Here is a 57,671-nt window from a genome sequence, read left to right on the forward strand (position 1 = left end):
TGGCATTCGGAGTTTATCTGAATTCGGTAACCCGAGATGGGCCCCTAGTCCAAACAGTGCTCTACCTCCATCATTCTCAATTCCGAGGCTAGCCCTAAAGCTATTTCGGAGAGAACCAGCTATCTCCAAGTTCGTTTGGAATTTCTCCGCTACCCACACCTCATCCCCGCACTTTTCAACGTACGTGGGTTCGGTCCTCCAGTGCGTTTTACCGCACCTTCAACCTGGACATGGGTAGATCACATGGTTTCGGGTCTACGACTACATACTCAAACGCCCTATTCAGACTCGCTTTCGCTGCGGCTCCGTCTCTTCAACTTAACCTCGCATGCAATCGTAACTCGCCGGTTCATTCTACAAAAGGCACGCCATCACCCATTAACGGGCTTTGACTTGTTGTAGGTACACGGTTTCAGGTTCTATTTCACTCCCCTTCCGGGGTGCTTTTCACCTTTCCCTCACGGTACTGGTTCACTATCGGTCACTAGGGAGTATTTAGCCTTGGGAGATGGTCCTCCCGGATTCCGACGGAATTCCTCGTGTTCCGCCGTACTCAGGATCCTCCTAGGTGCCTTCCAAATTTCATCTACGGGGTTTTTACCCTCTTTGACTGACTTTTCCAAGTCATTCGACTATCTGAAAGAACTACCATATTGGAGTCCTACAACCCCAATGAGCAAGCTCATTGGTTTGGGCTTTTCCCGTTTCGCTCGCCGCTACTCAGGGAATCGAATTTTCTTTCTCTTCCTGCAGGTACTTAGATGTTTCAGTTCTCTGCGTCTACCTCGAATGCGCTATGTATTCACGCAAACGTAACATCCTATAAAAGATGCTGGGTTCCCCCATTCGGAAATCTCTGGATCATAGCTTACGTACAGCTCCCCAAAGCATATCGGTGTTAGTCCCGTCCTTCATCGGCTCCTAGTGCCAAGGCATCCACCGTGCGCCCTTATTCACTTAACCTTATCAACCTTGCGGTTGGGTTTTGATCTTTCTTCTAGCGATAGAAGTCCAATCAAGAAAATAAGCAATTGAACTTATTAAAAAACTCTATCCAGCTCACAAATCAGCCTCTTCGGCAAAAAGATCGACCGTCTAATGAAATCAAGATTTCATTGCCGTCCGCCTATTTTGCTTGAGGCTAAACGATTTGTTTAGCTTTCAAATTCAACGCGGTGTTCTCGGTTTGTATTACTAATTTACTTCAAATATCCAGTTTTCAATGAACAAAAATATATCTTTGAGAGTAAACCTCTCAAAACTGAACAAAGTGAAAAACAAACAGTGTAGTCTCCGTAATATTCCTTAGAAAGGAGGTGATCCAGCCGCACCTTCCGATACGGCTACCTTGTTACGACTTCACCCCAATCATCTATCCCACCTTAGGCGGCTGGCTCCAAAAGGTTACCTCACCGACTTCGGGTGTTACAAACTCTCGTGGTGTGACGGGCGGTGTGTACAAGGCCCGGGAACGTATTCACCGCGGCGTGCTGATCCGCGATTACTAGCGATTCCGGCTTCATGTAGGCGAGTTGCAGCCTACAATCCGAACTGAGAGAAGCTTTAAGAGATTAGCTTAGCCTCGCGACTTTGCGACTCGTTGTACTTCCCATTGTAGCACGTGTGTAGCCCAGGTCATAAGGGGCATGATGATTTGACGTCATCCCCACCTTCCTCCGGTTTGTCACCGGCAGTCTTGCTAGAGTGCCCAACTAAATGATGGCAACTAACAATAAGGGTTGCGCTCGTTGCGGGACTTAACCCAACATCTCACGACACGAGCTGACGACAACCATGCACCACCTGTCACTTTGCCCCCGAAGGGGAAGCTCTATCTCTAGAGTGGTCAAAGGATGTCAAGACCTGGTAAGGTTCTTCGCGTTGCTTCGAATTAAACCACATGCTCCACCGCTTGTGCGGGCCCCCGTCAATTCCTTTGAGTTTCAACCTTGCGGTCGTACTCCCCAGGCGGAGTGCTTAATGCGTTAGCTGCAGCACTGAAGGGCGGAAACCCTCCAACACTTAGCACTCATCGTTTACGGCGTGGACTACCAGGGTATCTAATCCTGTTTGCTCCCCACGCTTTCGAGCCTCAGCGTCAGTTACAGACCAGAGAGCCGCCTTCGCCACTGGTGTTCCTCCATATATCTACGCATTTCACCGCTACACATGGAATTCCACTCTCCTCTTCTGCACTCAAGTCTCCCAGTTTCCAATGACCCTCCCCGGTTGAGCCGGGGGCTTTCACATCAGACTTAAGAAACCGCCTGCGCTCGCTTTACGCCCAATAAATCCGGACAACGCTTGCCACCTACGTATTACCGCGGCTGCTGGCACGTAGTTAGCCGTGGCTTTCTGGTTAGATACCGTCAAGGGATGAACAGTTACTCTCATCCTTGTTCTTCTCTAACAACAGAGTTTTACGATCCGAAAACCTTCTTCACTCACGCGGCGTTGCTCGGTCAGACTTTCGTCCATTGCCGAAGATTCCCTACTGCTGCCTCCCGTAGGAGTTTGGGCCGTGTCTCAGTCCCAATGTGGCCGATCACCCTCTCAGGTCGGCTATGCATCGTCGCCTTGGTGAGCCGTTACCTCACCAACTAGCTAATGCACCGCGGGTCCATCCATCAGCGACACCCGAAAGCGCCTTTCAAATCAAAACCATGCGGTTTCGATTGTTATACGGTATTAGCACCTGTTTCCAAGTGTTATCCCCTTCTGATGGGCAGGTTACCCACGTGTTACTCACCCGTTCGCCACTCCTCTTTTTCCGGTGGAGCAAGCTCCGGTGGAAAAAGAAGCGTTCGACTTGCATGTATTAGGCACGCCGCCAGCGTTCGTCCTGAGCCAGGATCAAACTCTCATAAAAAGTTCGAACAATCTTGCGATTGTTAAGCTCAATTGTTTGCTAGCATATTGCTTGCTTGTTAAAAATGTTTGTTGTCTTGAATCAATCAAGACGCCCTACACATTTGGTTTGTCTTTGCTTTGTTCAGTTTTCAAAGGTCTACTTGATTAAATGCTAATCAGTTGAGATTGCCGTAGCAACTTTTATATCATATCAGAGTGACGTTTGTTTGTCAACTCTTTTTTAAAAGTTTTTTTAACTTCATTTTTCAGAAGTGTTTCAGCAACTCATTTATCATAACTCGTCGTTTGTTATTTGTCAACAACTTTTTTGAAGTTTTTTTCGATAGAATCAAGCTTCGTAAGCTATTGATTTTTTACGACTTAGTTATCTTATCACCTTAAAAAGTAAATGTCAATGAATTTTTCTAAATAAATTTCACGATCTTTTTCTCTTTTTCAGCAACGTCAATTACTTTACCATTAAAAAAAAGAATGGTCAAGCTAAAAATTAATTTTAGCAGCACCTTACTTTATTTCTCTCTATTGGTCTAACCTACTTTAGTTGCCTATCTTCTTATTTAGACTCATCGGTACTTCAGACGATTACTGCAATGGCTAGCTATTTTCATGCTCAATCATCAAATATCTCTCATATCTTACTTTCGATACCGCACACCTTTATAAATAGCTAATGGCAAGATCACAAAAAGAAACAAGAGAAGAATATCGATCAGATATTGGTCGCTAAAAACATTTGTTAATGGCTGATTTGTAGTTAAAGAATAAAATGCGGGTAGCAAAATAATCGTGAAAAGATACGAGCCACTGATTTCCCAAAAATCTTTCCAAGAAAATTTTTTGTGTTTCATCGCTCCACCTCCTTGCTTTATATGAGAGAAATTCACTACTTGAATAGACATTTCTACGCTTCTATAATAGACAAAATCAGCTATTATAGCTAGGTTAACAATAATTATTTATTAAACAATGAAAAATAAGCTAATTTTCTATGAGTTATCCCCGTCTGATTTCTTCACACTAAAAAAGCAACGCAAAACAATTTTGTTTTACGTTGCTTTTGCTTGTTCTGGCTAAATTATTTTCTACAACGTTAATTATTCGCTGTATAAATCTCTAACTGGTGTCATGATGATGCGATTCAAGTCATTGATGATCGTGCTGAATTGTTGTTCTTTTTGCATCAAATCATTGATCACTTCTTCTGATTGAATTTTCATTGCCATTTCTTGCGCTTTCATTGCATCTTCATCGCTAAATTCTTGCCCGCTCATTTGTTTTTCCTGCAATTCGATTTGCATCGCTTGGAAATCTTTGAATAGACGATGTGCTTCTTCATTTGCTTTAACTTTTGCATAGGCTTCTTCTAAAGCTTTGAATTCTTGCAATTCGCGAATCTCGCGTTCGATTTGATTTGCGCTATCATAAATATTTGACATAGTTAGCCTCTTTTCTATAGATCGTTTAGTTTTATTGTACCATTTGTTTATCGTTTTTCATAGGATTACTGTCCTTGATATTTCCGCCAGAGATCTTTCGCAGCTTCACCTAAACCTCTTACGCCTTCTTTTACCATATCACCGATATTTTTCAGCCCATCTTTAGCTTGTTCCCCGTATTTATTCAGATTTTCTTTCCATTGTTCTGAGTTCTCATTGGTTTGCGTATTATTATTGACTTGATCAGCAGGGACTACTTTTCCGCCAGTCGCATATGCATCTGCTACAGGGAAAGGCTCTTGCTCGGTATAAGGAAGAATGCCTTCTGCGGCCGATTTGAAGACTTTACCAACCACATTCCCACTTGTTCCTGCTAAATAATGCAATTCACTAGATTCTTCATATCCCATCCAAGTTGAAATCACGACATTAGGCGTATAGCCAACAATCCATTGGTCGTTAGCTTTGGTAGGATCAAAATTGGTTTCAGTCGTTCCTGTTTTCCCTGCGACTGTGTAACCAGCCGGTTTAGCTGCAACGGCTGTCCCATTAGAAAAAGTCCCAAGCAGCATTGAAGTCATTTGATTAGCCGTTTCTTCTGAAATGACTTGTTTAGGTTTTTCATTGGTCTTATCAACAATTACTGCACCCGTTGAATCCACGATTTTAGTAATCAGATGTGGTTTGTACATTTTACCAGCGTTAGCAAATGCACTGTAAGCTCCAGCCATCGTTAACGGCGAAACTCCCTTAGCTAAACCACCTAATGCTAAACCATAATACTTATCTGATTTCGATAGAGGCAATCCAAATTCTTCTGCTTTATCATAACCTTTTTGAAGACCGATTTCATGAAGCAACCATACAGCAGGAAGATTCAAACTTTCAGCAACCGCCTGATACATCGGTACTTCACCACGGTACGTCCCGTCGTAATTATGAGCTTTATAATAAGATAATGGTTCATCTTTCAAAATACTTGCTGGGGTGTATCCCGCTTCTAACGCTGGTGCATACACACTCAATGGTTTGATCGTTGAGCCAGGAGAACGTTTCATTTGTGTTGCAAAACTGAATCCTCGGAAAACATGTTCGCCACGTCGCCCTACCAGCGCCTCAACTCCACCAGTTTTAGGATCTAATGCGACTGATGCGGATTGAACCATTGCCCCATCCGCAGCATTTGCCGGAAACAGTGCATTGTTTTGATACGTTGTTTCTAATTGTTTTTGATAATTTTGATCAAGTGATGTATAGATTTTGTATCCTTTGTTCATCACATCTTCTTCATCTAAACCATAATCATTGACTGCTTCATCAATCACGGCATCAAAGTAATAAGGATAGCGATAGCCTGATTCCGAATTATCATACGTATCTTTCACGTATTGTTTGATATCCACTTTGCTTTCCGTTTGGTATTGTTGTTTCGTGATCTTGCCGTTTTCTTCCATGACACTCAATACGGTGTTTTTTCGATTGTTTGCATTTTCTGGGTGATCGATCGGATTATAGATACCCGGACCTTTAAGCATCCCAGCTAACGTTGCCGCTTCTGCTAAATTAACCTGATTAGCATCTACCCCAAAGTATTTCCTTGAAGCATCTTGTACGCCCCATACCCCATTTCCAAAATAAGCATTGTTGAGATACATGGTCAAAATCTCTTCTTTGCTGTATTTCTTTTCAATTTCAATGGCTAAAAATAATTCTTTTGCTTTACGGTCAAAAGTTTGATCAAGTGTCAAATAAGCATTTTTAGCTAATTGTTGGGTAATTGTACTCCCACCTCCACCAGAAGTGCCACCTGAAAGGACCATCCGAACTGCTGCCCGAGCGATCCCTTTGATATCAAATCCATGATGCTGATAAAAATTACGATCTTCGGTTGAGATAACCGCATTTTGGATATCTGGAGAGATTGCATTCAATTCCACATAAGTCCCTTTTTGAGCATACAGGGTGCCTGCTTCTTCATTCTTTTTATCATAGATAACGGTAGACTGACTTAGCCCCGATTTTAATGTGGAGACATTTGCCTGTTTTGCTAAAATAAAAAGATAGATACTGACGATCAATACACAGATCAAGCCAATCAATAGGATCAGTTTATTGATATGATACTTTTTCCATATACGTTTTCGCCATCGATGGAATCGCCCTAAATAAGGTTTAATCCAATGCCAAAAACTGATCAAAGCAGCTTTTATTTTACTTAAAATGCTTTGAAAATCCATTTATTCTTCTCCTGTCTATTTGATTGAATCGCCTTATTCTACCACAGGTACGTTCTTCATTCTTCCTGCTTGAGATGTAGGCAAACTGTTTTTTTAAGTTTTGACGATAGTTTAGCATAAGAAGTATCAGAAATTAGTCACTTTTTTCTTAAATAAGTTTTAAAAATGGTACAATAGAGCTGCATTTTTGCTAAAAGGAGTATTTTTATGGAAATCACGATTACGTTACCTGACACCCAGCCAACAACCACCATTCGAGAATTATTAGAACAAGAATGGCTCGTTCCAAGAAAAGTCCGCCACTTTTTACGTATAAGAAAAAATGTGTGGATCAATCAAGAACCTGCCTTATTTCATTTTGAAGTCCACGCTGGTGACCATATTACGTTACGTTTTGAAGAAACTGATTATCAATACCAAGAAGTCCAATTGGGTAAAGCTTCCTTCGTCCAACCATTATATGAAGACGATCATTTACTCATTGTCAATAAACCCGCCGGCATGAAAACTCATCCGAATGAACCAACCGAAAATGATACTTTATTGAATCATTTAGCTGCGTATTTAAAGAAAAAAGAGCAACGCCCTTATGTCGTGCATCGATTGGACAAAGAAACAAGTGGTGCAATTTTATTTGCTAAAAATCCCTTTGTTTTACCTATCCTAGGCAGAATGTTGGAACAAAAGAAGATTTATCGACGATACCAAGCACTTGTCTGGGGAACAATCAAAGAGGATTTGATTTTAAAAGATAAAATCGGTCGTGATCGGCACGATCGCAGAAAACGGGTGGTAGATCCTCATAAAGGTCAAACGGCTCTCACACATGTTTCCGTTGATCAAGTAGTAAATGGTCAGACTCAGGTTTACTGTGTCTTGGAAACCGGACGTACTCATCAAATCAGGGTCCATCTCTCTCACATTGGTCATCCCATTGTCGGTGATCCACTTTACCAAACACGGCCTGCGAACCGTCTCATGCTCCATGCGTTAGAATTACACATGTCTCATCCTTTCACGCAAGAAACCATTGTCGCAAAAGCCCTCCCTGGTTTATGGTAAAGACACTATTGTAAGGAGCGATCCACTACTGATCACAATCAAAAAACGGCTAGGGATACACCTCTAGCCGTTTTTTATTACTATATATAGAATATATACACCTTATTGTTTACCATGTTCTTTTTCTGCTAAAAGCAAACTGCCAATAATTCCACTCTCATTCGGCAGCCCCCAGCGTACAATGTACTCATCTACTTGTGGCGTTTCCATGTACCCACCCATTAACTCAACGAATTGTTGTCGAATTTTATGCAACAAGTGGTCTTGATTCATCACTCCGCCACCTAAAATGATTTTTTCAGGAGCTAACGTCAACGTATAATTGATCAATGCTTGAGCAATATAATAGGCTTGGATGTCCCATATTGGATGATCTTGAGGAAGTTCTTGGCCTTTGATTCCAGTTCGTGCCTCAATTGAAGGTCCAGCCGCTAACCCCTCCAAACAATCTTTGTGGTAAGGACATGTTCCTTCATAGGTATCCTCTGGATGACGTTTTACCCATATATGCCCCATTTCTGGGTGGGCAAGTCCAGAAAAAATATCTCCTTCAAGGACCACACCGGCACCGATCCCTGTACCGACAGTCAAATAAATACAACTCTTTTTCCCTTGTGCGGCTCCTTTTAGCAATTCGCCGTAAGCTGCTGCATTCACATCTGTCGTCCAAGCCATCGGAATCCCGTAACGTTCTTGGATGCTGCCTAAAAAATTGTAGTTTCCCCATCCAGGTTTAGGTGTTGCCAAAACATACCCATAATTATCGGCATTTTTATCAATACCGATCGGACCAAACGAACCGATCCCTAACGCCTCTAGTTCATATTGATCAAAAAAATCAAATACTTGCTTTAGTGTTTCTTCAGGTGTAGTTGTAGGAATACTTACTCTTTCTACGATAACGCCTTCATTTGAAACGGCACAGATGAATTTTGTTCCCCCTGCTTCTATTCCACCATACATTGCTTATTCCTCCTCGAATCCGATTGTCCGAATTTCATAAGGTCTAACGGTCGGAGCAATCGTTTGCTCAACTGTTTCTTCTAGCAGATTCAATAATTCCCCTTGTTTCCCATTTTTAGTGATTTGTAATGGTGAATCAAGACCGGACAGATTAAACCCACGCACCACTACTTTATCACTAAATTTACTTCGTTTCAAAGCAGTAATTGCAAACGTTTCCCCTTCGCAAGTTAAATAGCTGTTTTCAGCTGGCAAGGTTCCTGTTTGAATCGCCATTTGCGTGGTAGAAAAAGGAATCTGTGCGCTATAAGCATGATGGTAACTAGCAAATTTTTCTTCTGGCTGATGCACTTCGATACTGTAGTTAAAGCAATGTACCCCATGACATTGGGCTTCTGGTGTTGGAAAATATCCCCAATCGCCTAATTCCCCTACACAACGTAGTAAAGTCACCGCAATCACACTGTCATCAATTACTTCATATTCATTTAATCCATAATTGCCAACTGTTACTCCATAATCGTTTCCTTCTAAATGAACGAACGCTTGTTGATGCTGTGGATTTGTTGGATTTTCCCAACTACTTGATACATCATTGGGACGGGTAACCACTTCAAAAATACTATCAGCTTGATGTTGTTTCACATGTAACTTTGTTGGGAACAACACACGTAAGCGATGATCATCCATTTGATTATTCACTTTTGTTTCAAAGTCGATTTTTTTGCTGTCTTTTCTTAAAGTGATAATAGTTGTTACTTCTAACACACGCTTTTCTTTTGAACGACCTGCTTTACGGTGACGAAACTCAATGACCATCTGTTGTTCTTTTGCTAAACGTTCATCAGCAGCTACTGGGATCAATAATTCCTGGGTAACTTTTACTTGTGCTAATTCACTCGTATCAGTTACGACTTCTACGGTACTTTGATCATTTTCCTTTGATAAAATAGGTTGGTCATTTTCAGGCTGTTTGAAGATATATTCATTTCCAATATCCCCAACATCTTCGAATGTCAATAATTCATCTAGTTGTTTGCCCGTTGTTTTGTCTTTCAACGTCAAGGTGCCATTCGGTTGGATCTCTAGCCGAACTTGTTGATTTTCTAATACTCGTCCATCTTTTTGGATCATCGTCTCTTTTTCTTCTTTAGCTTTTCCTTCTATTAATACATACGTGTTCCAAGAAAAAGCTGGCATTTCGCTCACTGGTAAAGTGACCGTGATTTTTCTCGCCATGTAAGGAATCCTAAACCGATCTTTTGGCAGATCATAATCAAACGTCACAAATGTTTCTGATAGTGATGCAGGGACTTCTTCACCATTGGATGTTTCTACATGATAGCTTTTTGGTGGTTGCTTTTCTAATTCTTCATATAATTTCTCAGGTATTCCTTCTGCAAAACATTTTCTTTCTAACTCAATCGTTATTTCTGCTTCACCAGTCTTTGCTGATCCAGCCGTGTTCATAACTAAGAAAGGATAGCTTTTTGCTGGTAAGCTGCTAGTGTCGATCGCTTGGGCAAGTTGTTTGATCGCTTCTTCTGCTAAATACTTCCCTACTTCATCTGCTTTTTCAAACCGTGTCATCATTTCTCGATGGACAGAATCAACCGAACACCCGCAAATACTGTCATGTGGATGATTTTGCATCAACGTTTTCCACGCATAATCTAATTGATCATGGGGATATTTACCAGTAACTTCATAAGCCATCGTTGCTAATGGCTCAGCAATATTTTCAATTTGTCTTTGAACTTTAGTATTCCATTGTTTTAAATAGACACGTGCTGAAGCAGTATTCGCTAACGTATACCAGCCATCTGTTTCCTGACTGGTCAACTCTCCCTCAACGGAACCAAGTTCTTCTGGCAAGTCCTTTTGCACCGCTGCAAGATAATCGACAAAATTGGAATGGATAAATTCATACTCAGGATATAATTCATTCGCTAATTTGATTGCTGCTGTTACATCCTTTTGAACCGGTTGATGATCCACTCCATTCATCATCAACAGATGATCGGTTGATGCGTATTGCTCTGCATCTGCCAGCTTTTGGTCCCAAAAGGCTCTTGCTTTCTCTTTTTCAGTCGGGATTTCATTTCCATTACTGTACCAATTGGCAAACAGTAACCCAAAGATTTCTGTGCTATCTGGTCCTTTCCACCACATTTCAGAATATTGAGAAGAATAATTTTCTGCTTCCAAGACTTGATTATCAAAGCCAATTGGTTTTACGCCTCGTCCAAAAGCAGCAGCTGAAAGTCCTGCTTGTTTCATCATTTGTGGTGTTTGCCCCATATTTCCAAAAGTATCCGGGAAATAACCGAGCATCACAGGCGTTCCCCACTTCTTACTTTCTTCCATTCCAATCAACATATTACGGACATTCGCTTCTGAACTGATCAAGAAATCATCTTGTAAAATATAAAAAGGACCGATCCTTAATTTCCCCGCATCAATTGCTCGTTGCACCGCTTCTTTCTTTTCTGGACGTACTTGTAAATAATCATCTAAAATAATCGTTTGTCCATCTAAATGGAAACTATTGAAATCTGGATCGGTTTCAAATAATTCCAAAAGATCATCCATCAATTCGACTAAACGCATATGATGCTGTTCATAAGCCATGTACCATTCACGATCCCAATGACTGTGTGAAATGATATATACTTTCTTTTTCATTTTATTCCTCCTATTTCGCTACTCGAATATCAAAGTAATCCATCACTAATTCACAAAACATCATGTTCGCCCAAGAGAACCATTCTCTGGTGTAGTTGTTTGGATCATCGACATCAAACCCCTCGTGCATCAAATGTGTACCAGCATCTGTCGCAACTAATAAGTCTAAAATCCGCTTTTTCTCTTCTTTATCTTCAGTGGTCATCCCTTCCATCGCTAATGCAATCGGCCAGATGTAATTTTCTGGAGTGTGAGATGATCCGATCCCTTTTGCATATTTCCCTTCATAGAAGTAAGGGTTCTCTTTACTTAGTAACGTTTTTCTCGTTGCTAAATATTGTTCATCTGTGGTAGAACAGTAACCTAAATACGGAGCAGCAATCAAATTAGGTACATTACTGTCATCCATAATAGAAGCGTTTCCTAATCCATCAACTTCATAAGCATAGATGGTTTCTCCTTGTTGGTTTTTAGTCAACGCATAGTCTTCGATTCCTTTTTGGATATCTTCTTTTAAACGTTTGGCTTCTTCAAGGATTGCTTTACTACTTGTTTCTTCCGTGAGAATGTTCGTAAAGATTTCTTCAATATAACCCAGCACTACTACAGCAAACATATTTGAAGGAACGAGGTAGCCATATTGACACGCATCATCGCTTGGACGAAAACCAGACCAAGTCATTCCAGTTGGTGCAACTGTACTTCCACGCCCGTCGTTGACTAAGGTATCTTCTTTCCTCGTCGTATCTCTTTCGAAAGTATAAGGAGATTGATTGTGATCTTGTTCGGTTTTGAAGACATGTAAGGCTTTTTTGATTCCTTCAACAAACGAATCATTCAATTGGTCCGTTCGACCAGTGTTCTTATATAATAAGTAAGCTAATTGGATAGGATAACATAAGGAATCGATTTCATATTTACGCTCCCAGATCCAATCATTCATTTCAGTATGGTCACTTTGATGCCCCGCTCCATTTGCTTCTTCATTGAATGCGTTTGCGTATGGATCGATGTTGATATATTCAAATTGTTTTTTGACAAGCCCACTAATCATCGAAGCTAAGTCTTCATCTTCTTTTGCAATGACTAAATATGGACGGACTTGAGCGGTGGAGTCACGCAACCACATCGCTGGAATATCACCAGTTAATAAGAAAGTCGTCCCGTCTTCATGTCTTTTGACTGTCGTTAACAATGTATTAGCAAAGGCAGCAGAGAAATTCGTAGCCCAATCTGCATGCTCTTCCCCACATTTTGCAGTAATTTCATCCATAAACTGTTGAACTGACTTTGGTATATCTTTATATGCCATTTATTTTCCTCTTTTCTTTATTGATATATCATAAGAGGATTATACCTCGTCGTTTTACAATTGTCTACGCTTTCAAAATGAGATTTTTCTTATTTACTTTTAGTGGTTTTATGCTATGATCTTTATATGATATATCTTATAAGAAGGTGCTTTTATGAATCAACCACTATACCAACAAATCTTTCATGACTTACAACAAGCAATTGCTGATGGATCGTTACCTGTTGACAGCCAGGTACCTACCGAAAAGGAATTGTCCACCAAGTATCAAGTGAGTCGAATCACTTCTAAACGTGCATTAACTGAATTAGAACAATTAGGTCTGATTTATCGTGTCAGAGGAAAAGGCAGTTTTGTCAAAGCAACGACTAGTGATCTTAATAGAAACGATGTGATTAAAAATAGTCGCATCCTGTTCCTACTTCCCTTTTTATCTGACCTTTCTGTCGGAGATTTTACAAAAGGACTAAATCCAGTGATGCAAGAAAATCAGTTAGAGGTCATGATGACGACTGTTGATTTTCTGGCAAACAAAACGGCGAAGGAAATCATGCAAGAATTTGACGGAATGATTTATTATGCGTTTGCGACCGATCAACATCTGGATCTGCTCTTTGAATTATCATTGAAACAATTCCCAGTTGTTGTTTTAGATAAAAAAATCTATGAACTTCCTTTTCCAACTGTCCTTTCAGATAATTTCCAAGGTGGTTCTTTGGCTACGGCTCATTTGATTTCAAAAGGGCATAAAAAGATTGCCTATCTTTTTGGTGAACAGGCGCATCCACAATCTGTCCGACAACGATACTTGGGTTACCTGGAAGCTTTGGACAAAGCCAATTTGCCGTTTCATACAACTTTAGATGCAAAAGGCACTACGATTGAAACGTTACTGACCTACATCAATGAACATCAGGTCACTGCGTTTGTCTGCGAAAACGATCTGGTAGCTATTCAAACGATGAATCATTTAAAACAACAAGGCTATCGTATCCCAGATGATTTTTCGATCGTTGGATTCGATGATATCCAAGCAGCCGCTTTAGTTGATCCACCATTAACAACGATTGCTCAAGATTTCCACCAACTAGGAGAACTTGCAGGAAATGCTTTGATCACTTGGCTCAAAACAAATAACATTCCCGAAGATACGAGCCAACCAGTCTCATTTATTAAACGACATTCAACAAAGGAGATTTAACATGAACATTCAACATATTGATACTCGTCACGGTACAGCCAATCAAGCGAACTTCTCAAATGGGAACTGCCAGCCTTATACTGGTGTTCCTTTTGGGATGAATTACTTTGCCCCACAGACAACTGATCAAAAAGGTAGCTGGTGGTTCCATCCTGATGATCACACCTTCCAAGGCTACCGTTTGACTCATCAGCCAAGTCCATGGATGGGTGACTTCAGCTATTTTGTCTTCACTCCGATCAATGGGTTATTACCTGAGAATACCCTGTTCCATGCACAAAGTTCGTATCGTCCAGAAGAAAGCACATTCTGTCCGACTCATTTAACGATCAACCAATTACGTGATAGTATTCGCTCCACGTTGATCCCTAGCATGTACGGTGGTGTCCTAACCATTGATTACCACAAAAATGAGAGCGGTTTACTTTTGTCGTTTCCTGGTAAACATCAATTAGTTCTAAAAGATCCCTATACGATTGAAGGACAAGTCACTCATTTCGCAGGCGCCGAAGATCCTGATTTTACCTTCTATTTTGTCTTACATTTTGAACAGCCAATCCAATCAAAGGAATTGTCACAGTTAACAGCCGATGACGCTGGGTCGGTTCCGATTTATTTTGGCGACGTAAAAAAACAAGTCATTCGTTTCGGTACTTCCTTCATCAGTTCTGAACAAGCTTCATTTAATCTAGAACAAGAGTTACATCAAACGCCTGATGACTATTTGCTGAATAGTTCACAACAATGGCAAAACTATTTTGACCGAATCAAAGTCGAGCATCATGATCCGCAACAGTTACGGACGTTTTACCACAATCTCTACCGTGTATTTTTATTCCCACAAACGTTCTATGAAATCGACTCGACCGGACAAAAAATCCATTATGATACCACTAGTCGAAGTGTAAAACCAGGTGTACTTTATACCAATAATGGTTTTTGGGATACTTATAAAACAGTGTATCCACTTTACTCTTTGATTGCTGTCGAAAAATATGAAGAGATGCTTGAAGGCTTTTTGAACAGCTATCGTGAAACTGGCTTTTTACCAAAATGGCTTTCGCCAGATGAGCGTGGACTCATGCCAGGAACATTGATTGATGCAGTGATCGCTGATGCCTCGGTTAAGGGAATCCGTAAAGATTTAATGGCTGAATTTCTCGAAGCAATGAAAAAAGGTGCTACGATCCAAAGTGAGAAACAAAATTACGGACGTCAAGGAACGACTGATTATCTAAAATATGGTTATGTACCAAATACTTACCACGAATCAATCAACCACACCCTTGATTACGCTTATAGTGACTTTTGTATCAGCCAAGTAGCCACCGGTTTGAATGAAGCAGCAACCGCACAACACTATCAAAAGCAATCTTTCAATTATCAAAATGTCTTTGATCCGGAAACCGGCTTCATGCGTTCCAAAGATCCCGAAGGAAGATTCCGTACTCCGTTTTCTTCCACACGTTGGGGTCAGGATTATGCAGAAGGTAGCGCTTGGCAAAGTAGTTTTGCTGTTTACCATGATTTTGCTGGTTTGATCAATGCTCACGGTGGACCAGATCAATTTGAAGAAAAACTGATTGAATTATGTAACCAAGCACCGACTTTTGAAGTTGGCGGTTATGGTTTTGAGATCCATGAAATGAGTGAAATGGCAGCGATCGAGTTTGGACAAGTTGCCATCTCCAATCAACCAAGCTTCCACTATCCTTATTTATTCAGTTATATTGGTAAACCCGAAATGGCACAACCATTGATCAAACAATTGCTGACACAAACATTCGATGATACCCCGACTGGTTATCCAGGAGATGAAGACAATGGGAGCATGGCAGGTTGGTATATCTTTAATAGTTTAGGCTTTTATCCTGTCACGCCAGGAACTGGTGAATATGTCATCGGGATGCCTTTAATCGACAAAGCTGTGCTTACGTTGTCTAATGGTGAACATTTAACAATCGAAACAAGCCCTAATCACCCACAACAACAATTCATCCATGAGATCACAAGAAATGAAACTAGCTATCGCAAACTCTTCTTTACACATGAAGACTTGCTGACTGGTGGCACGATTGCTTATCAGTTGGGGATTGTTCCTAATCCTACAAAACACGACGCTGAAGACTTCCCTTTTTCTTTGACCAAATAAACAAGCTGACTTATTTGGTTGTTCTATAAGACAAAACACCTTCTTTGAATTTCTTAGTCTCAAAGAAGGTGTTTTGATAGATTTAGAATGAATTTTTCGATAAGATTATTTTTTATTTTTTTTCTTTTGACTATTTCCTTTTTTTACTAGTTGTTCAGTAACTTTGGCTAGTGTATCCGTGACCTCTGTTTTGACTTTAGTACCTGTTTCTTTCATGCTTGTATTTATTTTTATTGATGACTTCAATTGTTTTATTTTCAAAGAAGAGAACTTGTTGCCGATTACTTCTGTCTTTTCATTCGTAAATTCTACTGTCTTTTTTAACGCTCGTTTACTCACGTTCGTTATCCTATTTTTTTCTTTTTTACAATATGCACATAGTTTTTTAGGTTCAGATATTTCTCGTCCACAATTTGTACATTTATACATTGCTTTCCCCCCATTAGTCCGTTACATATCCACTTAAAATATACTCAGGATCCGCTTCGATCATATCAGAGATAGTATGAATCAACGTATGAATATCATCAATTGCTTCTGTTATTGGATTGGTTGATTTTTGAAAATACTCATCTAATTTTAACGCCATTTCTCTAGTCAAAATGCTTTCCAAATCTTTTTTATGGAGATTTAAGCTATAGTTCAAAGCAACATATTCATCTAAATCTGAAAGGCAATTTACTTGGATATTAAAACTCTCATTTATAAATAAAATATTTTGCAAAATATCATTTGCTGACTTTTCTTTATCACCAAATTTCATACGGTTTTTTCGGTAACTGATTACCTTTCCTTCTAACTGTTTTAACAATTGATATTTCACAGTAGTGATATCATTTAGCACATTAACTAATAACTGTTTTTTTATTTGAGGATCTTTTATTAACACTGATTGTTCATATTTCTCTTTAGCAGAAACTACACCTGCATAACGATCATTTTCAAAATTTTTGATTACTTCGTCTATTTTCAAATTAAGATCATCTAATTTGTCTTCGATTTTTTTAAGTTCTAACATGACTCCTACTACTATTGCTGCAGGACCCAAAGCTGAACAAACGCTTGTTCCATTTTTTAATGTCAAATTTTTAACAAATTCGCCACTTTTTTTATCAGCAATCTGTGCATATACTCCATCTTTCCCAGAGACAAAACGATACGTTCCATTTTTTAGTCCCTTTAATATTTCCGGTGGAATATCTAATACGTATTCTCCTTTATTTATAATTTCCATGACGGTACCACTCGTCACTATTGCCCCATTTAAATGTTTAACAATTTTTTCTGAAAAATGTAATTCCTTCACTTTTTCTACCAATTGGTTTTTTGGAACTCTGATACCCGCTTGCATTATCTCCATATTACGCCCCTCCATTATATTCAAAAACATTATACCGCTTAATGAAAAATAAATACTATCAATATTACTAAATAATGCTACTAAGAAGCAAAAAAATACCTACACTGATCTATATCCACAAAAAATTTCGTTTTTTATATTAAAAAAGCCTGAACTTTTAATCTCCTTCGAAAAAAGGAATTAAAAATTCAAGCTTTTTTTATTGAGATGATTTGTCTCACTATCAAAGGAGCAGACTCAGCCAAAAAATCAGCCGTTTCACTAGCCTAAGAATTCAAACACATCTGCTCGATCATATAATTTCAATACTTTCTCACATAAAAACTGAGTGAACAATGCTGCCGCAACTGGGACGACTAACCAGCTCAAAACAACAAGAGCCGGATTTAGACCTGCATCTAAAGAAGCTAAAGGACCAACTAAGCCAACGATCCCAAAACCAGCCGAGGCAGGGGTTCCTGAAATAGACAACAAAGCAACTGGAATAGCTGTAATCACTGCACTGATCAGACAAGGAACGAGAATAACCGGTCTGCGAAACAGATTAGGCATCATCATCTTCATCGCTCCTAACGTAATGGCGATCGTCACTCCTGATTTATTGACTTTCCACGAGTTCACGATCAAAACGAAAGTCGTTGCTGCGACACCCATTGCTGCCGCTCCTGCTGAAACACCATCTAGTTGGATCGCCACTCCGATTGCTACGGTGGAAATCGGTGAAATGATCAAGAAGGCAAAAGAACAGCCAATCAAGATCGACATCAGTAAAGGTTGTAGTGTCGTGAAATTATTGATAACCGTTCCGATGGCTGAGGTAATATCTGCCACATAAGGATAGAGATAAAACCCGATCACCCCTGCGCCGACACCAACAACGATCGGAGTCAACACAATCGCTACCGAACCAAACCGTTCACCAATCAGATAAATCAACCCAACTGCGATAGAAGCAGTGATCATCGTATTGATGATATCGCCTGTACCAGCACCAACGTACACACCTGTTTCACCAAGCTCAGGAGTAAACTTCACCACCCCTGACCCGACAAATGCGGCACCAGCCACCACCATCATCTTCATCGGTGCAAAACCAAATTGCAAAGCAATCAATCCACCGATAATCAACGGTGTCGCTAATTGGAAGATGACCGCCATTTGAGCAACAGCCATCGCAAAAGAAGAACCACTAAAGTATCTTAAAATCGCCCCTAATACTGCGTTAGGAATCAATCCGATGATAATCCCCGTTGCTGTACCAGCTAGTACTTTGTTCAGAAAAATCTTTGGTGACATGCTTTGTGTCTGTTCCATCAATTATCCCCCTTTATTTTACCTGCAAGCTATCTTCTTTCGCATGGATCAATTCTGTTAAGAAGTCACAATAAGGTGTTGCAATACCATATTTCTTCCCTTTTCTTGAAACCGCACCGTTGATGTAGTCGATTTCCGTCAAGCGGTGATTCTTGATCAAATCTTGATACATGGATGGATAATGTAATCCGATCGTTTCTGGATCGAAACAAGATTCACAATGAGCGATCACTTCTGGGATATCTAAGTAGATATTTTCAGCTTCTGCCACTGCCGCAAATTCACGAACAATCGTTTCCACCATCTTATGCGCAGTCGAAGTTTGACCTAACCCTGCCATGTTCACATCCAAAATCGTGCATAATCCATTCATCGTGCCATTCACACAAGCTTTACGGTAAATGGAATAATGGATGTTATCAGAGAATTTCGCATGTAAGCCTGATTCTGATAATTTTTCAGCTAGTGCTTTCGCTTGTTCTTCTTTGCCTTCTCCAAGATTTTGCAGCTCAATTGAACCACTTCCAAACAGTTTGACTTTTCCAGGTCCTTCTAAGCCCGCCGTCCACATGGTGTTACCAATATAAATGTTTGCCATTGGAACAAATTTTTCAATGATATCTTCATGTCCGATACCATTCAATAAGCATAATACTTCCGTTTCTTCTTTGATCAATGGACGGATATCTGTTAGCATTTTTTCTAATTGCATCGCTTTAGTAAATAAGATGATCAAATCTACCTGATCTTCTTCGCCTACTTCTGATTGAAGAACGACTGGTAACTTCTCAACTACTTCTTCGCCATTGAAATCTGCTTTTAACCCATGCTCTTTGATTTGTTGGACATGATCTGCCCAGCCGTCGATCAATAGTACTTCGTTTCCACCTTGATGTAACATCAGACCGAAACGACTTCCCATCGCTCCAGCTCCTGCAATTGCAATTTTCATGTTTTATTCCTCCCTTTTGCCTTACATTATACCTATCTAAGATTTATTACACAATTTTATTCTATAGCTTAGCCTTCTTTTTACACTACTTTACGTGAAATCAGCTTGCCTAAGAGAAAAACGGGCAATCCTAAACTTCTCCGTTCAATTGGAAGTTAGCAGAAAGATGTTTCAAATTACTTCCTTCCATCACTGCAAGCACAAAAAAAAGTAACCGAACATCAATAGAAAGCTTTCGGCTACTTTGGCAATGATCGATTAGCAGTGATCCCTAAGACAAAAGCGAGCGTTCCTCTCATGCAAGAATAAAACCAACGTCCTCAACATTCACGGATCATTCTTCCGTTTCGACCAACATTTTCATTTTTAAGATGAATTCTGTAAAATTTTCTGCACTCGCTAACAATCGCACATTGATCGGATCAGAAACGATTTCGATAAACATTTCAAAAAAATCATTAAATTCTTTGGCTTCATCTTGTGAGATGGCAACTAAAGCTACGATTTGAACAGGATATTCGTCCCATTTGAGGGTTTCTTGCAAGGTCATAATCGAAAGGGCACTTTTTTTCGCCTGTTGTTCCAGCGAGTGGGGTACTGCGATACCTGATGGGAAACTGGTCGATGACATCGCTTCTCGTTTTTCCATCCTCTGGAAAAATTCTTCCTCCACATACCCTGTCACTAACAATCGATCAAACAATTTTTCTCGAATCATTTTAGGTGTCTGATCGGTCGGATCAAATTGATTAAAATAGAGATCTTCAATAATAAACCGATCAATCAAATGAAACATCTGTTTTCGCCAATTACTTTTTCGCTTGGCAGTCACCCGTTTTTGAATCTTTGCAAAATCTTTACGTGTCAAAATAGGATGGACATATACTGCGCCATTGATTTCGGTCACTCTGTCACGATCAGAAGAGACATACACGTCATTTTCTTGTACGCTTACCTCATGATGATCAACCGCCACGATCTCCACATCTTCCCCTAGCATACTACGAATATTTTGAACGTTTGTTTCTTCAAAATCATGGTAATTGTTGTGATCAACTAGCACTCGCAACTTTGGTCTTTTTTCTTTTTTGCTTTCTAAGTAAGCCCCGATGTGTAAAGCGATAAAAGAAATCTCATCCTCATTAAACCAAATCGCTAATTTTTCCTGTACCAACATCGACAAGTAAACCGCAATGTCATACGTTAACGGATAGGCTGTTTTAATATCTAAAAGGCTGCTATTCCGGGTGAACCGTTCATATTGAGAGCGATCATAAAGATTTTGCAGATGGATAGCTAATTTATTGAAAAAAGCTTCATCTTGTAAATCAATCAAATAGGTTTCTTTGACTTTCTCTAAAACTTCATTTAGTGTTTCGATCACTCGAGCTTCAACAATTTTGGACAAGGATAGCTCTTTGCGATTCGTAAGATATTCATTTTGTAATCCAATAAAAAGTAAGGATAACTGCTTGACTTCAGCATCAGAAAAATAAATGTGATAAGTGTTCGAAAGAAGTTCAGTAATCTCCACACACAATTGAAATTCCGTTGCATCATTTCTTAATGGAAAGTCCTTCACACTTTTCAAATCATTTCCTTGGCGGATCCGTTCAATACTAATCGCAAAATGAAGCACAATATTGTTCATCGAATAGCGATTAATTTTGATTTTGTGTGAAGCTAAGACATCATGGATGGTTTGCTCTAGATCAATAAGCGAAAGCGTACCAATCATATCTTGGACATGGTACTTTAGTTTTTCCTGGTAATCGCCTTCCTCATACAGTAATGAAATCATGTAACGCCTTTTATCACTTTCTGATCCTTCTAAATAAATTTGATTGGCTTTGATCGTTAATTTCAATTGTTTATTTTGAATCTCGTTACGTAAAAGCTGGATGTCATTTTTTAACGTTGACTCAGAGAGAAACATCGTGTCTGCCAGATCATAGAGATCAATGCCATGATTGCTTTTTAACAACGTCAAAAACAACTGTGATTGCCGGTCATTCGTTGTTTGGATCACTTGCTTACCCTGGGTAGGTTGTTTGATCCGATACCCTTGATTACTAGAAATAATTTGTTGCTCTGTCTCATTGATCTTGGTGATTTGATTACGAATGGTTCGAGTCGTACAGTTACAAAATGTTGCTAGTTCCGTCGCAGTGACCCAATGCTGCTGTCGTTTTGCAAGATATGCGATAATCTCTCTTTGCCTTTTCGTTGCCACGTTCTATCTCCCCCACACATGTGTTGCTATCCATTGATTTGCCACACTATCTCAAAAAAAGGTGGATACGAAGATCCATGTCTCGCATCACACCTATTCTTTAAACTGGCGACTTTACAAATTTTCTCCATTCGATTCAATCACATTTTTGTACCAGTAAAAACTATCTTTTTTAATTCGATCACCACTACCTTTTCCTTCATTATCCAGATCCACATAGATAAATCCATAACGTTTTTCCATTTGAGCAGATGAACAGCTGATAATGTCAATCGGTCCCCATGCACAATAAGCAATCACATTGACTCCATCATACATCGCACGTTTCATTTCTTCAATGTGACTAGCCAGATAATCGATCCGATAATCATCATGAATCTTGCCGTTTTCCAACTGGTCATACATTCCAAAGCCATTTTCTGCAATAATAATCGCTTTACCATAACGATCCCAATATTGCGAAAGTGTATGATACAACCCTTTAGGATCCACTGCCCACCCCCATGGATTAGCTTTCAAGTTCGGGTTAGGTGTCACCGATGCAGGGTTCAAATTGTTTTTCTTGGAGTCGACCATTTGCGAATAATAATAAGAAATAGCCAGATAATCCATCGTATTCGCTTGTAAAATGGCTTTGTCTTCTTCAGTGATCTCGAGATGGATATTATTTTCAGCAAAATAATTCAACGCATACTGAGGATATTCCCCTCGAAATTGCACATCTGTATAGAAATACTCCATCCGATTACGACGTAAAGCCAAAATGATATCATCTGGATCGCAAGAAAATGGATAGGCAGTGCAATCTGCAACCATCGTTCCGATTTGCATTTCAGGGTTGAGCTTTTTCCCATATTCATAGATTTTAGCACTGGCAACGAACTGATTATGGATCGCTTGATAACTAGCTTCTTCGTAATGATCCACCGTATCATAAGGTATAGCAGTTGAATTGAATGGTTCAAATTGGATCAAGTTGATCTGATTGATGACGATCCAGTACTTCACTTTATCTTTGTAACGATCTAAAATTGTTTTTCCATATTTTACAAATAGATCGATCACTTTCCGATTATGCCAACCACCGTAGTTTAAAGTAATGTCTACTGGTGTTTCATAATGAAGCATCGTAATAATCGGCTCCATCCCTAACTCATGGATTTTATCAATCAATGCATCATAATAAGCCAAACCCGCTTCATTCGGTTCCGTTTCATCGCCCGTAGGAAAAATCCTCGACCAATCAATCGACGTCCGAAATGTTTTAAAGCCCATCTCTGCTAATAGCGCTAAATCTTCAGGATAGGTATGATAAAAATCGATCCCATGGCGTTTAGGATAATAGCCTTGTTCATCTGTCATATTCGCCTTCAACTGAGCCAAAGACATTCCTTTATGTTGCTCTTCCGCAATTTCTGCATTTGTTTTATCCGCATGGAAAACATGTAAATCAGCGAGGCTGGTGCCCTTACCATCAACTTGATACGCCCCTTCTGCTTGGTTGGCAGCAATCGCCCCTCCCCAAAGAAAATCTTTTGGCATTTTGTATTCTTTAAACATGAAATACCTCCTATTTAGTTAATTTTTTTGAAAAGTTCCGAAACAACCGCACCATATGTTCACCAATCAATATCTCACTTTGTGCTGTCATCAACGTATCTTGCGCATGACAGAACAACGTAGAATAGCGGATCTGCTCTCCTGAAGCTTCCATTTGTAACGTATCTGTTTGCAAGCCGTGAGCAATCACCACTTCTTTATGTGCCGATTGAATCAATTTTTCTGCTTCATCGAACGCCATTTCCTCCAGTGCATTCAGACCTTTTACCAGTAATTCACGAGCATTACCTGCATGGATCAAAATATTCATCGATAATTCGTTTAGGCTATCTGTTTCTTCCACAAACTGTTGTGACATACTACTACCTCCAATTATTGAGCCGTTGAAGCTTGCATTGCTTTTGCTTGCGCCGCTTCTTGTTCTTCAGCAATTTTTTCTTGTTTTAATAATGAACTATCATATGCTTTAAAAAATGGTAAGAAAATAAACCATGTAATAACAAAGATCAACAGACAGACGATGACCGCACGGAAATCTTGAGTGGCTAAATAAGATGTAAATGGATATGGCATGTACCACAACAAGAATGATTGACTAGGAATATTCACGAAGCCCATATTCATCACCACATAAGAAATCGTTGGTACGATCAGTGCATTGATCCACATAGGAATCATCAAGTAAGGATTAAAAGCAATCGGTGCCCCAAAAACCAACGGTTCATTAATATTAAAGATCGAAGGGATAAAGACCGCTTTACCAATCGCTTTTAATTGTGCTGATTTACTTAACAGCAACATCATCACAGACAAGGCCAAGGTAGTCCCCACACCACCCATTGATGAAAAAGCATAACAAGTTTCTTGAGTAGCAATGTTCATTGCTTGTCCACCATTTGCAACAGCCTCAGCATTAGCAGCTAATCCAGCCATATATACAGGATAGATAGCCGGCATCATCATCCAACCTGAAATACCGAACGTATATAAAAAGACTGGGATAAAAACGGATAAGACAAAACCTGGGTAAGATTGCACGATTTTTGCCAATGGACTGAATGCCCAAACGACCACTTCAAAGAAGTCAACATTCATTTGTACCGTGATAAACCAACCAACGATCAAGATAAACGTAATCGGCAATAAACTATTAAACCACCCCACCACGAAATCAGGGATCGGTGTATCTTCATCGAAAAATGATCTTTTAGCAGCAAAATTCATCACACAGGCAACAAAAAGACCCGAAATAATCGCAAGAAACATGCCTGTAGCGCCAAACCGAGAAAGAATAAACGTAGCATTTCCTTCAGCAGATACTGTGGGAAATAGTAACATCATGAATAACACTAATCCGGTAGCACCTGAAATCAGCTTTTGACCGCTGTTTCCCTTTTTTTCCATGAGATAATAAGGAATCAAAAAAGAAACAATCAAACCAAACATCCCAAAAGAAAAATTACTAATCATTGAAAAATCAGGTAAACCTGCAAAAAGATTTTTTAGCAGAGAAACCACTGTGACTAATGACCCAACAAAAACTAACGGCAAAGCCGCCATGATCGAATCTTGGATCGCCGAGACCCAAGGATTCTTGACAATTTTATTTACTTTTGGCGCAAATTTGTTCGTCATGAAGTCCATAATTTTATTCATCATTCGTTAGCCCTCCATACTTAAAATCAGATCTAGTGCCTTATCTCCATTTAAAGTGCCATAGGTTGCTTGTGGAATGACTGCTACTTTCACGTTCTTTCCTTCAATTTGTGCTTTGAGATCTGCCAACATATAAGACAAATGCGGACCAATCAACAGATAATTGATCTCATTGATCCGTTCATCCAATTGCGACTCACTAGCCGCTTTTACAGTTACTTCTTCCCCTCTTTTTTTCGCTGCTTTTCGAATAGCAGCCGCCATAAATCCACTAGAAGCACCAGAACCACAAATCAACAAAATATTTTTTGCCATCTTTACCATCTCCCCTTTTTTTCTTACACGTTTAGTTTAGCTACCAAGGTATGCGCTTTCAAACTTACTTTTTTCCTAGGTAGCGGAAATTAATTAACGTGAGGTTCTCTTTTAGCTATTATAGGGTACACTCTCCACTTTTCATTGCTCCACAAGTCCTGTTGAAAAATGAACTATGATAGCCAGGTTCATCCCCTCTGTTGGCTAACATTCCTATGAGTATCCCCGTACTTCACTAAAAAAGAAAAACATTCCCACAAAAAAAGAGAGCCGACCAGATTCATTCTGATCACGGCTCCCCCACTATGACATTTTTTGATTTATGCTTTGTTATCAATAAACTCAGCATCCACTAATCATTCCTACCGTTACCTTAACCCAATGAAATCGGTTGGATATAATCTACCTGCCATTTTTGTTCTTTGTCTGAATAATTGAAATACCAGATCTGAGAAAAATATTGTCGCTGATGCTTGTACCCTGATAAGAGCAGGTTATTTTTTCGATCAATCGTATAATCATAGCAACTAAAATCAATTCGGATCGAGAAACTGTCTTCCTCTATTTGACGATAGTTCCCCAACTGTTGCAGGACGATTTTTTTAGTATGATTTTTAATACCTTCTGCTTGATTCTTTTGTAAGACTTGTTGATGCTCCAAAAATAATTTTTTCGTATAATAGCGCGAGGCTTTTTCCATTTTTTCATGTTCCCAAGCGTTTTGAATCGCAAAGAAGCTGGTTTCGATCTCTGAAAGCAATCTTTTCTTCGCTTTCTTTTTCCCCGGCATACGAGAAAATAGCTCTCTGGTCACATTGCGCTGTTCTTTCTTCCTTTTAAATAAAGCAAACGCCGCAAAACCACCAACAGACGCCCCCATTAATACATAGTCCTCGACGTCACCGTATGAACTCGATCGATAATACCCTCGTGATCGTCCGATGATTGGTCGATCGTCATAAAAATGATGTCCGACCGAGCTACCACTAAAACTTCCGCCAGATCCACCGCTTCTCGTTGAGCCACCTCCATGTCCACCCGCTACTGCAAAGCCCTGTACTGGCAAAGCAAATAAAAAGAACAGACACAACAAACAAGCCAAATAATGTTTCTTCATGTTCCCCCACCCCATTCATCTTCTGTTAGCAACAATCTAACGCTGAAATCCCTCATTGCTACACTAGCTCAAACGACAATTTCAGAAACTATGTTATCAGTCCATTTATTCCATACGTTACTTTACAATAAATTGACTAGCAATAACTTAGTTATGAAAAAAAATTAATAAACGAACAAATGAATGTTAAATCTGGTGTTCTGCTTGTTAAGTGTTAATCAATGCATTAAAAGCAAGACTGCTAGAAGATGATCTATTCAAATTCTGTATTAACCATTGACTGGGTGAAAAAGAATGCTTATAAGCGTAGAATCTCTGTCGAATCTGAAAGATTGCCTTATCCAATAATCATTGATGAAATTCATCATGAACTAAATAAGAATAAAAAAACACCTAGTGATCTCACTAGATGTTTCGGTGTCCCGTCTTTTACAAATAAAAACGAATCTTTCAGTTTTTTGTCCTAGTACGAATATTTACGTTACGCAATTTTTTTCGAAACGAAACATTTGCCGATCAAGAAACGAATAAAAACAAAAAGATAGCTTCCTAGACTGACAATAAAAGCAAGAATCATTGTAAAGGGATACTTAGAAGAAACTTCAATTACCGTTGTTCCTGCTTTTCCTTCAAATGTTGCTAATCCTTCATTGTTTTCAATCTTGGTATTTTGCCCATTCACTTTTGCTGTAGTTCCCCAGTAATCAAACACGGGTAACGTGATTTTTTTATCTTTAGCACCTTTGACTGTATAGACTATTTTGGAATCAGAAGCTTTATATGCTGCTGTTTGCCATTCATTGTCTACTCTTATTTCATGCTTTTGCACATGCTCCTTATATTTCATGGCTTCTAGTGGTGCATAGTCAAAGACCCCTCCAACACCTACAGTGATGTAACTACCTAGAGTGTCTTTATTCACCTCTAAATGGTCACCTAGTGTTGGCACTTTGTGATTATAATTGGCTTTAGTGGCTGCCGAAACAACAAACATGAAACAAACAATTGCTGCGATACTAAGTATTCTTTTTTTCTGACCAAATATCATCCTATTAAAAACAATGGATAAAATTAATGAGCCAAAAAGTACCTGAAACCCTAATATCCGCCAAGGAAATTGAAGCAATCGAACGGGTGTATTTTGCAATAGTGCCCATGGGACCAGCTTAGTTGATAATAACCAGGTAGCTACTGCAATCAGGTAAATCACTTTTTCCTTGCTCGTTAGCTTTTTAAAATACACAAGCGGAAGAATCAAAGAAACAATCCCGATAATCCCGATTGTAAAGGAGGCCAAATCATTATTCATGGCCCCAATCAAACTATCAGATACATTGATCGCTTGATTTTGCAGATCTGTTTTTCCTGGCTGATTGATGGATTGATACATGGTTTGCTTGAACATAGGATACCAAAAATAGGCCGTTAAAAGAATCGTCATTCCCACAGCTTTTGACATCTCCAACACCAAGCGAATGGTTTCTTCCTTATTTAGTTTATTCACAATCAGTTTGCCTATGATCATCATTCCAATGAAAAACGCACACATGAAAGTGGAGAGAACATGGGTATAAACAAGCAAACTCATACTAATTGCTAACGGGATCGCAGCCGTTGCTTTCTCATAGATCATTTTGTAAGCATAATACAAAACTACAGGCATAATCGTCAGTGCAATCGCTTCTGCAATCGCTGAACGATGGTAAATATCAATCGTTCGATAACTATAGAATGTATACAGACAGCTAAATAAAAAGGCAGCATCTACTCGCTTTAAAAATTTTTGACCATAATAAAACATCAATAGGATGGTACAAACATTCAACACCCATACGTACAAAATATAACTTACGATCAAATTATTGGTAATCCAATAAAAAATTACCGATGGAAAAAGGGTAAAGTAGGGGTAAAAATAGTTCACACCGCTGCCATAACTATTAAAAGTCGTAAAATTGATTGGTCCTGAGAATATAGAGGATAATCCTTTAATTCTGGAAAGATGAAATGCGATATCTCCTGTCGTAGAAATCGTTTGTGCATGCCTAAAATAATTCACAGAATAAAGACCCGCAATAAGTATTAATATAACAAATAAGAGCAATTTTTTCTTTGTTTTCATTAGTGACTCCTTTCAAAAAATCATAATAAGTATAACGTAATTATTGGAATTTTTCATAAATTTTTCTGTTTTATTTAGCAAATTATCCTTTCAGAAACAAAAAAAAGACTGAGACATCCATCTCACTCTTTACTCTGGAAACAGATAAATGGTGTTCAAGCATCAGCTCCTTGAAATAAGCCTGAATTTTTCAAAACATGAGGAGCTGTTTCAAAAAATTCTTTCTTATTGTCATCGGAGCTAACCGATGCTTTCACAACCTCTTTTCCAAGAAATTTTCTTTCTAAGTTTGGAAGGACGTCTCCTCTAGCTATTCACAATCCGCTCGAAACCGTTCTTCAATTCATTATTCTCAGTTTCTTTGAAATACAAATAATTGTTTGGGTTTCCTTGGTTTTGCTGAGTCACCATTACCTTAGGTTGATTTTGTTGGAAACCAAAGAAATACAAATGAGCTCCAGACGGTTTTGAATGATCGATATCAGAGTAGATCGCCACTAATTCAAATCCCGCTTGTCCTCTGCCATTTTCTGACCATTCTACGGTAACCGGTGTTTGATCAATCACCATAGACCATTGCCCATCAAAAATGTATTGTGGTACTTGCAATCCATAATAATTAGCATTCACATGATCATTGTAGCTTCTATACTGTTGTCCCATTTCCTGACCCCAAGTTGACATAAACGTAGCTAATTCAGTCGCCTTACTCGCATCCCAGCTATTTTTTTCAACTGGCTGACTACTTGGTGTCGCAGACTCTGCCGTTGTAGTTTGAGTTGACCCTGATGTACTCGTCGCCGTGGACTCTGTTTTTACCTTTGTTTCTGATGAGCTGGATGATTCAGTCTTATCAGATTCTTTCGTCGTTGTTGAACCTGTCTTACTTGTTTTTGTAACAATAGTGTCTGTCGATTTACTTGAAGCATCTTTTGCCTGATCCGTTCCACAACCAGCTAGTACAAACAACAACCCCACAGCCAACAATATCCCCTTTTTCATTAATAAAACTCCTCCTTGATTGTTTCACTCATTCTAACAAACCAAACTTGAGATTATGCCGAAAATTTGAAAAATTATTTCTAACCAATCCCTCATCTGCAAACTAGAAAATTGGTTTAACCGTTACGAAATCAGAATCAGATACTCAAAAAAAGGTTTATGTAGATTTCTAAGGAGTAGTTCGCCATAGAAAATACTGATCAACTATAAGGAGACACGGAAAAACGCACCCCCTCATTTATCAATTATGACTAGTATCAAATACATCTAACTCTTTGTTCAGATATTCTCCGTAATTGCTGTGAATATGCAAAACTTAAACCATTAGGCACAAGAGAAACAGCTAAAACAAATAGACTGATACAATTAACAAAAAAATCCTCAACGTCCACCTTGTTTCTAGCGGTATCGTTGAGGAATACGATCATTGGTTGCTATTTCAAAAATGGCTGAAAATGGTGTCTCTAATAGACAATTTATTCACCCATAAAATAAAAGGCAACTCTATAAATTTTCTTTATTCATTTTCACGTTTGTTCTGCACTGCCATTCACTTTAGATCCCTTCATCGGAGGACCATTTTACTTTTCACTAAATTTTTTCTTCTTAGCAAATATCGAATAAAGATAAATAAAAAAGTTCCAACGCTTGTTAGTAATGCAAGAATCATCGTTGGCGGATAGGTAGAGGAAACCTCAATCGTAGTCGTTCCTTCTTTTCCTTTAACCGCTACTAACCCGTCATCATTTTCTATGCTAGTCGTTTGACCATTTACTTTCGCAACGGTTCCCCAATAATCAAACACAGGTAACGTGATTTTTTGCCCTTGCGCATCTTCCACTGTATAAATGATTTTTGAATCATACGCTTTATGAGAACTATTTTTCCATTCATCCCCAACTTTTACTTCATGTTTTTTCAACTGTTTTTTGTATTTCAGTGCATCAGACGGTGCATAATCATAAAGTCCCCCTGTCCCTGAAGTCGTGTAATGCTTAATCTCTTTTTTTGTCATAATCAGACGACCGTTATAGGATTGGATTTTTTGCGTATAATTTATTTTCGTTACTACTGTTAGTGTCAAAAGCAGGAGGACGATTCCGCCAATCCACCATATACTTTTTTTCTGATCTGGTCTGCATTTCAAAAAGACCATCACCAAGATCAATGATCCGAAAAGCACTTGAAACCCTAAGATTCTCCAAGGAAATTGAATCAATTGGATAGGTGTATTTTGAAAAAGAAACCATGGAAAAACATTCGTCGATAAAAACCACGTAGCTACTGCACAAAAATAAATGACTCTTTCTCTTCGTTCAAATCTTTTCAAAAAGAAAAGCGGAAGGACTAATGACACGACACCAATCGTTCCCATTGTAAATGTCGTCAAATCATTAGTCATCGCACCAAACAAACTTTCAAAAATGTTCACTCCCCGCTCCTGAAGGTTTGTGCGGAAAGGACGATTGATGCTTTGATGCAGGACTTGCTGCAGCATTGGGTACCAAACATACGCTGTTAAGAGAATCGTCCAGCCGACAGCTTTTGCCATTCCAACAAACAAGTCCAAAACATTTTCTTTCTTTTTTCGTTTAGCCAAAAGTGAACCGATAAACAAAAGCCCAATAACTATTACGCTCATAAATGTAAAAAGAGCATGCGTATAAATAAGCAAACTCATACTAACAGCTAAAGGAATCACACAATTCTTCTTTTCAAAAAGAAGTCTATACGTGTAGTAGAGGACCACTGGCATAATCGTCAGAGCAATTGATTCTGAAATCGCTGAACGTTGGTAAATATCGATCATTCGATACCCGTAAAAAGTATAGAAACAACTAAATAAAAATGCCGCATCTACACGTTTAAAAAATTTCCGTCCGTAATAGAAGGTGATGAGGATTGTACACACATTCAGTACCCAAACATATAACATATAACTTAAGATCAAATTATGGGTAGTCCAGTAAAAGATCACAGCTGGAAATAGGGTTAGATAAGGATAAAAAAAGTTGACCCCACCACCATAACTATTGAATGTAGTAAAATTGATCGGACCCGAAAATACAGAAGCCAATCCTTTGATCCTGGAAAAATGAAAAGCGATATCTCCTGTCGTTGCGATCTTTTCTGTATTATTAAAAAAGATAAAGGAATAAGTGCTTGCAATAGCTATTAGCAGAACAAACAAAATGATTTTTCGATTGAATCTCATAACAATTTTTATTTCTCCTTTCATACGTCACTCTATTTGAAATGACTCAGTGATTATTCATTGGGTGAATCACTCTCATTTTTATCATTTCATATTAAAAGAGCTTGCTAGTTATGTTTATGACATACTTATTTTTCTTAACTAACATGAAATACACTATACCTAATCAGCAAGAAAATATTTTTTCTATTCTCTCACTCATTCATTATTTTTTTCATCTTTTGAATAATGAAAAGGTGTGATTATTTTCAACATATGAGTTAGTTACCTCAAAATCCATTATTAAATCTTAAGCTATCCATTGACGAATAGATGGTTTCATTGATCCCTTCTCCCTTCTAAACGACTGACAGATTTCAATTTATAACGTATGTGATTTTATCAAAAAAAAACTAGTTCTGTCATTTAATAACCTACAACATAGACATGAAAAGGCTTCACCAAGTTGATAATTAAAAATATCGTTATTTTTAATTAAAGATTTCTTTAGAACCTCAAGCTTATCCCTAACTCTAAAGCGCTGTTTAAGCAGTAGCCTCTTGAAATAAGCCGAAACCAACAAAAAATAGTCCCCTATCTCTAGATACCCATTGATAGACTTTATCGTGCCAAATTTCATTAAGTAACGTACTTTCTTTCAAAAAAACGTAAAAAACATTTATTAAGATGTTGGAATATGAGTAAAAAACCAGGTTAACTCGTTCATGAGTTAACCTGGTTTGGTGGGTGGGGTGGATAGTGTGGGATGTATAACATGAGTAATCTCTCTATGATTTTTTTGGAAACTAATCCAGTTTACCTCAACTCATTCTCAAGAGGAATCAATTCATCATCTAACATCTTGCGCCATGCTCGTTTCATTTCTTGTGGATATTTAAAAGGCTTCGCTTCTGGGTGATTAGCTTTGTATCCTTCGTAATTCATACTGTTGATAATTGCTTTCATATTAGGTATTTTAGTCTCCCCAATCATATATTGCATATTCGAAGCATGTAACTCTTTCTCTGAAACGAACCATTCATTAGAGAAAGTATGAATCAACTGATCTCTCGCTTGTGTAAAGTAGTGACGTTTGATAACAAAAATATCATCTTTACTATCTAATGTTCCTAGGTCAAACGCATTTAAAATTTGACGATAAACTTCTTTCACACCTTCAGTTTTATTCAATTTCGTCAAAGCTTTCTCAATTTCTTCCCTGGCATCGGTGCTGTTTGCTGCGTAAGTCCCTAGCAATTGATCAATATAAGTAGAATCAATATCGTACAACTTAATCGTATGTTCATTATAGAATTCAATCGTAGAAAAATCTTGGTCCTTGCCATCAGGTACTACCTTTTCTTCCATTAAAGAGCCCTTTATAGTCTCGTATACACCGATTTGTTCTTCTAAGAGTTGGATCTGATTATTCAAAGTCGGAGAGGTTGCCATATCATCATTGTAATCATCATAGGTTACTAATGCTTCATAGGCTCGATTTAATTCCTGAAATGCTTTGACATATTCTACACGTGTTTCAATCGGCGAATGCTCATCAATTGATTCAATCGGCGAAAATTCTTTTAACTTACTATACGCTTTTTTAAATCTTTTTTTCGATTCTTGATAATTTGGATAAATCAAGCCTGATTCTTCTTTTGCTTCTGAATACAATTTTGTTGCATCTGCGACATTCTTCTCCATTGTCGCTGGCTTGCGGAATGTAACGATTAATCCTTTTGTTTTTTCCGGGTACGTACGGTTAGTACGCGAAAAGGCTTGAATCAATCCAGCATACTCTAAATTACGATCCACAAATAATGTTTGAATCGTTGGCGCATCAAATCCCGTCAGTAACCGATCTACCACGATCACTAAATCAATTTGTTTCCCAAATTGTTTGAACTCCGCTCTTTTTCTTGCTAAACGATTATTGATATCCCCGTTATAACGTTCAATATCCGCTAATGACCATGCGGTATGGTAATACTGATTGTATTCCTCGATAATTTTCTGCATTTCCTTTTGTTGCGCACTAGAATCTTGGGTATTTTCCTCTAAAGAATACGTAATAGCGATACGTGGAAAATCAAGATCTTCCATCGTTCGTCCTTCACGAATGGGCTGATCTGGAAATTCTTTTGTTAACCAATCAGGTTCTTTCGTCATTTCTTTGATCGCTCGATAATATTTTTTAGCCATGTCAATGGAACTTGTGGTTAAGATCGCAGACTTTGTCGGACGACCATTTCGAAAATCGAATTTCGTATAGGCGTTATCTGGACGAAATATTTTATGGATCACTTTCTGGATATGTTCCTCTACTTCAAAAGTAGCTGGTTCCAAGTAACTTTCTTTCTTGATAGGTTCCATTTGATCAATCATCTGATTGATCTGTTCTGGTGAATAGTCCACATATTTATCTACTTCTTTTAATTTACGGTAAATTTTATTCGCTAGCGAAGTTGGCTCAACTGTATCTTCATGCTCTACTTGAAATCCTAAAACGGAACCATCTTCTAGGGCATTCTTGATAGTGTAAGTATGCAACACTTCTCCATATTGATCATGAGTCGTACGTGCCAGTTGCCCTTTGGCTTGCTTCCGGTTTTCAGGAAAAATTGGCGTGCCTGTAAACCCAAACCAGGTAGAGTTCGGAAACATTTTTTTGATTTCTTCCATATTTTCAGCACTTAACGCCCGATGGCACTCATCGACCACAAAAACGATGTGTTGACTCATCAATTTTTGGAAGCGATTGGTTCCTTTTTTCTCTTCTTGTTTCTTCGCATATTTCAATGCCGCATCCAGTTTTTGACGAGTGGTGATGATCACGACATTCGCATTGGCATCTGCTAGTAACGTCTCACTTAATTCTTTGGCACTTCCAGTTCCTACAATCAAGCTATTCGCTTTGGCATTCCCCGAAGAAATCCCCGTATTAAATTCGGAAGCAAATTTTGTAAACTCCGTGGTGGTTTGATTATCTAAATCTTTGCGGTCCACTAACATAATCGTCCGATCAATCCCCGATTTTCGAGCCAGTAGCTTAGTAGATACAAAGCTGGTCAATGTCTTGCCTGAACCAGTCGCATGCCAAACATAACCTGATTGATGTTTATTTGCAGCAATAAACAATGCTTGGATCGCATGGACTTGATAAGGATGTAACACCATGAGCGTTTTATTGTCTTGATCTTCACTAACGATCGTGTAATCCGCAATCAACCGATGAGCATCTGGAATATTTAATACTTGCTTACAAAATTCATATAAATTCTCTACTTTTTCATTGTCTTTCGTTCGCCAACTAAACAAAAACTTGCGATGTAAGTCTTTCGGCAATGCGTTCGCAAAATAACGAGTCGTTTGCTCATTTGACACAACGAACAACTGTAAAGTCGAAAAGATATTGTTCCGAAACATTCCTTCTTCTGCATATTTTTTGATTTGGTTAAATGCCTGATAAACACCATCTTTAGCGGTCACTTGCTTTAACTCGACTTGTACGATCGGCAAGCCATTGATCAGTAACGTGACATCAAAACGGCGATCCCGTGCGTCTGCATTACTTCCTTGTTTCGCAATTTGATGTACTACTTCATAGGTAGAGATCCCCCCACCAATATCTTGGTTCGAATAAAGAACCAATGAGATAGAGCCTAACTGCGAATCTTCCCGTTCAATCGTGATCCGTGCCATGCCATTTTCACCTTTCAACCATTTGGCAGCATCAAAAGGTGTTTGCGTTCGTAGTAATAATTCCGTTTTGATCGTTTCAAATTCCCGATCGGTCAAAGGAGAATCATTCAACTCTGCTTGATTATTAAAAACAATTTTTTCTCGAAGATTCTGCCACAGATCCGCTTCTGATTTTAAATCTGGACGATACGTCCACTGATTATGTCCTTCTCCAAGTACACGGATCAACTGTTCTTCGACTTCCGCTTCCTCACGGTGACTAATTTTCATTTTTCTTCCCTCCTAAACAAACATCTTTTGCAAGAAGCCTTTTTTCGTTTCTTTTAGTAAATCTAATTTGCGTTGGTGAAGGGTGATGGTGTCGTCAAGTTGTTTGAAGAACGTGCCGATTTTTTGTTGTTCTTGTTGTGAAGGTACGAGAAAAACTTGCTTCGACAATTCAGTCTGATTTATACTTGCTTGGCTAACCGCTTGATTTGCATGACTTTTTGCCCATTCCAGATGATTATTCAGTTGGAATGATTGATATAAAAATTGTGAATTCACATTCATCGGTTGTAACCGTAAAAGATTAATTCCATGGTAAAGCTTCATATCTAAGTCGAACAAAGCAATCTTACCAATATGCGACAATGAATTAATGTTACTGAATAAAATATCCCCTTTATCCAAAAGATATTTTTTATCAGGTTCTGTGTTAGAATAGCCAACCTTATTAAGGTTGACTTGACCAGTTGCTATAGTTTCTATTCTAGTCAACTCGTACTGTCCTGTATTTAATGAAGAATCTCCCGTAAAACCACTGGATATACGAACAATCTCCCCCAGCTTCCGCTGTTCCCAATCTTCCGTAAATCCTGGAAAACGGATTTCTGGCACACTTACGCCGTTTTTAGGGAACATTTTTTGTAGAAATCCTTTTTTCGTTTCCTTCAGCAAATCTAATTGGCGCTGATGAAGAGCGATGGTGTCATCGTGGTTATCTAAAAATTTTGCTATTTTTTTCTGTTCGTCTGTTTTTGGAAGTGTAATTGGTAAGATTTTAATCAATTCCGCATTATAACTCTGTTGTTTTGTTCCTTGTGTATAACGCAATCCATAATCTTCACCGATTTTACGATACCACTGAAACAAGAAATTAGAATCTAATAAATCCACATTTGGATACAACGCCATGCAAGATTGATTTAGCGTCGTATCCATAGCCAACTTTGCACAATTCCCTCGTGTTCCAGCTGCCTCAAGACCAGTAATAGCCATTACAAAGGTTCCACTTGGGACAGTTTTTAATAGTGCATCCTTTTGACCTTCTGGGGTAATTTTTTCAATAGTTCGAGTAACGGTTCCTCGATTCAACTCCCCACTTGTAAGCCAATTAATATTACCATCCCAATTGCTCTTATTTGCTCGAGATGGTGTCTGACCGTTATACATTCCATTAATCACATCCCCCAACTTCCGCTCTTCCCAATCGTCCGCAAATCCAGGAAATCGAATTTCTGGTTGTTTGTCATTACTCATGCTTAAACACCTCCAGCGCACCTTGTAACCACGCTTCGTTTTCAGGAGTTGTTTGTAGTGAGGCAATGGTTGCTAAAAGTTCTGTTTCTAATCCGTTCAGTTCTTGCCGGATCGTTTCCATTTCTTTTCCAACGTTTACTAAATCAACGGGTTCTTCTTCTTCAAAAGTATCCACATAGCGTGGGATATTTAAGTTAAAGTCATTTTCTTTGATTTCCTCAAAGGTTGCTAAATGAGCGTATTTCTCGACATCTTTTCTTTCAGCGTAGGTTTCGAGGATTTTTTGAATGTTTTCTTCCGATAGTTTATTTTGATTTTTTCCTTTAACAAATTCTCGACTAGCGTCAATGAATAATACATCGCGAGTTTGACGATTCTTCTTCAATACAATCACCGTCGTTGGAATCGATGTACCAAAGAACAAGTTTGCAGGCATACCAATCACAGCATAAATACTGCCATCTTCTAACAACTTTTGTCGAATGGTCCCTTCTGCCGCTCCACGGAATAAGACGCCATGTGGTAAGACGATCGCCATCGTTCCAGTTTCCTTCAAATGGTAAAAACCATGGAGAAGAAACGCAAAATCCGCTTTTGATTTTGGTGCTAATTTCCCATAACGATTAAACCGAGAATCATCTATAAAGGTTGCATCAGCCGACCATTTAGCCGAGTATGGGGGATTCATCACGACTGCATCAAAGGTGTAAGGTTCATCTGTTGGCCAGTCTTTGTTTAGCGTATCGCCGTTACGGAGATTCATATCTTCGCCATCTACTCCGTGTAAAATCAAATTCATTTTTGCTAGATTGTAAGTTGTGGTATTTAATTCTTGTCCATGATATTTGACGTTGTTTGGATGAGTTAAGTAGTTGCGAACGTTTAGCATCAATGAGCCTGACCCCATCGTTGGGTCGAAAACGCTAAAGAATGGACGATCTTTTTGATCCAACGTCACGATTTGTGCCATCATATCAGAGACCATATGAGGGGTATAAAATTCGCCGGCTTTCTTCCCTGCTTCAGAAGCAAATTGACTGATCAAAAATTCATACGCATCCCCGATCACGTCCCCATCATGCCCTAAAACATCTACGTCGTTCAATTTCTTGATAACTTCGGTAATCGTGACATTTCGTTGTTGCTCATCTGTCCCAAGTTTTTTCGATTGGAGATCCACATCATCAAATAACCCATTGAATTGGTCATAGGTCGTTGAAAGTTGTACGAATGCTTTATTTAAATCATTCAATTGAAAAATTGCTTGTTTTGCTTGATCTGCTAACACATTGAAAAGATACTCTGGTGAGATCGCATAACCTAAAATATCCACGATCGTAGCGATTAAATCTTCCTTTGACTCCTCATCTGAGAGTAACTCACGGTACAACTTGGTTTGTTTGGTTACGGTGTCATATTCTTTTAAGGATTCATCTGCTAAAAGGACTACTTGCTCCAACAAACGATCGGATAAATATTTATAGAAAATCAACCCCAACAAATAATTTTTATATTCTGACGCATCCATTTTGCTGCGGAGATTATCTGCCGCACTAAATAATTTTTGATTTAATTCTGCACCCAAAAAGATACACTCCTATCTCTTGATTAAAGTATCTATACTATAGCTATATACCCTCCTATTTTAGCATACTCGCTTTTAGAAAACCCAAAAAATAAAGGAATAAACTTGTTCTTGTTAATAGGACACTTGAGGGATGTCTCTAACACAAAAATAGCCCATTCATCTGTATCAAAATGATTGGGCTTTACGAATATAATCTATTAAATTTATTACTTTTATAACTAATAAATTAAAGATACCGTTCTTATTTTCTGAAATTTATTGAGTGCTAAGTACTTTTCTGTGACATACAATTAATTCTATTTCGAAAGTATGTTTTGTTTAAGTGATATAAATTCTTCTTCAGTAATAATTTTTTGTTCCAATAGACTATGTGCCTTTTCTATTTGTTTGATGATAAATTCACTTTTCATGCTATTTTCTGATGAATTAGATTCATTGACGATGATGTCTTCAACGTTTAAAATTTTCAAATCTTGTTTCAAATTTTCTTCGGAATAATTGATGCCTTTTCTCAATTCATTTTTTAGTTTTGTAGCCATCGGTTTCATTGAAAAATAGTTCAAACCTCCTGATACTACACCACCTACAACAGGCACCATTTTGGAAACACCTTTTGCAAATGTTGCTTTTGTTAGTTTGGTCCCAAATACTGCAAGTACTTTCTTTATTACTGGATAATAGATGGTTTTTGTTAATGCTTTTTGCGGGATCTTTTTCAAAGCCTGTACCGATAGTTTTCCTGATAATACCCTAACAGCAGAGCTAGCAGTTGATACGCCTAACATGATACCTAGATATAAAATCAGCGTTTCCTTAGCTTCTTTAGACAATTCACCTTGTTGATTCCAAATATCTTCATACCCATAGATGTAAGAAACTTCTTGTGCCAATTTTAAAGAATATCCGTAAAACTGTGTGATATCTGCTGGTATTGTTGCTGCCATAGCTATTCCTCCAGGTAATCCTGTAGCAAATGACAATGTACTAGATTGGGCAACGATAGAATAGATTCGATTATTTGCAGCTCGATCTAAATCATCTATAGATAAAAATGCTTGTGGACCCTCTTCAATTAATTGATTGACATCTTCTACCTTGTCACCAAATACTTTAACTAAAAATTCTGAACGATTCACTTTTACGATAGGCAATTTTAGCGATTCATTTACTACTCTTAATGCCAAACTTTCATTATTTTCCAAACCTATTCCTTCCTCTCATTTATAAACAGTTCTTAGATAAACATATCTTTGTATATCAGATTCAGTTTCTATTTCCGATGAACATATTATATCCCTCTATCTCGAATAAATTTATGAAAATATAAGCTAATTTCACTAGTGATTTTTCCTTTTAAATATCTCCTCACTTATGATAAGGCGCTGCGTATCATGAGTGAATGATATTAGGAAAACTTCATAAAATAAATCTTTTATACATTTCCACTTCTAGATGGTTATTCATGTTAGAAGAATCAAACTATTTTTTTACTGTCGTAATAATATTAAAACACTAGAACAAATCAATTAAATTCCATAAAATATAAATAATAGACCTAGCATCATCTGGTATAAAATGGATGCTAGGTCCGTTATATTTACTCAAAATTGATTCTACGAATAGATCTTCTTATCATTTCTATTTTAGTAGTCATGCGTTGTTGTTCTTCTAAAGGTGGTAATGGTATAAGTAGTTTAGATAAATTTGTACCATTTACATTTGGTTGCCCAGTTCCGTAAGAAATTTTTTCTAATAACTTCCAATATAATGGCGAGTCTAAGAAGCAGTCTACGTATTCTGATAATAATTTCTCAACTAACCTAATTCGAATCAAGTAAGAAGCAAAAACAGATTCCTCACTTATTTCCTTAACCAAGAAACTTTTTCCCATAGTTCCTCCTGTCCTTGCTATCAAAATGTCATTTTCTTCCAATCTTAAATCAACTAGTTTAGAATTACTAATATCACAGTAAGGCACACTGGACCAATTTACACGTCCCTCTTGTATATCTGTGATTCTTAAAAACTTAACATTGCCTTTTTTTTTCGCCGAATCTGTATAGCCATATTGAATCTTAGTAGAAATACTTCCTAAATAAACCCATAGTTGAACATCGCTAGATGATTTTTCTTGTCGTTCTTTATGAACAACAGTGATCATCTTGAGTTGTCCGACTATTTTTTAGTTGCAGCAATCTTTTTGGGACGCTTATTTGCATGAAGCAACGTTGCTAAGTCTAGTAATAAAACATTGGCTAACACAGGATTGGCTTTCTCGCGATACGCTGCGGCGCCACTTTCAAACAATACTGCTAGACGATCTTCTACAACAACGATTTGTTCCAAATACGGTGGAAATTTGATTCGTTTTAGGATCCGGCTAGGAGAGTCCCGCTCGGACACTAAGAGTTCCGAGGTATAAGGACCATAAGAACGACTGGCTAAGAGATAATGGCCATAAAAAGCCACACCTTGAATCTTATCAGATGTTTTTCTGCTCATTGTCACGGTTGGTTGGATTTTGTCTTTGCGGCGAATTGCTGTTTTCATTTCAGCTATCGTCGGCAATAGATAGAAAGTCAACTGTCCTTCACCTTTTAGTGTGAAGTTGCCAGATACCAGTTGATCATTGTTTTGAGTCAAATACGATGCTTGTGGAATCTCTGAGAGATCAGTTGTCAGCCAATAAGCGATTGGCTGTCCCGTCTCTTCAGATGTATCTGCTAAGATATCGATCAAACGTAAAGCGGCTACTCGTCCAGTAGCAGATCCTGTGATTGTCAACCATAAAAGTTCCCGTTTTGTATCATATACTAAGCCCCCTACATGTGGCCGTTTAGGTAAAATCAGCAGTTTGATCGGCTGTCCTGTTTCTCTATCCAGTACATGAATAATAGAATGATGCTGATGGTCATAGCAGTAGGCAGAAATAAACACAAAATCTTGAGAAAAAGCCAACCCTTGCGGCGTCATCCATTGACAAACCTCATTTTCGCCGGTTTCCGGCACCACCATTCTTGTTTCTGTTAATCCAGGAATGTTATATTGTTTTGCTTCAGCCTTTTCCCAAGCTGCTTGAACAATAGGATACCGTTTTAACTTTTTTTCAATATCCTGATGTATCCGTTGCTGCTTCCAATGCTTAAACTTTAGGACATAGTAAACAAGGAGGCCAATGACCAGCAACACTAAAATCATTATTGCTACCCGCTGTGTCATTTTTTTGCCTCCTTGTTCTATTCGATCAATCGTCCATATACCGCTATTAATTACCGTAACTACATGTTTCTTTTACTAGCGTTTCTTTATAGGATCTTTCATAATCTCATTTATAGTAACATTAAGAATCCCTTATTCTACTATAGTCACTTCCACATCAATATTGCCTCTTGTTGCTTTAGAGTATGGGCAAAATGCGTGGGCTTCTTCTGCGATTTTCTCTGCTTGGTCCTTATCAAGTCCTGGCAAAGAAACTTCTAAAACGACCCCGATTTGGTAGCCCCCATCTTCTAATTGAAATAAAGATACCCGTGCTTTGACTTCAGAATCAGACTCAAGATTATTTTCTTCCAGCATGTGTTGAACCGCGCCGTTGAAGCAAGATGCGTATCCAGCCGCAAAAAGTTGTTCCGGATTTGTCCCTTCACTATGGATTCCTGGGCGGTCGATCTTCATGTGCATACTTCCGTTTGGTGCCTCAACTTCGCCATCACGGCCTCCACGATTGATCATTGCTGTTTCGTACATTTTTTTCATTGAGATCATCCTTTCTTTCGTCGTTCTATATTAAGTGTAACGAGTATTTTTTAATCTGACAAAGGTAATGCTTGCATTCGGCGACATCAGTTAGACAACATCGATGATCAGTGATAGAAGCAGTTTATCTATACAAAAAAAGAAGGGTTCTATGATATTTGGTGTCCTTACTCGCCTTGAGTAACAACACCAAATATCATAGAACCACTTAATCAGCTTCACACTGCTTTTTCTACTTTCGTAGTTGAAAAAAACTTAAACAAATCATCGGCAAATAGTTAAAGAAAAAACTTAATCGTTGAAAGAAGCCCAATTGCTTAAAGAAGGCAAACTGACTAATGGACGGAATCCGTGCTAATCCGTAAAGACCTGCAATTAGTAAACTAATAACTGTTAAAACAAGATAAAAATGGCTAAGCGTACCTTGACCACTTTGACGATAAAGCAGAACAAGTAACAATGGGAAAAGTAGAAAGCCTGCATAGCCTAGCCCAGAACCTATATTATGGATCCAAGTCGATAGATTCCAAGAGCTTTCATTCGTATTGATACTGAATAAGCCAGTAAAAATACAATCACCTATCCCATATAAACCAACTGTTGCAACAACAAGTATTGCAAGTGTTTTTGATGTTCCAACAAATAGGTGATACAACGCAGGCAACGAAAGAACAAAAAAAAGTCCAGATACAACTGACCAGACCAAGAAAGCACGTCTGACTGGACTATCTACGTCACCAAACACACTAATTACGGTAGTCATTTGATTCAGTTTGGGATAAAAAAGGCCAAGGATATACGGTGTCGATAAATCACTAATCACACCTAATAATAAAAAATAAAAACCATATTTTTGCAAAAAAATCATTTTCTTCCCCTACTTTTTAGTGATTATTCGATACATCCAACAATCAAATTTTTTCTCATTTTAACACATATTTTTATTCTAGTTGCCTTTTGAACAATCAATAACATAAAGGTGAGTTTCTTCTACATTTTAAAAAATCGAATGGCACTGAAGAGTTCAGTTGTCAGCATCAATCTCCTACTCAAAAAGGCAAAAAAACGTAAGTCAGATGTTGTTGACATCTCACTTACGCATCCATTGATTGAAAATTTCTTAGTAAAATCTACTAGCCTAAAAATTTGAAGACTTCTTCTCGATCATACAGTTTAAATACTTTCTCGCATAAAAATTGAGTAATTAGTGCCGCAAAAACAGGGATGACTAACCAACAAAGAACAACAAGAAAGCCATTTAGCCCTGCATCTAAAGAAGCCAACGGACCAACAAGTCCGACCACACCGAAACCAGCAGAAGCAGGCGTACCTGAAATAGAAAATAGAGCGACAGGAATAGCTGTAATCACTGCACTAACTAAACAAGGAATAAGAATCACAGGTTTTCTAAATAGATTAGGCATCATCATCTTCATAGCGCCTAAAGCAATCGCAATTGTCACACCTGACTTATTAACCTTCCAAGAGTTCACTACTAAAACAAAAGTGGTTGCAGCTACGCCCATCGCAGCCGCACCAGCAGAAACACCATCTAGTTGGATTGCCATTCCGATTGCTACTGTTGAAATAGGAGAGATAATCAAAAAGGCAAAGGAACAACCAATCAAGATAGACATTAACAGCGGTTGTAAGGTAGTGAAGTTATTAATCAATGATCCAATTGCAGAAGTAATTGCTGTTACAAAAGGGAATAAATAAAAACCAAGTAAACCTGCACCTACACCTACAACAATCGGTGTTAACACAATCGACACTGACCCAAAACTATTTCCAATCAGTAAAATCAGCCCGACAGCAATCGATGCTGTCAGCATCGTATTAATAATATCGCCTGTACCAGCACCAACGTAAACACCCGTTTCACCCAAATCAGGTGTGAATTTGACTACACCAGAACCAACAAAAGAAGCTCCGGCTACAACCATCATTCTCATCGGATCAAATCCAAATTGTAAGGCAATCAAACCACCAATGATCAAAGGTGTTGCTAGTTGAAAAATAACTGCTAACTGTGCGATCGTTACCGCAAAGGGATACGCACTAAAATATTTTAAAATGGCACCTAATACTGCATTAGGAATCAATCCAATAATGATTCCTGTTGCTGTACCAGCGAGGACTTTATTCAGAAAAATTTTCGGTGATATTTTTTGTGAAGTTTCCATTCAATCTCTCCTTTATTTTACGTTCAAACTATCTTCTTTTGCATGGACAAGCTCAGTCAAGAAATCACAATAAGGCGTCGCAACACCATATTTCTTCCCTTTTCTAGAAATTGCGCCATTGATATAATCGATTTCTGTTAATCGATGGTTCTTAATCAAGTCTTGATACATTGAAGGATAATGTAACCCAATTGTTTCCGGGTCAAAACAAGATTCACAATGTGCAATGACTTCTGGGACATCTAGTTCAATCTTCTCTACTGCTGCTACTTTGGCAAACTCATTGACAATCGTCGCCACCATTTTATGAGCAGTCGATGTTTTTCCTAGCTCAGCCATATTAACGTCTAAGATTGTGCATAGTCCGTTCATTGTTCCGTTCACACATGCTTTGCGATAAATAGAATAGTGAATATTGTCAGAAAAATGAGCATTTAATCCTGATTCAGACAATTTGTCTGCTAATTTTTTTGCAGCTGCTTCTTTTCCATCACCTAAATTTTGTAATTCTACTGAACCACTTCCAAATAATTTGACCTGACCAGGACCTTCAAGACCTGCCGTCCACATGGTATTTCCAATATAGATATTTTCCATTGGTACAAATTTCTCAATAATATCTTCATGCCCGATACCATTTAATAGACATAAGACCTCTGTATCTTTTTTGATTAATGATTGGATATCCTGCAGCATTTTTTCCAGCTGCATCGCTTTGGTAAATAGAATAATCAGATCAACTTGATCTTCTTTTTCTACTTCGGATTGAAGAACGATTGGTAGTTTTGCTTCTACCTCTTTACCATTAAAATTTGCTTGTAATCCATGTTCTTTGATTTGTTGGACATGTTCTGCCCAGCCATCGATTAATAATACTTCGTTCCCACTTTGGTGAAGCATCAACCCAAAGCGACTTCCCATTGCACCAGCGCCTGCAATTGCTATTTTCATTGATTCTTCCTCCTTTTTCTTTCTATTATACTCATTTGAGAATCTTTTCACAACCTCGTTTTGTTATTCTTCTCTTATTTATCATGTTTATATCCACCATTCAAGTTATTTTATCAGCAAATCAATAAAAACTGGAATAGAATCCCAATTTCATCGTAAGAGAAACTAGACTAGCAATAAGAAAATAGAAACATTCATAGAAAAAATCTCACTCCTCTGATTATAAAAGAGGGGGCATTAACCTCGTGTATACTAAAACCTTCCATTCATTCGATGGATGATTTTCTTTTTGTGAAAAAATATTCATTGTAGTGCGATGTTGCGCAACACAGACGGATGGTATTGCTTATTATTTATTAAAATCGAACAATACACTTATTTAAAAACTTCTTTCCCAGATTTTCTTCCATTTTTACAGTTATAACTAGTATTATCATGAAAAATAGCCTTTTATTGTCTATGGGAATAATAATTTAAAATTGGTACTTTTTTATTAATTAGTTCATCGCCCAATAATCTCTCCAGTTTCTTAGCATCTCCTGACTCAACCGGAATTATCCAAGCCCAGTCTAAATAATTTTTTAAAATCTCATCATATTTTGCAAATATTTCATTGCCATATTCCGTCCTTAAAATTATATTTTCAGTGCCAGACAAGTGATTTATATTGAGTTGATAAAAAAGATCTCCATCTAAAAAAATATCATTAGAAGAAGATTTCCCCACAGTAATGACCATTCCATCAGCTCTATGTGTTACATACAAATAATTGTATGACCTCATTTCACCTAATGAATCAATTATTTCTTGCCCTTTAGCTCTAATATATTGATCTCTATTACCTATCTCACTCTTATTTAACAAAAGTTTTTTCATGTCAAATTTAATCGGCTGTTTTATTTTTGTAAATTCGCTTCTACTACTAATCCAATCCGAGATTAATTTTTCAACATGTCCCAGAGTAAACTCTGATTTATTCGCTAAATACTTTTTTTGTTGTATTAAAGACATCTTTCCCCGAAGCTCAAAATTGAGCCTACATCGATTCTCTATCTCTTCAAAAAGCATCTTATCTTCATCATTCTTATATTCATCATTCATAAAACCAATCCAGCTCCTCGATTAAGATAATATTTTAATCTCATACAAAAACTAGCTCTCATCAAAACAACCATTGTTTTGATTTCTCATGAAATTTCTTTATACTTTTCTCCGATTATAAATTCCTAACCCCTTGAGAAAATTACGCATATATTTATCTCCGCAAGGCTTAAAATTTCGTTGGCCTTCTTTTCTCAAAAATGCCCCGATTTCGCCTTTTGATGGATAGATTTCTGCCTCAGCAAAAACGTCTAAAATATCATCAGTGGTCATAGACAAGGCGATTTTTAATTTTTTTAGCAACACATTGTTGATATATTTGATTTCCTTGCTTTTTTGCGGCGTATCTACTATCGGCTTATCTTTTTGCGGACCCCGCGCCAAGAGAATCAGGCCATTTAGGAATGCGTCAAAAACTTGGTTGTTGATGGTTTTTTCATACACATTATTTTCTGCATTATCTTTGTTCTTATCCTGTACTTTGGTCAGTACCGCCTGAGCTTCTTCTTTAGTCAGTGGTACACCGCCTAGCTCAAAAGCTTTAATCAAATCCGTATCTTTCAAATCAATCGCATAACGGGTTCTGTTGCAAAGTTTTAAATAAAGAATAAAATCCCTTACGGTATCTATGATTTAAGCTGGGATTCCCAATAATACCTTGATTTCAGTGCAGACCGAAAACCCGAAGAGAGTGCCTTCTTTTCGGGTTTTCTTATATAATCCTCGAATGGCTTCCATGCCTTTAATCGTGGTAGAGGCAGTGCGTAAACTTCGATAGAATTTATTGCGTCTCTTTACTGGACGATGGTCTTGTTCAATCAAATTATTCAGGTATTTAATGGTACGATGTTCTGTCCCTTGATAAAAGCGGTTCTGTTGCAAAGTTTTAAATCTACTATCAGATAAGGTAGAATAATAGAAAAAGATAGCAGGAGGAATGACGATGAGTCATTTTAAAGGAAAGCAATTTCAGCAGGATGTGATTATTGTAGCCGTGGGCTACTATCTTCGTTATAACCTTAGCTATCGTGAAGTTCAAGAAATCTTATATGATCGTGGCATTAACGTTTCTCATACGACGATTTATCGTTGGGTGCAAGAATATGGCAAACTACTCTATCAAATTTGGAAAAAGAAAAATAAAAAATCCTTTTATTCATGGAAAATGGATGAAACGTACATCAAAATTAAAGGAAAATGGCATTATTTGTATCTAGCCATCGATGCAGATGGTTTAACCTTGGATATTTGGTTACGTAAAAAACGGGACACACAAGCAGCCTATGCTTTTCTTAAGCGGTTAGTGAAGCAGTTTGATGAACCGAAGGTTGTAGTCACAGATAAAGCCCCCTCTATTACAAGTGCCTTTAAGAAACTAAAAGAATACGGCTTTTATCAAGGGACAGAACATCGTACCATTAAATACCTGAATAATTTGATTGAACAAGACCATCGTCCAGTAAAGAGACGCAATAAATTCTATCGAAGTTTACGCACTGCCTCTACCACGATTAAAGGCATGGAAGCCATTCGAGGATTATATAAGAAAACCCGAAAAGAAGGCACTCTCTTCGGGTTTTCGGTCTGTACTGAAATCAAGGTATTATTGGGAATCCCAGCTTAAATCATAGATACCGTAAGGGATTTTATTCTTTATTTAAAACTTTGCAACAGAACCACTTTATTTTATCATTAGCTAGCCATCCATTCAATCGTGTCCAGAAAATCAGGCGTTTCTGGACACTTCATTTTTTTACCTTAAATTTAAATTTTTCTATACTTTTAGTGTTCACAAACCCATCACAAAATCTATGTTCATTTATACCGTTGGTATAAAGTTATGTTACAATGAAATTAATGAAGGAGTGATTTTTTTGAAAATAGGATACGCCCGAGTATCTACTGGTTTACAAAATTTGGATTTACAAGAAGACAGCCTAAATACATTTGGTTGTGAAAAAATTTTTACTGATCATATGAGTGGGGCAAAAAGTAATCGACCAGGATTAGAAATGGCCATTGATTTTGTTCGCTCTGGCGATACACTTGTCGTTTGGCGCTTAGATCGTTTAGGTAGAAATATGGAAGATTTGATTTCAATCGTCAATCGACTGAATGAGCGTGGTGTTAGTTTTCATAGTCTTCAAGAAAATATTACGATGGACAAATCAAGTTCTACAGGACAGCTCATGTTTCATTTGTTTGCGGCATTTGCAGAATTTGAACGTAATTTGATCTTGGAACGATCAGCAGCTGGACGTGCTGCCGCACGTGCAAGAGGAAGGTTTGGTGGACGTCCTGAAAAATTGACCTCTCAGGATTTGGAATTACTGAAGACTTTAGTGGATAGTGGTACGCCTATTAAGACGATTGCCGAACGTTGGAATGTTTCTCGAACAACGATTTATCGTTATTTAGATAAAATGGATGAAAAAGATGGAAAAACAAACGCTCACTAGTTTTTCTGATCAACAAAGAATAGATGCGATGAAAAAATATAAAATTATTGAGCATTATCTTAATAAACAAGAAACGATAAAAGAAATAGCTATTAAAAATAAAGTACCTACTCGTACACTCTATCGTTGGGTACAAAAATATGAACATGATGGTCTAGTTGGTTTAATTAGGAAGACACGAACTGATTTTGAGCAAATTAGGGTTTCAGAAGAAGTTCAACAAAAAATAGAAGAATTCGTATTGAGATACAAAAAAATAAGTACAAAGACATTATCTCGAAAAATTGCTTCCTATTGTAAAGAGAACAAACTGGATATACCAAGTTATTCTCAAATTTATAAATTGCGTAAAAGGATTCCCAAAAGTCTCATTCAGTTAGCCCATGAGGGAGAGAAAATATATAAAGAGAATTATGATTTAATTGCTATAAGGGAAGCAACAAGACCGAATGAAATTTGGCAAGCAGATCATACCTTATTAAATATCAATTTACTTGATGAAAAAGGAAATATAAATCGTCCCTGGTTGACTATTATATTAGATGATTATAGTCGAGCTGTGGCTGGTTATTATTTGAGTTTTTCTGCCCCTTCAGCAATCAATACATCATTAACCTTACATCAAGCTATTTGGACAAAAAAAGATTCTTCGTGGCCTATATGTGGTATTCCTGAAAATTTTTATACGGATCACGGAAGTGATTTTACTTCAAATTTTATGGAACAAGTCGCTGTTGATTTAAGAATAAATCTCATTTTTTCTACCATAGGAATTCCAAGAGGGCGTGGGAAAATTGAGCGTTTTTTCCAGACGATTAACCAAATGCTTTTAGAAGGATTACCAGGTTATATTGAAAATAACTGCAACGAAAAATTATTAACTATTCAAGAATTTAAAGAGAAATTACACTGTTTTCTTATCAATGAATATAATCAAACAAATCATTCTTCTATTAAAGTAAGTCCGATAAAAAAATGGAGTGAGCATTTATTTTTACCGAATATGCCTAATAGTTTAGAAGAGTTAGATTTATTGTTATTAGAAATTCCCAAAACTCGAAAAGTCCACTCTGATGGAATTCATTTCCAAAGATTACGATATACTAATCCTAATTTATCTGCGTTTGTTGGAGAACCTGTTTTAATCCGTTATACGCCAAATGATTTGGCAGAAATTAGAGTATTTTATAAGAATCAGTTTCTTTGTAATGCCATTTCTCCAGATATTTCAAATTATGAAATCAATATGGATGATTTAATTTTTGCTAGAAATAAACGAAAAAAATTATTAAAACAAAAGATACAAGTACCAAGTTCTGTAGAATTATTAATTGAAGAGAAAAAGTATGAAGAAATAACTAACCCACCTAAGAAATCAGCTTTAAAGAGGTACTATAATGAATAAAACCTTTATTGAAACAAAAGAATATAAACGATTTGCTGAATTTTGTGACGCATGTATTAAATATAAGTATATTGGAATTTGCTATGGTGCTCCTGGCGTAGGTAAAACATTATCTTCAAGGTATTACTGTAACTGGGATAATATAGAAAAGCAAATTGCCTATCATCGTGCTGATGATATTGGAAAAAATGCAACAGATGAAATATTAAGTGTAAATAAAGTTTTTTATACTGCACCAGCTGAAAAGATGTCTCGTGTCAGTTCTGATATTAACACAATAACTAGTAGAATAGGTCTGACTAAAGCAATGCATATGGTATTAAAATACAATCAAGAATATCCTTCTGTGCCTAAAACCTATGAAGCAATTGATTTAATTATTGTCGATGAAATTGATCGTTTAAAGCTTCAGCATTTAGAACAGCTAAGAGATATTTATGATAGAAATGATCTGGCAATGGTTCTTATCGGTATGCCTGGTATTGAAAAAAGGTTGTCTCGTTATCCGCAACTTTACTCTCGCATAGGATTTGCGCATGAATTTGATAACCTTAGTAAGGATGAAACACATCATATTTTGGAATACAAATGGTCAGACTTAGGAATTGATATTAAGTTAGAAGATTTTTCTGATTATGAGGCTATCACAACTATCATTAAAATTACAAAAGGAAATTTTAGGCTTATTCATCGTTTATTTGCACAGATTGATCGTATTTTAAGAATCAATCAAATGGATAAGATTACTGTAGAAGTTGTCGAAGCAGCAAGAGATAGTTTAGTGGTAGGTATATAAAAAGCTACCAAAAAATTGGTAGCTTTTGTCATTTATTACTAAAAATTTTTGCCATTTAAATAGAAAAGTGACAGCTTGGTAAAAAAATGAAACGTTATTGGAAACTCCTACAAAAAGAAGAAGCAAAGTTGAACGATGAAAAACGGGTTTGGCGTGCCAGTTTCAGAGATTACTTAACTGAAAGTGAGATTGTCGACCGATTGTTAGCTACTTGTCCCAATCTACGACAAGGCTATCAGTTATACCAAGATGTTCTTTATGCAGTAAAGAAAAGAGATCATTCTCTATTTGAGGACTGTTTATCCAGAGAAGTCAGCCAGTTACCTGAAACTTATGCGACAACTTTGCTAACATTTAAAAAGTTTCTGCCACAGATCCCAAATGACCTCCGCTACAGTTATTCAAACGGACCACTAGAATGTTTAAACAACCATATTAAAGTATTAAAATGCAATGCTTATGGGTTTCGAAATTTTTATCATTTCAAACGTCGGATCATGATTCGACACGGTAAAACCATTTTAACCAAATAAAAAGAACAGAAAGAAGTTTTTCTTCTTTCTGCCCAAATTATTCTAAGATTTCTCTTTACCAACATCATTTGACAAAGAGCCTATTTTTTAACTAACTTTTGGTGAAAGAAGGAAAGAATATGGATCACAAATTAAGTGAAACAGAACAGTACCTCTGAAACTTTATCGAACACCATATCCTAGAGATCCCTAACTACTCCATTGTGAAACTAAGTGAACAAGCAAATGTCTCAACAGCCACCATTGTGCGGACAATGAAAAAGAAAGGCTATGAAGGGTTTACTTCGTTTAAGTATCATCTAAAAGAAGGAGAAAACAAGAACATCAATTTTTCTTTCTTAGATAAAGTAGACAAAGGCATCCGCCGAGCCATTCTAAAAAATGAACAAGAAGTGGTACGTACGATCAATATGTTGGAAATCGGAAATATTGAGGATGCGATACAAATAATCAAATTTGCTGACCGGGTTTTTGTCTTTGCACGAGGATTTTCAGAAATGATTGGTCAAGAGATGCTCGTAAAACTTCAATTAACAGGGAAAAATTGTCAAATGCATACTGATCCAGAAATCATCAAAAGCATCAGTCGGAAACTAACTAAGAAAGACAGCGTTATTTTTGTTTCTTTGAACGGCGAGAAAAAAGAACTCGTCACCGCCGCAAAGAATTGCTATGATGCAGAGATTGGTTCGATTCTAGTTACAGCCAATCATTCCTCTACACTGAAAGACTATTGCGAGATCAATCTCGTAGGTTTCAAATCAGAAGGTTCTTATTTCCCTGATTATGAAGTACGGTCGCGTTTGCCTCTCCAGATCATCGCGAGAATCTTGCTTGACGCCTATGTATTGCGTATGGGGGAGAATTGAGGGTATTTGATTTACAATTGATAACAATTGCTAGAAAAACTGTAAAAAATGCCTTACGTATCTCGCTACTATAATTTATTAGTTTCATTTCCCATTTTAGATAAAAGCTATCGTGTACTTTAGCATGGCTAAAAATACTACAAAATAAATAAACAAAAGGAAATAATAAAAAAATCTGGAACAGAAGCTTGTGCTTTCTGTTCCAGATTAGGGATGATGAAAATTCACATTTTTCAATTCTTATAAGCTATTTAAATCACTTTCTTATTGAACAAAGTTCTAATTATCAACTTACTTGTAAAAACTATTTTTTCCTTAATAAATCAAGGAACGGATTTGCCTTAAATAGAGTAGTAATGGTTAAATAAATAGGCAAAGCAATAGCAAACTGTATCAAATTAGTCAAAATACTACTTGATAAATTACTTGTTAAAGAACGTGTTACTATGCACATAAGTATTCCGCCTAGCAAAAAGATTCCAATTTTACGATATTCAAATTTAAAATCTGTACTCTTTAAGAAAGATCTTGTCCTTACAAAAGTTACAAAGCATTCTGCTAAAATATTCGAAAAAACTACACCAAAAAAACCAATAGTTGGTAACAATATTAAATTGGCTACGATATTGATGATGGCCCCAACAATTACTGATTTGTTATATTCCTTGACGTGCCCTATCGGCATTAAATATTGTCTGGAAATTGACATACCTAACGGAATAATTATTATTAGAGCTGAAAAATAAGGAATAACATTATTAATGTATATAAATTTTTCTCCAAAAAACCACGGCACTAATTTGTCATAAACAGTTAGCATGCCAAACATAATAGGTATTGAAAAGTATAATTGTAAATGTATAGTTTTCTCCATCATTCGAACGATTCTAGTCACATTTTCTTTTGCAAAAAAGCCAGTCATATGAGGTAATAACACTAAGTCTAACGTAGTAATAATGGTTATAAAAACGGTATTCAATTGTAATGAGTTAGTGAAATATCCAACCGCCATGCTGCCCATAGTAAATCCTAAAAGCGTTTTATTCAAATTTGTATACAACATAATAGCTATTTGCGGTATAAAATATTCAAATGATCCCTTTAAGTGATTAAAGCTATTTCTTATACTTACTTTTACAAAATGAATATACTTAGGAATAAACAGCCAAACACTTATTTGCGAACATACTAAACCTAACGCTTGAATAAGTGTATATTTTAATGCATCTCCTTCATTTTTAATCAAGAAAACAATTAAAACAAACGTAACAATTTGTACCAATAAATTAGAAATACTAGTTTTTTTAAAGTCTTCAATCCCCATAAAAAACCACGAAACATCAAAAAATACGGCTATAATCGTCAAGGATTGTATCAATAAATAAATTTTATTCTCTAAGAAGAAAGTTAAAGCAAAATAAAACATAAGAACAAAAATAGTTGTCATTGCTTTAAACATCAGTATTTCCCAAAATACTTTTGATAATTCTTCTTTATTTCTGTTAAGTATTAAAGTAATTTCTCTATTTCCATAAATTGCGACACCTAATCCAGCAACTAAAACAAAATATTGAGCAATTGAAAAAGTATAATTATAAATACCGATTCCACTTGGCCCTAGCGCATTCGATACTATTGGAATAGTAATTATAGGGATAATGATTTTAGTAATTTGAAACAAGCTCTGATAAAAAAAATTTCTAGCTAAATTTTTCATGGTTAATCCCGTCTAAAAATATCTCTCGTATAAACTTTTTCTTTTACTTCAGCTAAAGCTGGCTCCATACGATTTGATACAATCACATCTGACATATTCTTGAATTCGTCAAAATCTTTGATCACCCGTGAATGATAGAATGCTTCTTTATCTAGTGTTGGTTCATAAACTACGACTTCGATCCCTTTTGCTTTGATACGTTTCATTACACCTTGGATAGATGAATACCGAAAGTTGTCAGAATTTGCCTTCATTGTTAAACGATAGATTCCTACAGTTTTAGGTTTTTTCGCTAAAATTTGGTCTGCAATAAAATCTTTTCTTGTCGTATTTGCGTCTACAATTGCACTGATGATATTGCTTGGAACATTTTCATAGTTTGCTCTTAGCTGCTTTGTATCTTTAGGTAAACAATATCCTCCGTAACCAAATGAGGGATTATTGTAGTGAGAGCCAATTCGAGGATCTAATCCTACACCCTCAATGATTTGTTTTGTGTTCAATCCTCGAGACTCGGCATAAGTATCTAACTCATTAAAATATGCTACGCGTAAAGCAAGATAAGTGTTTGAAAACAATTTGATTGCTTCAGCTTCAGTAGGATGTGTCAAAAGAACTGGCACATCTTTATCTAAAGCGTTCCGTTCAAACATATCCGCTATTTCTTGCCCTCTATCAGAACACTCTCCTACAACAATTCGAGAAGGATACAAGTTATCATACAATGCCTTCCCTTCTCTTAAAAACTCTGGAGAAAAAACAATATTCTCTGTTTTAAATTTTGCTTTTAATTCTAATGTATATCCCACAGGAACAGTTGACTTAATAATAAAAGTTGCATCTGGTCGAATGATCAGGGCTTTTTCAATAACATCTTCAACTGTGGAAGTATTAAAGTAATTTTTCTTTTCGTCGTAATCTGTCGGTGTAGCGATGATCAAGTAATCACCAAAAAGTACAGCTTCCTCGAAATCTTTAGTAAATTCCACATTTAAATCATCCCGTTCGAGAAACTCGTGAACTTCTTTATCCTCTAAAGGTGATTGTCTGTTTCTTAGCATATTAATCTTTTCCTCAACGATATCATATGCTTTAACATTTTCGTGCTGGCCAAGTAATAAAGCGTTAGCTAAGCCAACATAGCCGAGTCCAAAAAGTGCGATACGCATCTTACTTCATTCCTCCTCTAATAAAATCTTTCTTAATTAATTCATATCCCTTAAAAGGATTGTTTCTTACTATATTGAAAAGGTTTTGGCTAGCAGAAACGTATTTTTTCATTTTAATTTTATACTTAAATATTCTGTAATTGAAATTTAATTCGATCTCTTTTTGCTCCTGAATCGAGAATCTATCTTTTATTGATTTATATTTGTTAAAAAGATTGATTTCACCAATAAGTGTTTTTCCGCTTGTACTTATTCTAGTAAATTCGTGTTCAAAATAAACTGATAGAAACTCTTCTATACAAATAATCTCATTACCATTTGCAAGTAATTTACATGTTAGTATAGAATCTTGTTTTGCTGGTGTATTGTCAAATCCTCCGACCTCTATTAATGCTTTTCGAAGAATTATCCATTGTGATGTAGCAGCAATTGATCCTACCTTAAAAAGTTCAAATAGGGCATTTCCATTATATACATTTTTCCATTCTTGGCCTAAATTTGATTTGACAAAAGAATAAGCCATTACTCCTTTTTTTTCTTCAAGAACTGAAATCATTTTTTTTAATTTTTCAGGCAAAAAAATATCATCATCATCTAAAAAGGCGATATATTTACCTTGTGCTTCTTTAATGCCAATGTTTCTTGCTTCAGCTCCTCCAAGGTTTTTTTCGTTATATATAAAGCGTATTTTGCTGTTTTGGATTTTATTTTCTAAATTTCTATTATTAATTCTATAAACATTTTCTCCTACATTATCATCAATGATTAAGATTTCATAATCAGTAAAATTTTGTTTGAAAACACTATTGATTGCTCTCTCCAAGAAATCATTACGTTGAAAAGTAGGTATTACTACGCTAACCATCATACTATTTTTTCCTCTCAAAACGTATCTTTTTAAAAATAAAAAAAATTGGAACATAAAACCACTGTTTTATACTTTTTCCTTTAATATATTTTTTGAAACTTTTTTCATTTAACCATTCTAGACTATTTATATTCATAGATACTTTGATTAATTCTTTGGTTTTCTTTAATCCTTTTACATGTTTCTGTATATATTTTTTTCTCATTTTTAGGGAATACAGTGTACTTAAAGGATTTTCTTCCCAAATTCTAAATAAATTCTTTGTCCAACCATCCTCTAGATAACGATATCCATATACTTGATCTTTAAACGGCAAAAATTTACCATAGTCTGCTAAATAATAATATAGGCTTTCTTCGCTCATAAATTTTTCATCTTTAAATTTTGGAAATTGAAATTTTTTAATATATTTATTGTTTATAACAATGCAAGTTTCAATATTTAATCCAAACTTAAACTTGATATCAGGAATATTCATAGGGATTTTTTTTTCAATCCATGGAGAGATATCAATAGAATCTAAATTTTTCCTCGGAAAAATTAATCCTATCATATCATTTTCTATTTCTTGAATTCTCATTTCAAATATTTCTATTGATTTTTCAAATAAAATGTCATCACTATCAACTACAACATGCCATTCAGTTTTCATGTTTTTTATAGCTGTATTATAAGCTACATGTTTGCCACTATTTTCTTGGTAAATGTACCGTATTTTAAATGGTAAGTGTTGTTTTTCTAATAATAAAAAAAACTCCTTAGTCTTATCAGTTGAACCGTCATCGACTATAAGCCATTCAAAGCCTTTGCTTGTTTGATTTAATAATGATTCGTATAACTTTTTTATTTCTTTTTTTCTATTATAAGTAGGAGTAAATATTGTTATCATAAATGCCCTCTCAATAACTTAATATTATTAGCTTTACGGCTTAATAAAAATAAAGGAAATAGATTAAGCCTAAAATCTATAGGATAAAGTTCACTAAAACTGATACATACTATGGATAAAAATATCAAAACTAATATAGTATCATCATACTTTATCGCCTCTTTAATACAAAAATATAACGTAAAAGAAAAAGTTATCAATGAGATAAAACCGTATTCCATCATCATTCTTCCAAAAGCATTATCTAAAATAATATGATTTTTTGATACATAAAAAACGGATTCTTTGGCTATTTGATTTTCTAAACCTAAATATTGTCCTAAATACGTGAATCCATGTAATGCATGTGTCTTATATAAATAACCTAAGCGTCCACTAAATAACAAATCAAGTTTATCATTTGCTATGTGTATTGAA

44 protein-coding genes, 2 rRNA genes and 2 pseudogenes (2 of these 48 only partly in view) are annotated in these 57,671 nt (G+C 37.0%); 9 read left to right on the plus strand and 39 right to left on the minus strand.

Features of this window, described 5'->3' with window-relative positions; all coding sequences use genetic code 11:
* From IGJ32_RS11160 to IGJ32_RS11180, 5 genes are all read right to left on the minus strand, one after another.
* Positions 1–963 (minus strand): 23S ribosomal RNA (locus IGJ32_RS11160) (it extends 1,951 nt beyond the left edge of the window).
* Between the two features lie 346 nt (positions 964–1,309).
* Positions 1,310–2,869, minus strand: a 16S ribosomal RNA gene (locus IGJ32_RS11165).
* The 16S and 23S rRNA genes sit together here, the layout of an rRNA operon.
* A gap of 637 nt (positions 2,870–3,506) precedes the next feature.
* Positions 3,507–3,719 (minus strand): hypothetical protein, encoded by a 213-nt coding sequence (locus IGJ32_RS11170; RefSeq protein ID WP_010720912.1) that lies wholly within the window; start codon positions 3,717–3,719, stop codon positions 3,507–3,509.
* Positions 3,720–3,965: 246 nt separating this feature from the next.
* Positions 3,966–4,307, minus strand: a complete 342-nt coding sequence (locus IGJ32_RS11175; RefSeq protein WP_010720913.1) for a YlbF family regulator — start codon at positions 4,305–4,307, stop codon at positions 3,966–3,968.
* Positions 4,308–4,372: 65 nt separating this feature from the next.
* Positions 4,373–6,544 (minus strand): PBP1A family penicillin-binding protein, encoded by a 2,172-nt coding sequence (locus IGJ32_RS11180; RefSeq protein WP_034867921.1) that lies wholly within the window; start codon positions 6,542–6,544, stop codon positions 4,373–4,375.
* A 207-nt stretch (positions 6,545–6,751) separates the two neighbouring features.
* Between IGJ32_RS11180 and IGJ32_RS11185 the strand changes: the two genes are divergently transcribed.
* Complete coding sequence (locus IGJ32_RS11185; RefSeq protein ID WP_053766248.1) at positions 6,752–7,606, plus strand: RluA family pseudouridine synthase; 855 nt, start codon at positions 6,752–6,754, stop codon at positions 7,604–7,606.
* A 102-nt stretch (positions 7,607–7,708) separates the two neighbouring features.
* Here the strand turns inward: IGJ32_RS11185 and IGJ32_RS11190 are convergent, their stop codons facing one another.
* The 3 genes from IGJ32_RS11190 to IGJ32_RS11200 are packed head-to-tail and all read right to left on the minus strand — an operon-like array spanning position 7,709 to position 12,566.
* The gene (locus IGJ32_RS11190) at positions 7,709–8,569 is read right to left on the minus strand and encodes an ROK family protein (RefSeq protein WP_034700407.1); all 861 of its coding nucleotides are present in this window, start codon (positions 8,567–8,569) and stop codon (positions 7,709–7,711) included.
* A gap of 3 nt (positions 8,570–8,572) precedes the next feature.
* Entirely contained in the window at positions 8,573–11,254 is a 2,682-nt protein-coding gene (locus tag IGJ32_RS11195) for an alpha-mannosidase (RefSeq protein ID WP_081128772.1), read from the minus strand.
* A 10-nt stretch (positions 11,255–11,264) separates the two neighbouring features.
* Positions 11,265–12,566 carry a glycoside hydrolase family 125 protein gene (locus IGJ32_RS11200; RefSeq protein WP_081128774.1) on the minus strand — a complete coding sequence of 434 codons (1,302 nt, stop codon included), beginning with the start codon at positions 12,564–12,566 and terminating at the stop codon, positions 11,265–11,267.
* A gap of 154 nt (positions 12,567–12,720) precedes the next feature.
* On the opposite strand from IGJ32_RS11200, the gene IGJ32_RS11205 reads away from it, so the two are divergent.
* A complete protein-coding gene (locus tag IGJ32_RS11205; protein ID WP_010720919.1) occupies positions 12,721–13,767 on the plus strand; it encodes a GntR family transcriptional regulator in 1,047 nt (348 codons plus the stop codon).
* Between the two features lies 1 nt (position 13,768).
* Positions 13,769–15,919, plus strand: coding sequence for a GH92 family glycosyl hydrolase (locus IGJ32_RS11210; RefSeq protein WP_342082169.1), 2,151 nt, complete (start codon positions 13,769–13,771; stop codon positions 15,917–15,919).
* A 105-nt stretch (positions 15,920–16,024) separates the two neighbouring features.
* Here IGJ32_RS11210 and IGJ32_RS11215 read toward each other — a convergent pair whose 3' ends face one another.
* The 26 genes and pseudogenes from IGJ32_RS11215 to IGJ32_RS11340 form a co-directional block, all read right to left on the minus strand.
* Positions 16,025–16,348 (minus strand): hypothetical protein, encoded by a 324-nt coding sequence (locus IGJ32_RS11215; RefSeq protein ID WP_010737055.1) that lies wholly within the window; start codon positions 16,346–16,348, stop codon positions 16,025–16,027.
* 13 nt (positions 16,349–16,361) lie between these two features.
* Positions 16,362–17,279, minus strand: a complete 918-nt coding sequence (locus IGJ32_RS11220) for a hypothetical protein (protein WP_010737054.1) — start codon at positions 17,277–17,279, stop codon at positions 16,362–16,364.
* 261 nt (positions 17,280–17,540) lie between these two features.
* The gene (locus IGJ32_RS11225; RefSeq protein WP_010720927.1) at positions 17,541–18,593 is read right to left on the minus strand and encodes a PTS sugar transporter subunit IIC; all 1,053 of its coding nucleotides are present in this window, start codon (positions 18,591–18,593) and stop codon (positions 17,541–17,543) included.
* Positions 18,594–18,606: 13 nt separating this feature from the next.
* Positions 18,607–19,545, minus strand: a complete 939-nt coding sequence (locus IGJ32_RS11230) for a 2-dehydropantoate 2-reductase (RefSeq protein ID WP_161652328.1) — start codon at positions 19,543–19,545, stop codon at positions 18,607–18,609.
* Between the two features lie 334 nt (positions 19,546–19,879).
* Positions 19,880–21,778 (minus strand): PRD domain-containing protein, encoded by a 1,899-nt coding sequence (locus tag IGJ32_RS11235; RefSeq protein WP_207414476.1) that lies wholly within the window; start codon positions 21,776–21,778, stop codon positions 19,880–19,882.
* Between the two features lie 114 nt (positions 21,779–21,892).
* A complete protein-coding gene (locus IGJ32_RS11240; protein ID WP_342082168.1) occupies positions 21,893–23,338 on the minus strand; it encodes a glycoside hydrolase family 1 protein in 1,446 nt (481 codons plus the stop codon).
* A 10-nt stretch (positions 23,339–23,348) separates the two neighbouring features.
* Entirely contained in the window at positions 23,349–23,696 is a 348-nt protein-coding gene (locus IGJ32_RS11245) for a PTS lactose/cellobiose transporter subunit IIA (RefSeq protein ID WP_063627568.1), read from the minus strand.
* A 14-nt stretch (positions 23,697–23,710) separates the two neighbouring features.
* Entirely contained in the window at positions 23,711–24,994 is a 1,284-nt protein-coding gene (locus tag IGJ32_RS11250) for a PTS sugar transporter subunit IIC (protein WP_342082170.1), read from the minus strand.
* Positions 24,995–25,000: 6 nt separating this feature from the next.
* A complete protein-coding gene (locus IGJ32_RS11255; RefSeq protein WP_196763502.1) occupies positions 25,001–25,318 on the minus strand; it encodes a PTS sugar transporter subunit IIB in 318 nt (105 codons plus the stop codon).
* Positions 25,319–25,682: 364 nt separating this feature from the next.
* Positions 25,683–26,426 (minus strand): hypothetical protein, encoded by a 744-nt coding sequence (locus IGJ32_RS11260; protein ID WP_081128783.1) that lies wholly within the window; start codon positions 26,424–26,426, stop codon positions 25,683–25,685.
* Positions 26,427–26,907: 481 nt separating this feature from the next.
* Entirely contained in the window at positions 26,908–28,548 is a 1,641-nt protein-coding gene (locus tag IGJ32_RS11265) for a hypothetical protein (RefSeq protein WP_342082167.1), read from the minus strand.
* 306 nt (positions 28,549–28,854) lie between these two features.
* The gene (locus tag IGJ32_RS11270; protein WP_373169230.1) at positions 28,855–29,550 is read right to left on the minus strand and encodes a DUF4767 domain-containing protein; all 696 of its coding nucleotides are present in this window, start codon (positions 29,548–29,550) and stop codon (positions 28,855–28,857) included.
* A 565-nt stretch (positions 29,551–30,115) separates the two neighbouring features.
* A complete protein-coding gene (locus tag IGJ32_RS11275) occupies positions 30,116–31,765 on the minus strand; it encodes a hypothetical protein (RefSeq protein ID WP_342082166.1) in 1,650 nt (549 codons plus the stop codon).
* Positions 31,766–32,560: 795 nt separating this feature from the next.
* Positions 32,561–35,716 (minus strand): type I restriction endonuclease subunit R, encoded by a 3,156-nt coding sequence (locus tag IGJ32_RS11280; RefSeq protein ID WP_373169229.1) that lies wholly within the window; start codon positions 35,714–35,716, stop codon positions 32,561–32,563.
* A gap of 12 nt (positions 35,717–35,728) precedes the next feature.
* Positions 35,729–36,967 (minus strand): restriction endonuclease subunit S, encoded by a 1,239-nt coding sequence (locus IGJ32_RS11285; protein WP_342082165.1) that lies wholly within the window; start codon positions 36,965–36,967, stop codon positions 35,729–35,731.
* The gene (locus tag IGJ32_RS11290; protein ID WP_342082164.1) at positions 36,960–38,552 is read right to left on the minus strand and encodes a type I restriction-modification system subunit M; all 1,593 of its coding nucleotides are present in this window, start codon (positions 38,550–38,552) and stop codon (positions 36,960–36,962) included. Before IGJ32_RS11290 ends, IGJ32_RS11285 begins: the two co-directional genes overlap by 8 nt.
* 299 nt (positions 38,553–38,851) lie before the next feature.
* Complete coding sequence (locus IGJ32_RS11295; RefSeq protein WP_342082163.1) at positions 38,852–39,757, minus strand: EcsC family protein; 906 nt, start codon at positions 39,755–39,757, stop codon at positions 38,852–38,854.
* Positions 39,758–40,152: 395 nt separating this feature from the next.
* Positions 40,153–40,716 (minus strand): restriction endonuclease subunit S, encoded by a 564-nt coding sequence (locus tag IGJ32_RS11300; RefSeq protein ID WP_002330004.1) that lies wholly within the window; start codon positions 40,714–40,716, stop codon positions 40,153–40,155.
* 14 nt (positions 40,717–40,730) lie between these two features.
* On the minus strand, positions 40,731–41,774 hold the full coding sequence (locus IGJ32_RS11305; RefSeq protein WP_002292292.1) for a hypothetical protein: 1,044 nt from the start codon (positions 41,772–41,774) through the stop codon (positions 40,731–40,733).
* A gap of 132 nt (positions 41,775–41,906) precedes the next feature.
* Positions 41,907–42,311 (minus strand): organic hydroperoxide resistance protein, encoded by a 405-nt coding sequence (locus tag IGJ32_RS11310; protein ID WP_081123633.1) that lies wholly within the window; start codon positions 42,309–42,311, stop codon positions 41,907–41,909.
* A 232-nt stretch (positions 42,312–42,543) separates the two neighbouring features.
* Complete coding sequence (locus IGJ32_RS11315) at positions 42,544–43,179, minus strand: DUF998 domain-containing protein (protein WP_002330002.1); 636 nt, start codon at positions 43,177–43,179, stop codon at positions 42,544–42,546.
* 265 nt (positions 43,180–43,444) lie between these two features.
* Positions 43,445–44,497 carry a PTS sugar transporter subunit IIC gene (locus tag IGJ32_RS11320; protein WP_002291912.1) on the minus strand — a complete coding sequence of 351 codons (1,053 nt, stop codon included), beginning with the start codon at positions 44,495–44,497 and terminating at the stop codon, positions 43,445–43,447.
* Positions 44,498–44,509: 12 nt separating this feature from the next.
* On the minus strand, positions 44,510–45,448 hold the full coding sequence (locus IGJ32_RS11325) for a 2-dehydropantoate 2-reductase (RefSeq protein ID WP_002291914.1): 939 nt from the start codon (positions 45,446–45,448) through the stop codon (positions 44,510–44,512).
* Between the two features lie 450 nt (positions 45,449–45,898).
* Positions 45,899–46,549 carry a hypothetical protein gene (locus tag IGJ32_RS11330; protein ID WP_002312640.1) on the minus strand — a complete coding sequence of 217 codons (651 nt, stop codon included), beginning with the start codon at positions 46,547–46,549 and terminating at the stop codon, positions 45,899–45,901.
* Between the two features lie 99 nt (positions 46,550–46,648).
* Positions 46,649–47,158: a DUF1456 family protein gene (locus IGJ32_RS11335; protein WP_081123635.1), complete on the minus strand. Its 510-nt coding sequence runs from the start codon at positions 47,156–47,158 to the stop codon at positions 46,649–46,651.
* 24 nt (positions 47,159–47,182) lie between these two features.
* Positions 47,183–47,446: pseudogene (locus IGJ32_RS11340) on the minus strand (DDE-type integrase/transposase/recombinase); the annotation flags it as partial.
* 46 nt (positions 47,447–47,492) lie between these two features.
* Here IGJ32_RS11340 and IGJ32_RS11345 point away from each other — a divergent pair.
* The 6 genes and pseudogenes from IGJ32_RS11345 (at position 47,493) to IGJ32_RS11370 (ending at position 52,611) form a co-directional block, all read left to right on the plus strand.
* Positions 47,493–48,173, plus strand: a complete 681-nt coding sequence (locus IGJ32_RS11345) for an IS6-like element IS1216 family transposase (protein ID WP_165482084.1) — start codon at positions 47,493–47,495, stop codon at positions 48,171–48,173.
* Between the two features lie 250 nt (positions 48,174–48,423).
* Positions 48,424–49,008, plus strand: coding sequence for a recombinase family protein (locus IGJ32_RS11350; RefSeq protein WP_160232054.1), 585 nt, complete (start codon positions 48,424–48,426; stop codon positions 49,006–49,008).
* Positions 48,986–50,413 carry a Mu transposase C-terminal domain-containing protein gene (locus IGJ32_RS11355; protein WP_325829311.1) on the plus strand — a complete coding sequence of 476 codons (1,428 nt, stop codon included), beginning with the start codon at positions 48,986–48,988 and terminating at the stop codon, positions 50,411–50,413. The genes IGJ32_RS11350 and IGJ32_RS11355 overlap by 23 nt, the downstream gene beginning before the upstream one ends.
* On the plus strand, positions 50,406–51,209 hold the full coding sequence (locus IGJ32_RS11360) for an AAA family ATPase (protein WP_081123835.1): 804 nt from the start codon (positions 50,406–50,408) through the stop codon (positions 51,207–51,209). The genes IGJ32_RS11355 and IGJ32_RS11360 overlap by 8 nt, the downstream gene beginning before the upstream one ends.
* 74 nt (positions 51,210–51,283) lie before the next feature.
* A pseudogene (locus IGJ32_RS11365) lies at positions 51,284–51,742 on the plus strand (transposase); the annotation flags it as partial.
* Positions 51,743–51,906: 164 nt separating this feature from the next.
* On the plus strand, positions 51,907–52,611 hold the full coding sequence (locus IGJ32_RS11370) for a MurR/RpiR family transcriptional regulator (protein WP_325829312.1): 705 nt from the start codon (positions 51,907–51,909) through the stop codon (positions 52,609–52,611).
* A 304-nt stretch (positions 52,612–52,915) separates the two neighbouring features.
* On the opposite strand, the gene IGJ32_RS11375 is transcribed toward IGJ32_RS11370, so the two are convergent.
* The 5 genes in view from IGJ32_RS11375 to IGJ32_RS11395 are tightly spaced (at most 2 nt apart) and all read right to left on the minus strand, a layout consistent with a single transcriptional unit that may run on beyond the window.
* A complete protein-coding gene (locus tag IGJ32_RS11375; RefSeq protein WP_002311303.1) occupies positions 52,916–54,328 on the minus strand; it encodes an oligosaccharide flippase family protein in 1,413 nt (470 codons plus the stop codon).
* Between the two features lie 2 nt (positions 54,329–54,330).
* Positions 54,331–55,497, minus strand: coding sequence for a nucleotide sugar dehydrogenase (locus IGJ32_RS11380; RefSeq protein ID WP_325829309.1), 1,167 nt, complete (start codon positions 55,495–55,497; stop codon positions 54,331–54,333).
* Position 55,498: 1 nt separating this feature from the next.
* A complete protein-coding gene (locus IGJ32_RS11385) occupies positions 55,499–56,365 on the minus strand; it encodes a glycosyltransferase family 2 protein (RefSeq protein ID WP_325829308.1) in 867 nt (288 codons plus the stop codon).
* Between the two features lies 1 nt (position 56,366).
* Positions 56,367–57,254, minus strand: coding sequence for a glycosyltransferase family A protein (locus IGJ32_RS11390; RefSeq protein WP_002311299.1), 888 nt, complete (start codon positions 57,252–57,254; stop codon positions 56,367–56,369).
* Positions 57,251–57,671: the 3' portion of a hypothetical protein gene (locus IGJ32_RS11395; protein WP_002311298.1), read on the minus strand. Its footprint extends 722 nt past the window's final position; 421 of the gene's 1,143 nt are visible here — the last part of the coding sequence; its start codon lies beyond the right edge, outside the window; the stop codon is at positions 57,251–57,253. The genes IGJ32_RS11390 and IGJ32_RS11395 overlap by 4 nt, the downstream gene beginning before the upstream one ends.

Source organism: Enterococcus sp. DIV1639a (assembly GCF_050530445.1).
In the GTDB taxonomy this organism is placed as follows: Bacteria; Bacillota; Bacilli; order Lactobacillales; family Enterococcaceae; genus Enterococcus_B; species Enterococcus_B hirae.

What these genes read in the sequence shown, in the direction of transcription:
- IGJ32_RS11170 (WP_010720912.1), bottom strand. Translation starts at nt 3,719, where the DNA reads ATGAAACACAAAAAATTTTCTTGGAAAGATTTTTGGGAAATCAGTGGC.
- IGJ32_RS11175 (WP_010720913.1), bottom strand. Translation starts at nt 4,307, where the DNA reads ATGTCAAATATTTATGATAGCGCAAATCAAATCGAACGCGAGATTCGC.
- IGJ32_RS11180 (WP_034867921.1), bottom strand. Translation starts at nt 6,544, where the DNA reads ATGGATTTTCAAAGCATTTTAAGTAAAATAAAAGCTGCTTTGATCAGT.
- IGJ32_RS11185 (WP_053766248.1), top strand. Translation starts at nt 6,752, where the DNA reads ATGGAAATCACGATTACGTTACCTGACACCCAGCCAACAACCACCATT.
- IGJ32_RS11190 (WP_034700407.1), bottom strand. Translation starts at nt 8,569, where the DNA reads ATGTATGGTGGAATAGAAGCAGGGGGAACAAAATTCATCTGTGCCGTT.
- IGJ32_RS11195 (WP_081128772.1), bottom strand. Translation starts at nt 11,254, where the DNA reads ATGAAAAAGAAAGTATATATCATTTCACACAGTCATTGGGATCGTGAA.
- IGJ32_RS11200 (WP_081128774.1), bottom strand. Translation starts at nt 12,566, where the DNA reads ATGGCATATAAAGATATACCAAAGTCAGTTCAACAGTTTATGGATGAA.
- IGJ32_RS11205 (WP_010720919.1), top strand. Translation starts at nt 12,721, where the DNA reads ATGAATCAACCACTATACCAACAAATCTTTCATGACTTACAACAAGCA.
- IGJ32_RS11210 (WP_342082169.1), top strand. Translation starts at nt 13,769, where the DNA reads ATGAACATTCAACATATTGATACTCGTCACGGTACAGCCAATCAAGCG.
- IGJ32_RS11215 (WP_010737055.1), bottom strand. Translation starts at nt 16,348, where the DNA reads ATGTATAAATGTACAAATTGTGGACGAGAAATATCTGAACCTAAAAAA.
- IGJ32_RS11220 (WP_010737054.1), bottom strand. Translation starts at nt 17,279, where the DNA reads ATGGAGATAATGCAAGCGGGTATCAGAGTTCCAAAAAACCAATTGGTA.
- IGJ32_RS11225 (WP_010720927.1), bottom strand. Translation starts at nt 18,593, where the DNA reads ATGGAACAGACACAAAGCATGTCACCAAAGATTTTTCTGAACAAAGTA.
- IGJ32_RS11230 (WP_161652328.1), bottom strand. Translation starts at nt 19,545, where the DNA reads ATGAAAATTGCAATTGCAGGAGCTGGAGCGATGGGAAGTCGTTTCGGT.
- IGJ32_RS11240 (WP_342082168.1), bottom strand. Translation starts at nt 23,338, where the DNA reads ATGTTTAAAGAATACAAAATGCCAAAAGATTTTCTTTGGGGAGGGGCG.
- IGJ32_RS11245 (WP_063627568.1), bottom strand. Translation starts at nt 23,696, where the DNA reads ATGTCACAACAGTTTGTGGAAGAAACAGATAGCCTAAACGAATTATCG.
- IGJ32_RS11250 (WP_342082170.1), bottom strand. Translation starts at nt 24,994, where the DNA reads ATGAATAAAATTATGGACTTCATGACGAACAAATTTGCGCCAAAAGTA.
- IGJ32_RS11255 (WP_196763502.1), bottom strand. Translation starts at nt 25,318, where the DNA reads ATGGTAAAGATGGCAAAAAATATTTTGTTGATTTGTGGTTCTGGTGCT.
- IGJ32_RS11260 (WP_081128783.1), bottom strand. Translation starts at nt 26,426, where the DNA reads ATGAAGAAACATTATTTGGCTTGTTTGTTGTGTCTGTTCTTTTTATTT.
- IGJ32_RS11265 (WP_342082167.1), bottom strand. Translation starts at nt 28,548, where the DNA reads ATGAAAACAAAGAAAAAATTGCTCTTATTTGTTATATTAATACTTATT.
- IGJ32_RS11270 (WP_373169230.1), bottom strand. Translation starts at nt 29,550, where the DNA reads ATGAAAAAGGGGATATTGTTGGCTGTGGGGTTGTTGTTTGTACTAGCT.
- IGJ32_RS11275 (WP_342082166.1), bottom strand. Translation starts at nt 31,765, where the DNA reads ATGAGATTCAATCGAAAAATCATTTTGTTTGTTCTGCTAATAGCTATT.
- IGJ32_RS11280 (WP_373169229.1), bottom strand. Translation starts at nt 35,716, where the DNA reads ATGAAAATTAGTCACCGTGAGGAAGCGGAAGTCGAAGAACAGTTGATC.
- IGJ32_RS11285 (WP_342082165.1), bottom strand. Translation starts at nt 36,967, where the DNA reads ATGAGTAATGACAAACAACCAGAAATTCGATTTCCTGGATTTGCGGAC.
- IGJ32_RS11300 (WP_002330004.1), bottom strand. Translation starts at nt 40,716, where the DNA reads ATGATCACTGTTGTTCATAAAGAACGACAAGAAAAATCATCTAGCGAT.
- IGJ32_RS11305 (WP_002292292.1), bottom strand. Translation starts at nt 41,774, where the DNA reads ATGACACAGCGGGTAGCAATAATGATTTTAGTGTTGCTGGTCATTGGC.
- IGJ32_RS11310 (WP_081123633.1), bottom strand. Translation starts at nt 42,311, where the DNA reads ATGAAAAAAATGTACGAAACAGCAATGATCAATCGTGGAGGCCGTGAT.
- IGJ32_RS11315 (WP_002330002.1), bottom strand. Translation starts at nt 43,179, where the DNA reads ATGATTTTTTTGCAAAAATATGGTTTTTATTTTTTATTATTAGGTGTG.
- IGJ32_RS11320 (WP_002291912.1), bottom strand. Translation starts at nt 44,497, where the DNA reads ATGGAAACTTCACAAAAAATATCACCGAAAATTTTTCTGAATAAAGTC.
- IGJ32_RS11325 (WP_002291914.1), bottom strand. Translation starts at nt 45,448, where the DNA reads ATGAAAATAGCAATTGCAGGCGCTGGTGCAATGGGAAGTCGCTTTGGG.
- IGJ32_RS11330 (WP_002312640.1), bottom strand. Translation starts at nt 46,549, where the DNA reads ATGAATGATGAATATAAGAATGATGAAGATAAGATGCTTTTTGAAGAG.
- IGJ32_RS11345 (WP_165482084.1), top strand. Translation starts at nt 47,493, where the DNA reads ATGAGTCATTTTAAAGGAAAGCAATTTCAGCAGGATGTGATTATTGTA.
- IGJ32_RS11355 (WP_325829311.1), top strand. Translation starts at nt 48,986, where the DNA reads ATGGAAAAACAAACGCTCACTAGTTTTTCTGATCAACAAAGAATAGAT.
- IGJ32_RS11360 (WP_081123835.1), top strand. Translation starts at nt 50,406, where the DNA reads ATGAATAAAACCTTTATTGAAACAAAAGAATATAAACGATTTGCTGAA.
- IGJ32_RS11375 (WP_002311303.1), bottom strand. Translation starts at nt 54,328, where the DNA reads ATGAAAAATTTAGCTAGAAATTTTTTTTATCAGAGCTTGTTTCAAATT.
- IGJ32_RS11380 (WP_325829309.1), bottom strand. Translation starts at nt 55,497, where the DNA reads ATGCGTATCGCACTTTTTGGACTCGGCTATGTTGGCTTAGCTAACGCT.
- IGJ32_RS11385 (WP_325829308.1), bottom strand. Translation starts at nt 56,365, where the DNA reads ATGATGGTTAGCGTAGTAATACCTACTTTTCAACGTAATGATTTCTTG.
- IGJ32_RS11390 (WP_002311299.1), bottom strand. Translation starts at nt 57,254, where the DNA reads ATGATAACAATATTTACTCCTACTTATAATAGAAAAAAAGAAATAAAA.